We start from the raw sequence: 55,177 nt of genomic DNA, 5'->3' as shown, positions 1-55,177 counted from the left end.
CGAAAACGACAGACACCGGAAACTCCTGAAAGATTTATCTAAGGAAGGAGGACCGGCATTGTAGCAGCAGCGCCGGCCGCACCGTCATTGCGAATTCTGCAAGATAAGCATCGACGCTATCGATGGAAGCGGCGCGCAGCAGATTCTGGGCAAGCTCTCAATGCTTGGCCTGGATGTACATCATCCCTTGATCCTCACGCCAACCCACGCGGTTGAGGTAGCTCATGCCGAGCAGGATTTCGGTGGGGAATTCGCCTTCCAGCACCACCGCTTCCACGCCCAGCACCTCGACGCCACCGAGCTTCACGCTGTTGAGCGAAACCTTCCAGCCCCTGGCTGTGCCGCTCGCGGTGGAGGCCATCATGGGTGTGCCAACGGCGCGGTAGTCGATACCCAGGCGGCGTGCCTGGCCTTCGTTCATCGCCACCGAGGTGGCGCCGGTGTCCACCAGGAACTGCGCGCTCTGGTTGTTGATGGTCCCGGAGACCCAGTAGTGGCCTCCGTTGCCGCGGGCGATGCTCATCTCGGTGCGCGCCGCCGGCGCCGAATAACCGCCGTCGTTGTACTCGCGCTCCAGCGCGTAGCTCTGCTCCATACCGCCGACGCGCAGCACGGCCTTGTGGGCGTCGGCACTGATCAACTGGATGCCTTCCGGACCGGTCTGGCCCACCTTGAGCAGCTTGCGCTGGCCATCGATGTTGAGCACCGCCGCTCCGGGGAACAGCCCCACCACGCGCACCTGGGGCGCAGCCAGCGCCAGCGCGGAGCAGAAGGACAGGCAGAACAGCAGGAACAGGCGCGGCATCACGATCACTCCTTGGGTGGCAGCAGCGGCTTCAACGGGGCATAGGGCCAATGCCAGCGCTTGAACAGGCGCTCCAGTTCGCCACTGCGATAGAGCACCTGCATACGCGCATCGAACAGCTGCGCCAGCGCGCGGCCGCGTTCGTTGTTGGCAAAGCCAAGATACAGCGGAATCGAGGCGATATCGGTGATCCGGTAGACGCTGGCATCGACGCCCTTGCCCTGGAGCATTTCCTCCAACTCGGGGCGGGCATCGATGAAATAGTCGATTCGCCGGTTAGCGAGCATCGGCAATGCCGAGCTGCGGCGTTGCAATTCGTTGCGCTGTGTCAGGTGATCCAGGTAGCGGTCGAAGGCGTAGCCGCGCATCCAGGCCAGGCGGAAGCGGGCCAGGTCGGCCAACGTCGGCGCCGGGGAATCCTTGCGCCCCAGCGCGCCGATGGGGTCGACGTCGTAGGGCCAGCGCGGGTAGATGACGTTGCTGATTTCGTCACGATAGGAGCCAACCCAGGCGTCCGCCTCGCCGCGCTGCACCAGGCCGACCGAGCGCACATAAGGCTCGCTGCGCGGGACCAGGCGCACGCCCTGCGGCTCGTACAAGGCACGCAGGAGATCCCAGGCCAACCCACGGCCATCGGCCTGGGTGTAGTTGACCCAGGCTTCGCTGGCGACACGAATTTCAGTGGGCGGGCCATCCGCCCATGCCGGCAGCCACCACAGTACGCAAAGCAGGTACAGCAGTCGGCGCATCGATCTTCCTCAGATCAGCCAGCGGGCCCAACCCCAGGTCAGCCCCTGCATCACCAGCCAGGCGAACACGCCGGCCAGCACGTCATCGAGCATGATGCCCACGCCGCCATGGACGTTGCGGTCGACCCAACTGATCGGCCAGGGCTTGGAAATATCGACGATGCGAAACACCACGAACCCGACCAGCAGCCACCACCAGCCTTCCGGCACCAGCCAGAGGGTGATCCACATGCCGACCATCTCGTCCCAGACAATCCCTTCGTGGTCATGCACCCGCAGGTCGTCCGCCACTTTGCCGCATAGCCAGAAGCCGAACAGCATGGTCACGCCCAGCATCAGCCAATACCCCCAGTCCGGGAGCAACTGCCACAGTGGTATGAAGGGTAGCGCAACCAGCGAGCCCCAGGTGCCGGGCGCCTTGGGCAGGGTGCCGGAACCGAAGCCGAAGGCCAGGAAATGCCAGGGATTGCTCCATACCGAATGGGGCACGGGCTGTGCGGGAGCCTGGTCGGGGTGTTCTGTCACGGTCACTCCATGAAATGCAGGTAGCCGCCCTGGCGCGGCGTGATATCGGCCCCCTGCGCGTCCAGCACGCGAACGCCGGAGCCGGCCTCCACCCTACCGACCACACAGAGTTGCGGCCAGTTCGCGGAAAGAACGGGCAAGTGCTCGGGCGGCAGCGTGAAGGCCAGTACGTAATCATCCCCCGCGCCGAGCTTCAGTTGTCGTGCGCGCTCGGCACCCAGCAGCGCCTCCAGCGGCGCGCTCGCGGGCAAACGCTCGGCCTCGATGACCAGCGCCACACCGGAAGCTCGGGCGATATGCCCACAGTCGGCCAGCAGTCCGTCGGAAACATCCAGCGCCGCACTGGCCATGCCCCGCAGAGCCTGGCCGAACGCCAGTTGCGGCTGGGGCGACCAGTAGCGCGCCAGCAGCGGCTCGGCGATGGCCGGCTCGGCTGAAAGCTCCCCCAGCACCAGCGGCAGCGCGCCGCCCGCTTCGCCCAACGCACCGCCGACACAGAGCAGGTCGCCCGGCCGGGCGCCGGCACGGGTGATCGCCTGCCCGGCGGGCACGGCGCCGAACACGGTGATGGTCATGGACAACGGGCCACGAGTGGTATCGCCGCCGATCAGCGCCATGGCGCACTCCTGGGCCTTCAGGTTCAGGCCACGGGCGAAACCTTCGAGCCAGGCCGGGTCAGCCTCGGGCAAGGTCAGGGCCAGGGTGAAGCCGATGGGCGAGGCGCCCATCGCGGCCAGGTCGCTGGCGGAGACCGCCAGGGCGCGCTGGCCAAGAAGGAAGGCATCGCAGACAGCGGGGAAATGCACGCCGGCGACCAGGGTATCGGTGGAAATCGCCAGCTGTTCGCCGGCTTTGGGCGCAAGAAGCGCACAGTCATCGCCGATCCCCAATGCCACTACCTCGCCGCCGGCCGCACAGGCGGCCGAGGCGAAGTAGCGACGGATCAGCTCGAACTCACCCATGCTCAGAACCTGTTCAGGATCTGTAGCGAGAGGCCGTCAGCGGAACGAAGAGCAGCACAGGAACCGGAGTTTATGAGCCATAAATGAGGATTCCGAGCAGCGCATGAGTTCCGATCACGGTCTCGCAGTAAGAGCATGGACAGGTTCTCAGCGCTTGGCGCCGCGCAGTTCGGCGGCGCGCAGGCGCGGGGCCAACTTGTCCAGCACGCCGTTGACGAACTTGTGTCCGTCGGTGGCGCCGAAGGTCTTGGCCAGCTCGATGCCTTCGTTGATGACGACCTTGTAGGGTACGTCCAGGCGGTTGCGCAGCTCGTAGGTGGAAAGGCGCAGGATCGCCAACTCGACCGGGTCGATCTCTTCCAGCGCGCGGTCCAGGCAAGGGGTGAACTCCTTGTCCAGCTCGCCCTTCAGGCGCGGCACGCCGTGGAGGATTTCGTGGAAATAGGCGCCGTCGACATCGCTGAAGTCGTTATCGACGCGGAAGGCGGCCTCGATCTCGTTGAGCGGCTGGCCCGCCATCTGCCAGGAATACAGGGCCTGCACCGCGAGGCTGCGAGCCTTGCGACGCATGGCGATCTTGTTGGGCTTGGCGGGTTTGGCCGGAGTACCGCTGTCCTGGCTCACTTGGCCTCCAGCTGCGACAGCAGGCTCACCATTTCCAGGGCGGACAGGGCAGCTTCGGCGCCCTTGTTGCCGGCCTTGGTGCCGGAGCGCTCGATAGCTTGTTCGATGGAGTCTACGGTCAGCACGCCGAAGGCGACCGGCACGCCGAACTGCAGGGAAACCTGCGCCAGGCCCTTGGTGCATTCGCCGGCTACGTATTCGAAGTGCGGGGTGCCGCCACGGATCACCGCGCCGAGGGCGATGATGGCGTCGAACTCACCGCGCTGGGCGACTTTCTGCGCTACCAGCGGGATTTCGAAGGCGCCCGGAGCGCGGATCACGGTGATTTCGCTCTGGGCGACGCCATGGCGCACCAGCGCGTCGATGGCGCCTTCCACCAGGCTTTCCACCACGAAGCTGTTGAAGCGGCCAACCACCAGGGCGAAGCGGCCTTTGGGGGCGATGAAGGTACCTTCGATGGTCTTCAGGGTCATGGGCAGGTCTCGTCTGTTAAAGAGCCGGAGCGTCTCGTGACGCTCCGCAAATAGGGTAGAAGAACGGCACCGCCGTGCCAGGGCACGGCGGTAGGGTTCATTCAGCGGGCAGGTATTCTACTACTTCGAGATCGAAACCGGATATCGCGTTGAAGCGCATCGGTGCCGACATCAGGCGCATCTTGCGTACACCCAGGTCGCGCAGGATCTGCGAACCGGCGCCCACGGTGCTGTAGGTGGTGGTCGGTTTCTGCACCGGAGCATGGGCGTTGGTGATCTCGCGGACGTGCGCCAGCAGGTCCTCGCCGCCAACCTGGTGGCCCAGCAGCAGGACTACGCCGGTGCCGGCCTCGGCCACCTTGGCCATGGCTGCACGCAAGCTCCAGCGGCCCGCCTGGTTGACCATCAGCAGGTCGCGCAGCGGGTCGGGGTTGTGCACGCGAACCAGGGTCGGCTCTTCCGCGCAGACGTTGCCCAGGGTCAGCGCCAGGTGCACGTCGCCTTCCACGGAGTCGCGGTAGGTGATCAGCTTGAACTGGCCCAGTTCGGTGTCCAGCGGCTGTTCCGCGAGGCGCTCGACGGTGCGCTCGTGGATCAGGCGGTAGTGGATCAGGTCGGCGATGGTGCCGATCTTGATGCCGTGCTGCTGGGCAAACTCTTCCAGTTCCGGGCGGCGGGCCATGGTGCCATCGTCGTTCATGATCTCGCAGATCACGCCGGAGGGCTCGAAACCGGCCATGCGCGCCAGGTCGCAGGCCGCCTCGGTGTGGCCGGCGCGAGCAAGCACGCCGCCGGGCTGGGCCATCAGCGGGAAGATGTGGCCGGGGCTGACGATGTCGGCGGCGACAGCGTTCTTCGCCGCGGCGGCCTGCACGGTGCGGGCGCGGTCAGCGGCGGAGATGCCGGTGGTGACGCCCTCGGCGGCCTCGATGGAGACGGTGAACTTGGTGCCGAAGCCGGAACCGTTGCGCTGCACCATCAGCGGCAGGCCGAGGCGTTCGCAGCGTTCGCGGGTCATCGGCATGCAGATCAGGCCGCGGGCGAAGCGCGCCATGAAGTTGATGTCTTCGGTGCGGACGCACTCGGAGGCGATGATCAGGTCGCCTTCGTTCTCGCGGTCCTCGTCATCCATGAGGATGACCATCTTGCCCTGACGCATGTCGTCGAGCAGTTCTTCAATGCTGTTGAGTGCCATACGGGGACAAGCCTTATCAGTGTTTCAGAAAGCCGTTTTCGGCCAGGAATGCTTCGGTGATGCCGGTCGAGCCGGCAGCGGGTTCGGCGGCCTTGTCGCCCAGCAGCAGGCGCTCCAGGTAGCGCGCCAGCAGGTCGACCTCCAGGTTGACCAGGCGCCCGGGGCGGTAGTCGGCCATGATGGTTTCCTGCACGGTGTGCGGAACGATGGTCAGCTCGAACTCGGCGCCATTGACCGCGTTCACCGTCAGGCTGGTGCCATCCACGGTGATCGAGCCCTTGAGCGCGATGTACTTGGCCAGCTCGCGCGGCGCGCGCACGGTGAACTGGATGGCGCGGGCGTTTTCCTCGCGCTTGACGATCTCGCCGACGCCGTCGACGTGACCGCTGACCAGGTGGCCGCCCAGGCGGGTGGTCGGGGTCAGGGCCTTTTCCAGGTTCACCCGGCTGCCGACCTTGAGCTGCGCGAAAGCGGTGCGCGCCAGGGTCTCGCGGCTGACGTCGGCCCAGAAGCCGTCGCCGGGCAGGTCCACCGCGGTCAGGCAGATGCCGTTGACCGCGATGCTGTCGCCGAGCTTGACGTCGGCGAGGTCGAGCTTGCCGGTCTTCACGTACAGCCGGACGTCACCGCCCTTTGGGGTGATGGAGGCGATGCTGCCGATGGATTCGATTATGCCGGTGAACATGTTGCCTCCCGCACGACGAAGGCGGCTGGCCGGCAGGCCCGCGAAGCCAACTGGGAAAGATGTTGCATAGTGGCGAACTCCTGTTTTGGTTAGAAAACAGGGCGTATCGGATCGAAGGGATTTCGCGGACGTGCACAGGCACGCCCCGTTGGCTCATCCCGTTCTCTCTTCATCCGGACTGTTACCGTCGGCCCCGGAATCACACCGGGTCTGCTGACCTTGCACATCCGGCGAACCGGTCGTGACAAGCGCTCGCGGGCTAGGCGTATTGCACGCCATTACCGCCGGTGGGGACTTGCACCCCGCCCTGAGAACGTCAATCGCGGTCGTTTACAACGTCAACCGCGTGTGGCGTTTTACCACAGGCCGGCACAAGTCGGAAGGTTCTGTTTATTCAGTCACCCGCATTCGCCGGGCGACGAATGCGGCCGTCAGCGCGGGCGGGCCGTGACCAGCCAGTCGTCGCCCACCGCGCGGATGTCGCTGATCTTCAGCTCGCGGGATTCGGCCATGCGCTCCAGCGGCAGCTCCAGCAACGGGCGCGCGGACGAACCGAGCAGCTTGGGCGCCATAAAGATGCAGTATTCGTCGACCAGACCCAGGCGGGCGAATGCTCCGGCCAGGCGCGGGCCGGCTTCCACCAGCACTTCATTGACGCCACGGCGGCCCAGCTCGGCCATCAGGGCAGGCAGGTCGACCCGACCGTCATCACCGGCCAGCACCAGCTGGTCGTGACCGGCTTGGGCATAGTCCGAGGCTTCTCGCGTGCTGACCACCAGTGCCGGCCCCGCCTGGAAGAATGCGGCGCTCAGCGGCACGCGCAGGCGCCCGTCGATCAGCACCCGCAGCGGCGGACGGCGCATCGCCAGTTCGCTCTGCTCGGCATCCAGCCCGAGCTCGCCGGGGCGGACGGTCAGTCGCGCATCGTCCATCAGCACGGTATCGGCGCCGGACAGCACCACGCTCGACTGTGCACGCAGCCGCTGCACGGCCCGGCGCGCCGCCGGGCCGGTGATCCATTGACTCTCGCCGCTGGCCATCGCGGTGCGGCCATCCAGGCTCATCGCCAGCTTCACCCGCACAAAGGGCAAGCCGGTTTCCATGCGCTTGAGGAAGCCGGGGTTCAGCGCACGGGCTTCGCTCTCCAGCACGCCGGAACGCACCGCGATGCCCGCGTCGGCGATGCGCCGCATGCCGTTGCCGGCAACCTGCGGATTGGGGTCCTGCATGGCCGCCACCACCCGCGCCACGCCGGCCTTCACCAGCGCATCCGCGCAGGGCGGCGTGCGGCCGAAGTGGCTGCACGGCTCCAGGGTGACGTAGGCGGTGGCGCCACGGGCCTTGTCGCCGGCCTGGCGCAGTGCGTGGACCTCGGCGTGCGGCTCGCCGGCGCGCACGTGCCAGCCCTCGCCGACCACTTCGCCGTCACGCACGATGACGCAGCCGACCCGGGGGTTGGGATGGGTGGAATACCAGCCCTTGCGCGCCAGTTCGATGGCACGGGCCATCCAGGCCTCGTCCAGGGTGTTCATCGGGTCGAGGTCGCTCATTCTTTCGAGGGCTCGCGGGCCAGGCGCTCGATCTCCTCGCGAAACTCGTTGAGGTCCTGGAAGCGGCGATAGACCGAGGCGAATCGGATGTAGGCGACTTCGTCGAGCTTCTGCAGTTCGGCCATCACCAGTTCCCCCAGCACCCGCGACTTCACTTCGCGCTCGCCGGTGGCGCGCAGCTTGTGCTTGATGTGCGCCAGCGCCTCCTCCAGCCGCTCGATGCTCACCGGACGCTTCTCCAGCGCGCGCTGCATGCCGGCGCGCAGCTTGTCCTCGTCGAATGGCTGGCGACTGCCGTCCTGCTTGATCAGGCGTGGCATGACCAGTTCAGCGGTCTCGAAGGTGGTGAAGCGCTCGCCGCAGTTCAGGCACTCACGGCGCCGGCGGACCTGATCGCCTTCGGCGACCAGGCGCGAATCGATGACTTTGGTGTCGTGGGCGCCGCAGAAGGGACAATGCATGGCGAGTCTTGTACGAATGAGGGAAAGGCTCATGGTAGCGCATCGCTCTGCCAATGAAACCCTGGCCTCCCCGAGACAAGCCGGACGCTTTAGGCTATACAGGCGCCCGCCTGGAAATGCGCCGCGATGGAGTCCGCCCATGTCCGCCCGTCTTCTCTGCCTGTCCCTCATTGCCCTGCTCGCTGCCTGTTCCAGCGACAAGCCGGCGCCCCCGTCGCAGGCCCCGCAATCCGCGCCCGCCCGTGCCGCCGCGGCCGAAGCCCCGGTGCCGGCCAACATGCGCGCGCTGACCGGCCTGCTCAGCAGCCGCCAGGGCTACCTGCCCGCCGGAGGCGAAGTGGAACTGGCCCTGCTGGTGATCGATGAGCGCGACCGCCCGCAACAATTGCTCTCCAGCGAGAAGCTGATTGCCACCGGCCAGGCCCTGCCCTTCCGCCTGGTATTCAACCCGCAATCCTTCCCGACCGGCGCCCGTGTCGAACTGCACGCCCGCGTCTCGCAGTCCGGCCAGCTCGCCTGGCGCCTGCCGCCGGTGCGCATCACCCAGCCGGAAACCCAGGCCCTCGGTGAGCTGCGCCTGGAGCGCGCGCCGTGACCGCGCCGCTGCCACTACAGCAAGCGCTGAGCGACCTGCTGGGCGACGCCCGCCTGGCGGCCGAGCGTCTGCCCGGCACCGACATCGACCTCTGGCTGATCGACGCGCAGAACATGGATCGTGCCTTCAGCCCGGACGAAACCCGGCGCATCCTCGAAGAACCGCCCTACTGGTGCTTCTGCTGGGCCAGCGGCTTGGTGCTGGCGCACTGGCTGGCGGAACAGCCGGAATGGGTGAGGGGCAAGCGCGTGCTGGACTTCGGCGCCGGCTCCGGCATCGCCGCCATCGCCGCCGCCAAGGCAGGTGCCGCCGAAGTGGTGGCCTGCGACCTCGACCCGCTGGCGCTGCAAGCCTGCCGCGCCAATGCCGAGCTGAACGGCGTTGAGCTGAGCTATTCGGACGACTTCTTCAAGGAAGCCGACCGCTTCGACCTGATCATCGTTGCCGATGTGCTCTACGACCGCGCCAACCTGCCGCTACTGGACGAATTCCTCAGCCGTGGCCGCGAAGCCCTGGTGGCCGACTCTCGGGTGCGCGACTTCAGCCATCCGCTGTACCAGCGCCTGGGGATCCTCGAAGGCTGCACCTGGCCGGACCTGGCGGAACCGGCGGAGTTCAGGCACGTCAGCCTGTATCACGCGCGGCGCGGCTGAACCGGGAACGCTTCTGTAGGATGGCGTGGAGCGAATCGATACCCATCAATTAGCGCTCCGACAGCATGGGTATCGCCTAGGCTCCACCCATCCTACGTTGGTGCGTTGATTCATGCCGGGCGCTAACCGGGAGCTTGTTTCCGTTCCCCACCGCCCCCACTTATAGTGGCAACCTCTTCATCGCCCCACTCGCCCGAGATCCCCCATGAGCGATACGCCCTACATCTTCGACGCCAGCATCGCCAACTTCGATCAGGTCGTCATCGAGAACTCCTTCGTCAAGCCGGTCCTGGTGGACTTCTGGGCCGACTGGTGCGCGCCGTGCAAGGCGCTGATGCCGCTGCTGGCGCAGATCACCGAGTCCTACCAGGGCGAGCTGCTGCTGGCCAAGGTCAACTGCGACGTCGAGCAGGACATCGTGATGCGCTTCGGCATCCGCAGCCTGCCCACCGTGGTGCTGTTCAAGGACGGCCAGCCGGTGGACGGCTTCGCCGGCGCGCAGCCGGAATCAGCAATCCGCCAGATGCTCGAACAGCACGTGCAGCCCCCGGCGCCGGCCGCCGCCGATCCGCTGGAGGCCGCACAGACCGCCTTCAACGAAGGCCGTTTCGCCGAGTCCGAAGCCCAGCTCAAGGCTCTGCTGGGCGAAGACAACACCAACGCCGCCGCACTGATCCTGTACGCCCGCTGCCTCGCCGAGCGCGGCGAGCTGGGTGAAGCCGAAACCGTGCTCAACGCGGTGAAGAGCGACGACCACAAGCAGGCACTGGCCGCTGCCAAGGCGCAGCTGACCTTCCTGCGCCAGGCCGCCGACCTCCCCGACGCCGCCGCGCTGAAGACCCGCCTGGCCGCCGACGCCAACGACGACGAGGCCACCTACCAGTTGGCCATCCAGCAACTGGCCCGCCAGCAGTACGAGGCGGCCATGGACGCCCTGCTCAAGCTGTTCGTGCGCAACCGCAGCTACGGCGAAGACCTGCCGCGCAAGACGCTGGTCCAGGTGTTCGACCTGCTGGGCAATGACCACCCGCTGGTGATCGCCTACCGCCGCAAACTGGCGAACGTGTTGTATTGATCGATCCGCCGCCGCGTTCGCGGCGGGAAATCGACCTTGTAGGAGCGAGCTTGCTCGCGAACCAAACCCGCAGCGGGGCTGTTCGCGAGCAAGCTCGCTCCTACGAAAAGCTTCTACTCCTCCGCCCAGTTGAAGACCTGCACGCCCTCGCGCACCTCGATCTTCACCTTCGGGCTGTGCCGCAGGCGCACCAGCAAACCCTTCGCCGCCCCCGCGCTGCCGGCCAGCGCTTCCAGCTCATTCATCAACTGCGGACCTTCGCTGCTGCCACTGCGACGCAGCAGGTCCTGCGCGGCCAGCCACAGCTGATCAGCCGGACCGCTCGACACCGTTGCCGGTGCGGCGGGCGCAACGGCCGCTGTCGGCAGGTTCTGCGCCAGACGCGCCCAATCGGCATCGTCCATCTCCACGGTCAGGTCCACCGGCCAATCGCCGATGGTGCCTTTGATTCTCAGCATCGCCCTTCTCCTCGCGGCCTTTCGCGCATGCTCCCACGGCATCGGCGCCACGCCAAACCCACGCTAAGCTGGCGTTAATAATTCATCTGTTATAACGTAACAAAATCATTCATCTGTGGAGTTCTCCCATGCGCCCCCTGCTCCTCGCTGTCGCCCTGCTGCCTTTTGCCGCACAAGCCCACGACGAACATGAACACGGCAGCCTCGGCAAGCACGAGCATGGCGTCGCCCAGCTCAACGCCGCGCTCGACGGCAAGACCCTGGAGCTGGAACTGGACAGCCCGGCAATGAACCTCGTCGGATTCGAGCACGCCGCCACCAGCGCCGCCGACAAGGCCACCGTCGCTACGACACAAGCCCAGCTCAAGCAACCGCTGCAACTGGTCAAGCTCCCCGCTTCGGCTCAATGCAGCGTGCAGTCGGTGGAGCTGTCGAGCCCGCTGTTCGGCGATGCACCGGAGGCCGATGATCACGACCACGACGAGCACGAAGGCCATCAGCACGCCGATATCCACGCCCACTACCAACTGACCTGCGCCCAGCCGCAGGAGCTCGCCACCCTCGACTTCGCCCCGCTGTTCAAGCGCTTCCCGACGACCCAGAAAATTCAGGTACAACTGATCGGCCCGAGCGGCCAGCAAGGTGCAGAATTGACCGCTGCCAACCCGACCCTGAACTTCTGAATCGCCGAAATGACCGCATTGCTCGAACTCGACAACCTCGGCTTCGCCTGGCCCGGCCAGGTGGAGCTGCTGGATATCCCCGCCTTCCAGTTGGCCCCTGGCGAAACCCTGTTCCTCAAGGGCCCGTCAGGCAGCGGCAAGACCACCCTGCTCGGCCTGCTCGGCGGCGTGCAGCGCCCCCAACGCGGCAGCGTGAAGCTGCTGGGCGAGGACATTGCGCAGATGAAGTCGGCGCGCCGGGATCATTTTCGCGTCGACCACACCGGCTACATCTTCCAGCAGTTCAACCTGCTGCCGTTCCTCTCGGTGCGGGAGAACGTCGAGCTGCCCTGCCACTTCTCACGCAGTCGGGCCGAACGTGCCACCTTGCGCCACGGCAGCGTGGCCAAGGCGGCGCAAACGCTGCTCAAGCACCTGGGCCTGGGCGACGCGGCGTTGATCGAGCGCCGCGCCGATAGCCTCTCCATCGGCCAGCAGCAACGCGTTGCCGCAGCGCGCGCACTGATCGGCCAGCCGGAGCTGGTGATCGCCGACGAGCCGACCTCCGCGCTGGATGCGGACGCCCGCGAAGCCTTCCTCCAGTTGCTGTTCGCCGAATGCCGCGAGGCCGGCGCCAGCCTGCTGTTCGTCAGCCATGACCAGAGCCTGGCGCCGCTGTTCGACCGCAGCGTCTCCCTCGCCGACCTCAACCGCGCCGCCCGCGCTCCGGGAATCTGAGCATGTACCTGTTGCGCCTGGCGCTCGCCAGCCTTTCCAACCGCCGCTTCACCGCGCTGCTGACCATCTTCGCCATCGCCCTCTCCGCCTGCCTGCTGCTGGCGGTGGAGCGCGTGCGCACCGAGGCCAAGGCCAGCTTCGCCAGCACCATTTCCGGCACCGACCTGATCGTCGGCGCACGCTCCGGCTCGGTGAACCTGCTGCTGTACTCGGTGTTCCGCATCGGCAACGCCACCAACAACATCCGCTGGGAAAGCTACGAGACGGTCACCCACAGCCCGCTGGTGAAGTGGGCGATCCCGATTTCCCTGGGCGACTCCCACCGCGGCTACCGGGTGATGGGTACCGACACCGGCTATTTCGAGCATTACCGCTTCGGCCGCGGGCAGACGCTGGAACTGGCCCAGGGCCGGCCCTTCGGCCAGGACCTGTTCGACGTGGTGCTGGGTGCGGAAGTCGCTGAGGCGCTGCACTACAAGCTGGGCGACAAGATCGTGCTGGCCCACGGCGTCAGCACCATCGCCCTGGTGCAGCACGACGACAAGCCGTTCACCGTGGTCGGTATCCTCAAACGCACCGGCACGCCGGTGGACCGCACCCTGCACATCTCGCTGCAGGGCATGGAGGCGCTGCACGTCGACTGGAAGAACGGCGTCCCCGCACGCGGCGCGGCGCGCATCAGTGAAGACCAGGCACGCAGCATGGACCTGCAGCCCAAGGCGATCACTGCCTTCCTGCTCGGCCTGAAGAGCAAGGTCGCCACCTTCACCTTGCAGCGGCAGATCAACGAATACGACGGCGAGCCGCTGATGGCGATCCTCCCGGGCGTGGCGCTGCAGGAGCTCTGGGGCCTGATGGGTACGGCGGAGAAGGCGCTGTTCGTGGTCTCGCTGTTCGTGGTGCTGACCGGCCTGATCGGCATGCTCACGGCGATCCTCACCAGCCTCAACGAGCGCCGCCGCGAAATGGCCATTTTGCGCTCGGTGGGCGCGCGGCCCTGGCACATCTTCAGCCTGCTGGTGGCCGAAGCCTTCGCCCTGGCGCTGGCGGGCGTGGCACTGGGCGTCGGGCTGCTCTACGCCGGCATCGCCGGCAGCCAGGCATATGTACAGGCGAACTACGGCATTTTCCTGCCACTGGCGCTGCCCAGCGCCTATGAATGGACCCTGCTGGGCGGCATACTCCTGGCCGCGCTGCTGATCGGCTGTGTGCCGGCGTGGCGCGCCTATCGGCAGTCGCTGGCCGATGGCCTCTCGATCCGCCTCTGAGGAAGCCCCATGCGCCGCCTGTTGTTCCTGCTGCTGATGCTGACCAGCGCCGCCGTGTGGGCGGCGCCGCGCGAGCTGACCTGGCCCGAGCTGATCCCCGAGGGCGCGCCGCCGCCCCCGCCGCCCGTGCCGCTGCACGACCTGTCCAAGCTCTCCGATGTACTCAATTCGGAGAGCGGCCCGGCGGTGAAGCAGCAGACGCCCAACGCCCCGGTGGTACAGGCCCTCGACGGCCAGGAGGTGAAGATGCCGGGCTACATCGTGCCGCTGGAAGTGGAAGAGGACGGCCAGAGCGTGCGCGACTTCCTGCTGGTGCCTTACTACGGCGCCTGTATCCACGTGCCGCCGCCTCCGTCCAACCAGATCGTCTATGTTCGAGGCGGCAAGGGCGTAAAAGTCGACGAGCTGTACCAGCCCTTCTGGGTCATCGGCAAGCTCAGCGTGAAGGCCGTGGAAAGCGACCTGGCCGAGGCGGGCTACCAGATGCAGGCCAGCAGCATCGAACCCTACGAATACACCGGCGAGTAAAGCGCGACATTTCACCGCACCCCGCGATACTACGAAGCTTGGGGGCTTTATTGAGCCAAATCAAAAATGCGTTTTTAGCACTCTCTACTATCCTGAGCACCAACACTTATACCAAAGAGATATGGAGCTCATCATGCGTAAGTCCTGGCTCACCACCTCGCTTCTTGCACTCGCCGTCGCGGCCCCCGTCGTGGCCCAGGCTGACACCATCCGCGGCCACAAGGCGGGCGACTTCCTCGTTCGCGGCGGTATCGCCACCGTAGCCCCGGACGACAGCAGTTCCGACATCAAGCTCGACGGCGCCAAGGTCAGCGGCACCAAGGCCACCGTCGACAGCGACACCCAGCTGGGCCTGACCTTCGCCTACCTGCTCACCGACAAGATCGGCGTCGAGCTGGTCGCCGCCACTCCGTTCAAGCACCAGGTCGACGTCAAGGGCCTGAACAAGGCTACCGGCCTCTCCGGCCTGGACGGCAAGCTGGCCGACATCAAGCAGCTGCCGCCGACCGTGCTGCTGCAGTACTACCCCATGGGCGGCACCAACTCCGCCTTCCAGCCCTACGGCGGCCTGGGCGTGAACTACACCACCTTCTTCGACGAAGACCTGGCCAGCAACCGCAAGGACCAGGGCTTCAGCAACCTGAAGCTGCAGGACTCCTGGGGCCTGGCCGCCGAACTGGGCATGGACTACATGCTCAACGAGCACGCCTTCGTCAACGCCGCGGTCTGGTACATGGACATCGACACCAAGGCCAGCGTCGACGGCCCGTCCGCTCTGGGTGTGAAGAAAACCAAGGTCGATGTTGACGTCGACCCCTGGGTTTACATGGTCGGTTTCGGCTACCGTTTCTGACGGAGCAAACATGAAAAAGGCGCCCAAGGGCGCCTTTTTCGTCTTCAGGGAATTGCCATGTACCTCGAACTCAAAGCACTGCACGTCAGCCTTGCGATCATCAGTAGCCTGCTCTTCGTCCTGCGCCTGGGGCTGAGCTGGTGGGGCAAGCGCCCCTCGGGCTGGCAGCGCGGCCTGCCGCACCTGATCGATACCCTGCTGCTGCTCAGCGCCTTGGGCCTGGTGCATCTGGCGATGCCCTGGCCATTGCCGGTGTGGCTGCAGGCCAAGATCGGCCTGCTGGTGTTCTACATCGTGCTGGCGGCATTCGCCCTGCGCAGCGCATCGAGACCGCGCAAGGCGGCGCTCAGTGTTCTGGCGCTGGGCTCGCTGGCCGGCATCTTCGTGCTGGCGATCAACAAACCCTGGTGGTAATCAGTTGGGCGAGACCTTCCGCCAGCGGCGTGGGCTCGTCCAACTGGAAGCGTTCACGCAGACGGCGGTTGTTCGCACGGGAATGGCGGATATCGCCGGCACGCGGAGCTGCGTAGGTGACCTGCGGCAGGCCGCCGGTGAGCTTGCCGATCTCGGCCAGCAGCTGGTTCAGGCTGGTGGATTGATCCAGCCCGACGTTGATCGCCGACTCGGCCACATCATCGGCCAGCAGCGCCTGCACCAGCAGCTTGACCAGGTCGCCCACGTAGATGAAATCACGAGTCTGCTCGCCATCGCCGAACACGGTGATCGGCAGGCCCTGCTCGGCGCGCTGGGCAAAGATGCTGATCACCCCCGAATAGGGCGACGACGGGTCCTGGCGCGGCCCGTAGACGTTGAAGAAGCGGAAGATCGCCGGCTCCAGGCCATGCTGGCGGCGATAGAAGTCCAGATAGTACTCGCTGGCCAGCTTGTCCGAGGCGTAGGGCGTCAGCGGCGCCTTGGCGGTGTCCTCGTCGATGGCGGCGCCTTCGCCGTTCTGCCCGTAGACCGCGGCGCTGGAGGCGAACAGCACGCGCTGGATGCCTTCCAGGCGCATGGCCTCGCAGAGGTTCAGGGTGCCGATGAAATTGCTGCGGTGGGTCGCCACCGGATCGTCCACCGATGCTTGCACCGAGGCAACGGCCGCCAGATGCGCCACGGCCTGGCATCCGCTCACCGCGCGACGAAGCTGCGCCTCGTCGGCGACGTTGCCGACCACCAGTTCGACGCGCGCATCCAGGTTCTCACGCTTGCCGGTGGACAGGTCGTCCAGCACGCGCACGGCAAAGCCCCGCGCCAGCAGCGCGTCCGCCAGGTGGGAACCGATGAACCCCGCACCGCCGGTGATGAGGATCGGCTGCGCGGAAGGGGAAAGACGTTCAGACATGGCGATAGTAACGATCCAGCAGGGCCGGCAGGCCGGCGCGCCAGGCGCGCGGCTTGATGCCGAAGGTATGAAGAATCTTCTTGCAGGCGAGCACCGCGTGCTGCGGCTCGTCGCTGGCGTCCGGACGCGCGGCGTGGGCCTGCGGGCTCGGTTCCTGTACGGCCAGGGCATGGAAGGCGCGAGCCTCGCCCAGCACCACCTGACCCAGGGACAGGGTGGTGGTGGCCTCCAGGCCGCCGTAGTGGTAGGTGCCCCAGAGCGGCGCCTGGCAGTCGAGTTGCTTGAGCACCGAGAGGATCACCCGGGCGGCGTCGTCCACCGGCGTCGGGTTGCCACGGCGGTCGTCGGCGAGGAACAGCACCTGTTCCTTTTCGGCGCGCTCTAGGAAGCGACCGAGCGAACCTTCGCGGCTATCGTCGATCAGCCAACCGAAGCGCAGCAGTACGTGGCGCGGGCAGGTCGCCCGGACCCACTGCTCCATGCGCCACAGCGCCTGGCCGCGAGGGCCCAGCGGCAGCGGCTCGTCCTTCTCGCTGTAGGCGGTGGCGCGGGCGCCATCGAATACGCGGTAGCTGGAGGGCTGGATCAGCAGGATTTCGTGATGCTGGCAGAGTTCGGCCAGGCGCTCCACCGCGCGCTCCTGGCTGGCCAGGCGGGCATCGCTGACGCTCTCGGCCTGGAACCAGTCGAAGTAGTAGGCAAGGTTGATCACCGCGTCGGGGCGGGTCTCATCCAGCAGGACGGTGAGGCTGGAAGCGTCCCAGCCCCCTTCGGGCGGCCGGGGGGCGAGGAAGCCGATGTCCTCCTCGGCGCCAAGGCGGATCAGCGCCTGTCCAAGGGCATTACCGCCACCCAACAGCATCAGGCGCATGCGCATATTCTGGGGGTCACTCGAATCCGTGGGTTACCGCCGGCACGCACGGGCGCCGGAGGGTGATGCCCGCATTTTTCCTGTGCCCCGGCATAGCGTCAAGCGTGGCCGACCCGCTGCGCCTCGTCAGGAGCGGCGCCGGAACAGCGGGCGCGGCTCGATGACCGAGCGCCCATAGAGGACGCTGAGGCCGGCAAGACCCTTCAGGGCGTCCTCCACGGACTTGTCCTCACGCACGGCAAAGGCGTCGAAACCGCACTGGCGCATGTGCGCCAACTGGTCGCGCAGTACGTCGCCCACGGCGCGTAGTTCGCCGCGCCAGCCCAGCCGGCTGCGCAGCAGATAGGCCAGGCTGTAGCCACGGCCATCGCGGAAGCTGGGGAAGTCGATGGCGATCAGCGCAAGTTCGTCCAGCCGGCCGATCAGTCTTTGCGGATCATCTTCCGGCGCCAGCCAGACCCCCTGCGTTTGTAGGAGCGAGCTTGCTCGCGAACCGCCCAGCTCCGGTGCACCCGGGATTTTCTGTTCGCGAGCAAGCTCGCTCCTACAGGGTGTTCCAGCCAGCCACTGCTCCAGTGGCAGGATCAGTTGGCCCTCGGGCAATGCCTCGGGAACCTCGCGCAGCAGAGTCCAGGCATCCTCGGCATCGATTTGCGCCACGCCATCCTGCAAGCGAATCAGGTTCTTCATGCCGGCACCTCCGTCTGGCGGTAGACCCGCGCCTTGAACGGCTCCAGGCCGATGCGCTCCACCGTCTCGACGAAGCGCTCACCAGCACCGCGCTGCGCCACGTAAGTCTGGATCAGCGCCTCGATCACGTCCGGCACCTCGGCGGCGCTGAAGGACGGACCGATCACCTTGCCCAGTGCGCTGTTCACGCCCTGCGCGCCACCGAGGGTGATCTGGTACCACTCGCTGCCGTTCTTATCGACGCCGAGGATGCCGATGTTGCCGATATGGTGGTGTCCGCAGGCGTTCATGCAGCCGGAGATGTTCAGGCTGAGGTCGCCCAGGTCGTGCAAGTAGTCGAGGTCCTCGAAGCGCTGCTGGATGCCCTGGGCGATGGGGATCGACTTGGCGTTGGCCAGTGCGCAGAAGTCGCCGCCGGGGCAGGCGATGATGTCGGTGAGCAGGCCCTGGTTCGGCGTGCCCAACCCGGCGTCGCAGGCCTCCCGCCAGAGTGCGTACAGATCTGCCTTGCGCACGTCCGGCAGCACCAGGTTCTGTTCGTGGGCGACGCGGATTTCGCCGAAGCCGAAGTGCTCGGCCCAGTCGGCCACGCGCTCCATCTGCGAGGCGGTGACATCCCCCGGCGGCGCCTCGGCGCCCGGTTTGGTGGACAGCACCACGCTGGCATAACCCGGCACGCGATGCGGGCGCACATTGCGCGAAACCCAGCGGGCGAATGCGGCGTCGGCGGCCAGCGCCGTGCCGTAGGCAAGTTCGTCGGCAGGAGCGTAGACCGGCGGATCGAATGCGGCCGCCACGCGCTCGTATTCGTCGAGGGTGAGTTGCGCCTCGCCGTCGCGCAGGTGCTGCCACTCCTCCTCCACTTCACGGGAGAACGCCTCGATGCCCAGCGCCTTCACCAGGATCTTGATCCGCGCCTTGTACTTGTTGTCGCGCCGGCCGTGGCGGTTGTACACGCGCAGGATGGCTTCGACGTAGGACAGCAGGTGCTGCCAGGGCAGGTCGTCGCGGATCACCTGGCCGAGCATCGGCGTGCGCCCCAGCCCGCCGCCGACCAGCACCTTCAGACGCAGCTCGCCGTCCTCTGCGCGGCGCAGGTAGAGGCCGATGTCATGCATCATTACCGCCGCGCGGTCCTCCTCGGCGGCGCAGATCGCGATCTTGAACTTGCGCGGCAGGAACAGGAATTCGGGGTTCACCGTGGACCACTGGCGAAGGATTTCCGCCAGCGGGCGCGGATCGAGGAACTCGTCGGCGGCAACCCCGGCAAAAGCCTCGGTGGTGATGTTGCGCACACAGTTGCCGGAGGTCTGGATGGCATGCATCTCGACATCGGCGAGGCGTTCGAGGATGTCCGGCACACGCGCCAGTTCCACCCAGTTGAACTGGATGTTCTGCCGCGTGGTGAAGTGGCCATAGCCACGGTCGTGCTCGCGGGCGATCCAGGCCAGGGTACGCATCTGCTCGCTGGACAGAGTGCCGTAGGGAATCGCCACCCGCAGCATGTAGGCATGTTTCTGCAGGTACAGGCCGTTCTGCAAGCGCAGTGGCAGGAATTCCTCTTCGCTCAGCTCATCGCTCAGGCGCCGCTGCACCTGATCGCGGAACTGCGCCACCCGTTCGCGCACCAGGGCGCGGTCGTAATCGTCGTATCGGTACATCGCCAGGCCACCTTCGGATCGTTGCGTGGCGGCCTGCTTCTGTCGTCGGACGCGCCACTTTTCGGTTGACCGAACTATGGCCGGCGCCTGTTGTGCAAAACAGCGGCAGATCGAACGGGAAAAACCGGATCAGATGCGAGCGATGCTTGCCCCGACGGGCCTGCGACCAGTTGCCGCAACAGGCCCGATCAGGCGCTTTATCACGTATGGCGCCAACCCCGCAGCGACGCGGCACAGGGCGGATTTCGCCATCTGATATGGTTTTTTCCGGCGAACCTGAATCTGTTTCGGGTGCAGAACGGTTCGTACAGTCGCGGCGCCTCTTCTGCCTGATGGGCCACGACAATGAGCGAAAGAATCCCCGCGAAGGTCATCGAGATCGACGCACCACAACGTTTCACCCCGCCGCCGAAACCACTGTCGGCCGTCACCCCGACGGTCTACACCAAGCGCTTCGCCGGACGCTTCCGCGACCTGCGCCGGCTGGGCGGCGCGCTGCTGTTCCTGCTGTTCTTCGGCACCCTGTGGCTACAATGGAACGGCCGCCAGGCGGTGCTCTGGGACCTGCCCGAGCGCAAGTTCTACATCTTCGGCGCGACCTTCTGGCCGCAGGATTTCATCCTGCTCTCGGCGATCCTGATCATCGCCGCCTTCGGCCTGTTCTTCATCACGGTGTTCGCCGGCCGCGTCTGGTGCGGCTACACCTGCCCGCAGAGCGTGTGGACCTGGATCTTCATGTGGGCCGAGCAGGTCACCGAAGGCGACCGCAACCAGCGCATGAAGCTCGACAAGGGCCCGGTCAGCGCCGAGAAGGTCCTGCGCAAGGGCGCCAAGCACGGCCTCTGGTTGCTGATCAGCCTGGTCACGGCGATCACCTTCATCGGCTACTTCACGCCGGTGCGGCCGCTGGTGGCAGACCTGTTCACCCTCAGGCTCGACCTGGAAAGCACCTTCTGGGTCGCCTTCTTCGCTGCCGCCACCTACGCCAACGCCGGCTGGCTGCGCGAGCAGGTGTGCATCCACATGTGTCCGTACTCGCGCTTCCAGAGCGTGATGTTCGACAAGGACACCCTGATCATTTCCTACGACGCGGCACGCGGTGAATCCCGCGGCGCACGCAAAAAGGACGCCGATCCCAAGGCCCTCGGCCTGGGCGACTGCATCGACTGCCAGCAGTGCGTGCAGGTCTGCCCCACTGGCATCGACATCCGCGACGGCCTGCAGATCGCCTGCATCGGCTGCGCCGCGTGCATCGACGCCTGCGACTCGGTGATGGACAAGATGGGCTACGACCACGGCCTGGTGCGCTACACCTCCGAGCGCGCGCTGGAAGGCGGCAAGACCCACCTGCTGCGCCCGCGCCTGATCGGCTACGCGGCGGTGCTGCTGGTGATGATCGGTGCGTTCGTCTGGGCGCTGGAAGCGCGGCCGCTGATCAACCTCGACGTCGCCCGCGACCGTGGCCTGTTCCGCGAGAACGCCGCCGGCGAGATCGAGAACATCTACAACCTCAAGCTGATCAACAAGACCCAGCAGCCGCAGCACTACCAGCTGAGCCTCGCCGACGGCGCCGGCTACCGCCTGCAGGGCGTGCCGGAGCTGACGCTGCAGCCGGGCGAGATCCGTGACTTCGCCATCTCGGTGGCAAGCCTGGCGCAGAGCAGCGCCGGCGGCTCGGTGCCGCTGCACTTCAGGGTCAGCGACGGCAATGAGGTGATCGACGCCGCCAGCACCTTCGTCTCACCGAGGCGCTGAAGATGGCGCGGGAGCTTGGCGTGACCTCGGCACAGCGCCTAGAGTGGGCGGATTCTTCCGCCCCTCAGGCCGCCGTGCAGGACAAGATGAAGCGCTACGAGAAATTCGCCGACGAGATCGCCGGCCTGATCCGCAGCGGTGTGCTCGCCCCCGGCCAGAAAGTCCCCTCGGTGCGGCACGCCAGCCGCACCTACGGGGTCAGCGCTTCCACCGTGTTCCAGGCCTACTACCTGCTGGAGGATCGCGGCCTGATCGTCGCCCGCGCGCGCTCGGGCTACTTCGTTCGCGAGCACGTGCAGCGCGCCCTGGCCGAGCCGGAAATCGCCCGCCACGACGCGCAGACCACCGAAGTGGACGTCAGCGAACTGGTGTTCTCGGTACTCAGTTCCATCAAGGACCCGGACACCGTGCCTTTCGGCTCGGCCTTCCCCGCACCGGAACTCTTCCCCCTGCCGCGCCTGGCGCGCTCCATGGCCCACGCCGTGCGCGACATGGACCCGCGCTCGGTGGTCGCCGACCTCGCGCCGGGCAGCCACGCGCTGCGCCGGCAGATCGCCCTGCGCTACATGGTCGGCGGCATGCCGCTGCCGGTGGAGGAGCTGGTGGTCACCAACGGCGCACTGGAAGCGCTGAACCTGTGCCTGCAAGTGGTGACCCAGCCGGGCGACCTGGTGGCCATCGAGGCGCCGGCCTTCTACGCCAGCCTGCAGGTGCTGGAGCGGTTGAAACTGAAGGCGGTGGAAATTCCCGTGCACCCGCGCGAGGGCATCGACCTCGACGTGCTCGCCGACAGCCTGGAGCGCCTGCCGATCAAGGCCTGCTGGTTCATGAGCAACTTCCAGAATCCGCTGGGCGCCAGCATGGCCGAGGACAAGAAACGCGCCCTCGCCGCCCTGCTGACAAAGCACCAGGTGCCGCTGATCGAGGACGACGTCTACGCCGAACTGTACTTCGCCGCCCAGGCGCCCAAGCCGGTGAAGGCCTTCGACAGCGAAGGCCTGTTCATGCATTGCAGCTCGTTTTCCAAGAGCCTGGCGCCGGGTTACAGGGTCGGCTGGGTGGCCGGCGGGCGCTACGCCGAGCAGATCGAGCGGCTCAAGCTGATGACCAGCCTGTCAGCTTCGGTGCCGGCCCAGGCCGCCATCGCCGACTACCTCCAGCACGGCGGCTATGACCGTCACCTGCGCAAGCTGCGCCACGCCCTGGAAAGCCAGCAGCACGCAATGCTCGCCGCCGTGGCCCGGCACTTCCCCGCCGCCACCCGCGTCACCCGCCCCAGCGGCGGCTATTTCCTGTGGCTGGAGCTGCCCGAGCAGATCGACGCGCTCAAGCTGTTCCAGCTCGCCCTCGCCCAGGGCATCAGCCTCGCGCCGGGGCCGATCTTCTCGGCCACCAGACGCTTCGGCCACTGCCTGCGGCTGAACTACGGCCACCCGTGGACAGCCCGTAGCGAGCAGGCGATGGAAACCCTCGGACGGATCATTCACTCGCTGCAAGGCTGATCGTTGCAGGACTGCTCCGCACATTCGGAAAGAATCTGTACCTGTGCGGCGGTTTGTCGCAGGAATACCCTGTCAGGCAGGAACCCGGACGAGGGAAACGGTCATGGATGCGGAAACTCTGACGATACTGCTGACGGTGTGCGCCGCCCTTGGCGTGCATTGGGGCGTGCGCTGGTACCTGCGGCGGGGAATGGCGTCGCGCGGCGACCACTGGCGGGCCTGAAAGCGCTGGGCTTGCCCGACCGTCGTTGCTATACAGTCAGTGCCCACTGACAGTCCACGGACGGCCCGATGAACCTCTGGCAGCGCGATCTCAGCCAATCCCCCTACGCCGAAGCGGTGCGCGCCGAACAGTTCGACGTGCTGCGGCGCAACTCGCCCTTCTCCATCATCGCTGCCTACCTGGTCGCCGGCCTCACCACCTGGGTGCTCAAGGGCGCTCTGCCGCTGGAGTCGCTGCTGGCCTGGTTCGCCGCACAAACCCTGCTCGGCGGCGCCCGCCTGTGGCTGCTGTGGCGTTACGACCAGTTGCGCGACAGCGGCGCGGATCCCCGGCGCCGCTGGCTGATCCAGGTGATGATCACCACAGGGCTGTCCGGCCTGCTCTGGGGCCTGCCCGCCGCCTACTGGATGACCGTGCTGCCGCCGTCGATGCAGATGTACGTGGTGGTCGTCCTGCTGGGCCTGGGCACCGGCGTGATGAACGCCTACAGCATCGTCCTGCCGCTGTTCTACCTGTTCATCCTGCCGGCCTTCGCCCTGCCCTTCGCCAGCCTGCTGGTGCTGCTGCCCGACGCCCTGAGCAAGACCCTTGGCGCGGCGGCGTTGCTCTACGCCTTCACCATCATCGCCTTCGCCTACCGCTTCCACGCGACCCTGGTGGACTCGCTGCTGCTGCGCTTCGAGAACATCGAACTGCTGCAGAAACTGAGCATCGAAAAAGAGGCCGCCGAACGTAGCGACCAGGCCAAGACCCGCTTCCTCGCCAGCGCCAGCCACGACCTGCGCCAGCCGACCTACGCCCTGGGCCTGTACCTGGGCGCGCTGAAGAAACAGCCACTGAACGAGGCCAGCGAGAACCTCGTCGACCACATCTCCCGTGCCCTAGCCGCGCAGGGCTCGCTGTTCGACGCGCTGCTGAACATCTCGCGCCTGGATGCCGGCATCGTCCAGCCCAGCCTGCAGACGTTCTCCCTCGCCGAACTGCTCGAACGCATCCAGCAGGAATGCAGCGTGCAGGCCGCCGACAAGGGCCTGAGTCTGCGCGTGCGGCCGGGCGCGCCGTTCGTACAGTCGGACCCTGCGTTGTTCGAACGCATCCTGCGCAACCTTGTGGAAAACGCCATCCGTTACACCGACCGCGGCGGCGTGCTGATCGGCTGGCGTAGCCGTGGCCGCCTGGTGCGTGTGGAGGTCTGGGACAGCGGGCCGGGGATTCCCGAGCGCGAGCGACAGAAGGTGTTCTGGGAATTCCACCAGCTCAACAACCCCGAGCGCGACCGCAGCAAGGGCCTCGGTCTGGGCCTGGCGATCGTCCAGCGCACCGCTCGCCTGCTCGATCACCCGCTGGCGCTGCATTCGCGCGAAGGCCACGGCAGCGTCTTCATGATCAGCCTGCCCCGCGCCACCGCCGTGCAGCCGCGCAAAGAGGAAATCCCACCGCCACGCACGGTGGTCGGCACGGACAAGCTGATCTACGTGATCGAGGACGACGCGGAAAACCGCGAAGGCCTGCGTCTGCTGTTCCAGAGCTGGGACTACCGCCACGTCATCGTCGCCGACGTCGCCGACCTGCTGGACGACCCGGCGGCGCGGGAGAAACCGGACCTGATCATCAGCGACTATCGCCTGCGCGACCACCAGACCGGCATCGACGCCATCACCCGTCTGCATGCCCACTATGACGACGACTGGATCGCCGCCGTGCTGGTCACCGGCGACACCGACCCGCACCTGCTCGCCCAGGCCGCCGCCCACGGCTGGCCGTTGCTGCACAAGCCGCTGGCGGCAGAACAGTTGAAGGCGATGATTGACGAACAGCTCAGCGAGCTGGAGCCGCTGGACGATTGAACCTGATGGCCTCTGTGGGAGCGAGCTTGCCCGCGAACAGCGTTACCCGGCGATACCAACGCTGGGCTGGTTCGCGAGCAAGCTCGCTCCTACAAAGAGCCGCCTCGATACAGATGCGCATGCCCGGCGCTGTACAGCGACGAATCGGTAAAGCCCTCTGCCCCCAGCACCTTGCCGACCAGAATCAGCGCCGTGCGACGGAAGCCCTTGGCGGCAGCCTTGGGCAGGATGTCGCCCAGAGTACCGGTGACCTGGTCCTGATCCGGCCAACTGGCGCGATGGATCACCGCGATCGGGCAATCCGCGCCGTAGTGCGGCAGCAGTTCGGCCACGATGGATTCCAGCTGGCCGACGCCCAGGTGAATCGCCAGGGTTGCGCGATGCTGCGCCAGCTCGGCGAGGGATTCGCCTTCGGGCATGCGCGTCTTGCTGGCATAGCGGGTAAGGATCAGCGTCTGGGAAATGTCCGGCAGAGTCAGCTCGCAGCCGAGAATCGCCGCACAGGCGGAGGTGGCGGTGACGCCGGGGATGATCTCGTAGGGAACATCCAGCTCGCGCAGCTGGCGAATCTGCTCGCCGATGGCGCCGTACAGCGACGGGTCGCCGGAGTGCACGCGCGCCACATCCTTGCCCTCGGCGTGGGCCTGCGCCAGTAGCGCGACGATCTCCTCCAGATTCAGCTCGGCGGTGTTCACCACGCGCTCGGCGTTATGCCCTTCCAGTACCGCCGGCGGCACCAGGGAGCCTGCGTAGAGGATCACCGGGCAGGAGCGGATCAAGCGCTGGCCCTTGACCGTGATGAGTTCCGGATCGCCCGGACCGGCGCCGATGAAGTAGACCGTCATGGTTGCTCCTGGGGCTCAACGGGGACAAAGGCCAGCGCACAGGTGGCCTGCTCGCTGCGGCGCTTGCCCACCAGCAAGCGTGCCGAGGCACCGCCCTGGGCTTCGGCCTGCAGCAGTGCCGCGGCCTCGGCCACGCTGGCGCTGCCTGTCGCCGCGCGCACCGCGTCGGAGGGCTCACCCAGGTGTTTCTCGCAAGCGGCCAGTTGTTGCGGCGTGAACAGCGCCAGCGGCAGGTCGAGCGCGGCGGCCAGGGCGGCCAGTCCTTCCTCGTCGGCCTTCAGCGTGGCACTGGCCAGCGCGGTGAGGTTCGACTCGTCGAGCCCGGCCTCGGCCAGCGTCTCCCGCAGCAAGGCACGCAGTTCATCGAGCGGGCAGCCCCGGCGGCAACCGAGGCCGGCAACCAGCGTCATCGTCACTCTCCTCCAAATGAAAAACCCCGCAGTCGGCTGGGCCGGCTGCGGGGTCGAGCATAGCGCGTGGATCAGGTCGACGGCGCGAAGCGGCGGAACAGCCAGGCCGCAACGAGGCCGAGCGCCACCCAGAACACCGCGTTGGTGACCAGCGAGGCAATGATGAACTCATGGGCGAGGCTTTCCGGCGCGAGGCTGGAATGCACTTCCGGCTGCGGCGCGCCGATCACGTGGGGCACCACCAACAGCGCGACACCGACGATCTTCAGTGCCCAGTTGCGGCCGAACACCAACAGTGCGAGGCCGGCGGCGGTGGACGCGGCGGTGCCGATCCACCAGGTCTGGCGCAGGGTCAGCTCAGCGGCGGCGGTGCCCGGAACCTCCGGCGGCAGCCCCAACGACGGCGCCAGGGTGAACACGGCGAAACCGCCCAGGCCCCAGAGCAGGCCTTCGGAGGTCTTGCCCGGTTCGCGCAGGGTGAACAGGCCGGCCAGCATCAGGGCGAAGCCCACGGCGACCACCAGGTTGCCGCCGGTGGTGGAGAGGATGCGCTGCCAGCCGTCTTCCGGCTCCCAGGCTTCCGCGTCGTGATGGTGGCCAGCGGCGGCACCGTCGGCGTGCTCATGACTGTGTTCGGCCATCGCTACCGGCTCGGATTTCTCATAGGTCTCCGCCTTGAGGATCAGCGGGGATACCCACAGCAACTGGACGACAGTCAGCACCAGCGCCGCGATCAGACCGGCGAAACCGGCGGTCTGGGCGATACGTTTGATCATTGCAGTTCTCCGGACTCTCGGGCCGCGTATGGCAGGCAAAGCATGTCCGTGACCGCATCGAACGAGCAGCCAGGGACGCTTCAACTCAGCCGCGTCTACACGCAGCCCACACAGATCAGTGGCAGGGGAAGCCCGCGCTATGACGGGTATCGTGGGCAGCGTTGTGCACCGCCTCCAGATGCGAGAAACCGGCGAAATACACCAGCAGCGCACCGAGCAGGCTGGCGCCGACGGCCAGGGCGATGCGCTTGGAAAGGGGGATGGAAGTGCTCGACGCCTGTTGCGTCAGGATACTGCTGGACATGAACGTTCCCTCTAGAAATCAAAGTAGAGAACGCAGAGGTTGAACGCATTCGAACGCGCCAAAAGGTCGCGCCACGGCCTGCGCCCGCCCACCGCGGGTTTGCCAAAAAACGAAGCATTCCAGGCCGGTCTCCGGGCTTGCGACGTTGGCTCGTGGCCAAGCGGGTCAGTCTTCCCATGCGTGCGCACAGTGACTACTGATGACCCTACGATCGCCTACCGTTGCGGGGGCAGCGCCGGACTGGTCCTTGTGGACGCACCGGCTTCCCGTTTCACCTCGCGCGCGACGGCGCGAGACACCTGAAACCGCGCTAGCTGACCACGAAGCCCCGCGAGCGTCAACCGCGCGGCAACCGATCCCCGGCGATTGACCGCCCCGTCATCGCTGCGTAGCCTTCTGCCCTTCGAGGTTCTCCGGCGCTGGCCGGAGCTAAGAGGGAACGTGGAAATCTTCGGATGCGCCACGGCTGCCCCCGCAACTGTGAACAGCCTGTCTCTTCACGCGCCACTGCCGATTCGGGCGGGAAGGCGAAGGGACGACAGAGGGCTGTGAGCCAGGAGACCTGCCTCGTGACTGGTTTTCGATCTGCTGCGCGTCGGCCATGCTGCGTTGGAGGATCGCCGTGGACTGCTCATTGACTACAGTCAACTCCGCGTCCCCGGCGATCCTCCGCCTTGCCTGGCTCTAGCTCGCGAGATCCAGAACCGGTTCGTTATCAACAGACAACCGGGCGGGGTGATCCGGTGGCGACCTTCGTTGCGCGGCGAACCCGCGCTCGCGCCCTTCATCCGCCTTCCAACTTCCGCTTGCGAGGCGCGCATGAAAACCCTGGCCAAACTCCCCGTCACCATCGTCACCGGCTTCCTCGGTGCCGGTAAGACCACCCTTCTCCGCCACATGCTCGACAATGCCGAAGGCCGCCGCATCGCGGTGATCGTCAACGAATTCGGCGAGCTGGGCATCGACGGTGAAATCCTCAAGCAGTGCTCCATCGGTTGCAGCGAAGAAGAAGCGGTCGGCCGCGTCTTCGAACTGGCCAACGGCTGCCTGTGCTGCACCGTGCAGGAAGAATTCTTCCCGGTGATGCGCGAGCTGGTGGCGCGCCGCGGCGAGCTCGACCAGATCCTCATCGAGACCTCGGGCCTCGCCCTGCCCAAGCCGCTGGTGCAAGCCTTCCAGTGGCCGGAAATCCGCAACGCCTGCACCGTGGACGCGGTGATCACCGTGGTCGACAGCCCGGCCGTGGCCGCCGGCACCTTCGCCGCCCATCCCGAGCAGGTCGACGAGCAGCGCAAGCAGGACCCGAACCTGGACCACGAATCGCCGCTGCACGAACTCTTCGAAGACCAGTTGGCCAGCGCCGACCTGGTGGTGCTGAACAAGGCCGACCTGCTGGACGCCGACGCCCTGGCCCGCGTGCGCGCCGAAGTCGCCGAGGAACTGCCGCCGGCAGTGAAGATCGTCGAAGCCAATTCCGGCCAACTGCCGCTCTCCGTGCTGCTGGGTCTGAATGCCGAGGCCGAGCTGCACATCGACAGCCGCCCGACGCATCACGACCACGAGGGCCATGAAGATCATGACCATGACGAGTTCGACTCCTTCCACGTCGACCTCCCGGAAGTGGAAGAGCGCGCCCTGCTGGATGCACTGAACGCGCTGGTCGAACGCCACGCCGTGCTGCGCATCAAGGGCTTCGTCGCCATCCCCGGCAAACCCATGCGCCTGCTGGTGCAAGGTGTCGGCAAGCGCTTCGACAAGCACTTCGACCGCGCCTGGCGCAGCGATGAAAACCGCGCCACGCGCCTGGTAGTGATCGGCCAGGAACTGGACCAGGCCACCATCGCCAACGAGCTGCGTACCGCCCTCTCCTGATCGTGTAGGAGCGAGCTTGCTCGCGAACAGCGTTACCCGATGATACCAAAGCTGGGCTGGTTCGCGAGCAAGCTCGCTCCTACAGATAGCCACCACAGAGCGAGTTCCATGCACCTGCTGCGCACCCAACCCGGCGGCTTCGTCCCCGACGACGGCATCGCCGACCTGGCCCAGACGCCCGCCGACCTGGTGATCCTCTGCAGCGGCGACTCGCACCTGGCGCTGCTCGCCGAGGCCGCCCGCGAACTGCCGGAGGATTACCCGAGCCTGCGCCTGGCCAACCCCATGCAGTTGCAGAACCACGCCTCGGTGGACCTCTACGTCGACGAGGTGCTGCAGCACGCCAAGGTGATCCTGATTTCCGTGCACGGTGGAGTCGGTTACTGGCGCTACGGCATGGAGCAGTTGGTGGCGCTGGCCGAGCGAGGCGTCACGCTGATCGCGGTACCCGGCGACGACAAACCCGACCCCGAGCTCAGCGCCCTGTGCAGCGTCCCGCCGCAGGATGCCGAACGCCTCTGGCAGTACCTGCGCCAGGGCGGCATGGATAACGCCCGGCAGTTCTTCGCCTGCCTCGCCAACCGTCACCTGCAACGCGATTACGCCTGGAGCGAGCCACAAACCCTGCCGCGCGTGGCGGTCTATCACCCGCAGATTGGCAGCAGCGACCTCGCCCGCTGGCAGGTCGACTGGCACCCCGAGTCCCCGGTGGCCGCCTTGTTGTTCTATCGCACGCACCTGCAAGCGGCGAACACCGGTTTTATCGACACCTTCTGCGAACGCCTGCAGGCCCAGGGCATCAACCCACTGCCCATCGCCGTGGCCAGCCTCAAGGAAGCCGCGTGCCTGGCGACGGTAGAAAGCCTGCTCGATAGCGCCGACGCCGAGCTGATCATCAACACCACCGGCTTCGCCCAGTCGAACCCGGAAGCCCCACAGGAGCGTCCTTTCCGGCGCGATGTGCCAGTGCTGCAAGCCATCTGCTCGCTGGATAACCTCGACCTCTGGCGCGCCAACCCGCAGGGCCTCGGCCCGCGCGACCTGGCCATGCACATCGCGCTGCCGGAACTGGATGGCCGCCTCATCACCCGGCCGATCAGCTTCAAGGGCCTGGCCTGGCGCAGCGAGCGCAGCCAGAGCGACGTGGTCTGCTACCTGCCGCACCTGCCAGGCATGGACTTCGTCGCCGAGCTGGCGCGGCGCTGGATGCTGCTGGCGCGCAAGGCCAATGCCGACAAGCGCGTGGTGCTGATCCTGGCCAACTATCCAACCCGCGATGGCCGCATCGGCAACGGCGTCGGCCTCGACACGCCGGCCGCCGCATTGAACATCCTGAGTGCGCTGGAGGCTCAGGGTTATCCGGTCGCCGGTTTGCCCGATTCCGGCACGGCGCTGATCCAGCAACTGCTCGGCGGCGTCAGCAACGACCTCGACAGCCTCGACCTGCGCCCCTGCGCGCAGAGCCTGGCGCTGGACGACTACCTCGCCTGCTTCGCGCGCCTGCCCGCGGCCAACCAGCAAGCCGTGCGCGAGCGCTGGGGCGAGCCGCAACAGGACCCGATGTTCCGCAGCGGCCGGATGATGGTCGCTGGCCTGCGCTTCGGCCTGGGCTTTGTCGGCATCCAGCCAGCGCGCGGCTACCAGCTCGACGCGGCGGCGATCTACCACGACCCGTCACTGGTGCCGCCCCACGGCTACCTCGCCTTCTACTTCTGGCTGCGTGAAGTGTTCGGCGCCGATGCTGTGATCCACGTCGGAAAGCACGGCAACCTGGAATGGCTGCCGGGCAAGGGCGTCGGGCTCTCGGAAGAGTGCTGGCCGGACGCGATCCTCGGCCCGCTCCCCAACCTCTACCCCTTCATCGTCAACGACCCCGGCGAAGGCGCGCAGGCCAAGCGCCGTGCCCAGGCGGTGATCATCGACCACCTGATGCCGCCACTGACCCGCGCGGAAAACTACGGCCCGCTGCGCGACCTCGAACGCCTTGCCGACGAATACTACGACGCCTCCCTGCTCGACCCGCGCCGCGCCAGCGAGCTGCGTGGCGACATCCTCACGCTGGTGCGCGAGACCGCGCTGGACCGCGAGCTGGGCCTGCAACTGAGCGACGACCCGGAAAGCTGGCTGCCGCAGTTGGACGCCTACCTCTGCGACCTCAAGGAATCGCAGATTCGCGACGGTCTGCATGTGTTCGGCGAATCACCCGTGGGCGAGTTGCGCCGCGACACGCTGCTGTCGCTGGTACGCATTCCGCGCGGCGACGGACGCGGCGGCAACGCCAGCCTGCTGCGCGCACTGAGCGAGGATTTGCAGCTGGGTCGCGACCCGCTGGACGAAGCTTTCGCCGAGCCGTGGGAAGGTCTGCGCCCTGGCTTGTTGACCGCCGTCAGCGACGAGCCCTGGCGCAGCAACGGTGACACCCGCGAGCGCCTGGAGCTGTTCGCCCTGCGCCTGATCGACGGCTCGGTCAGCGCGCCCGGCAGCGCCAGCGCGGCGGTCCTCACGCAACTTCAGCAGCAGATCGCGCCGACGCTCGACGCCTGCGGCGCCAGTGAAATCGGCCACCTGCTCGCCGGTCTCGCCGGCCGCTTCGTCCCGCCCGGCCCCAGCGGCGCACCCAGTCGCGGGCGCGTCGATGTGCTGCCCACCGGGCGCAACTTCTTCACCGTGGACGTGCGCAACCTGCCCACGCCGACCGCCTTCCGCCTGGGCTTCCAGTCCGCCAGCCGCCTGCTCGAACGCCACCTGCAGGATCACGGCGATCACCTGCGCCAGCTCGGCCTGTCGGTGTGGGGCACGGCGACCATGCGCACCGGTGGCGACGACATAGCCCAGGCCCTCGCACTGCTCGGCGTGCGTCCGGTGTGGCAGGCCGGCAGCCAGCGCGTGGAGGATTTCGAGATCCTGCCGATCAGCCTGCTCGACCGCCCGCGGGTCGACGTGACGCTGCGCGTCTCGGGTTTCTTCCGCGACGCCTTCGCCAACCTGATCCGCCTGTTCGACGCCGCCGTGCAGGCCGTCGCCGCGCTGGACGAGCCGGACAACCTGAACCCACTGGCCGCTCGCGTGCGGGCCGATCAGGCACGCCTGCAAGCCGAGGGATTGGCGCTTGATGAAGCCCGCCGCCAGGCCGGCTGGCGCATCTTCGGCGCCCAACCCGGCGCCTACGGTGCCGGCGTGCAGGGCGTGATCGAATCGCGCCAGTGGGACAGCCGCGCCGACCTTGCCGAGGCCTACCTGAACTGGGGCGGCTACGCCTACGGCAGCGGCGATGACGGCACCCCGGCGCGCGAGCGTTTCGCCCAGCGACTGTCCGGCCTGCAGGCGGTACTGCACAACCAGGACAACCGCGAGCACGACATCCTCGATTCCAACGACTACTACCAGTTCCAGGGCGGCATGCTCGCCGCCGCCGAGGTCATCCAGGGCCAGGCGCTGGCCAGCTACCACGGCGACCACAGCCAGCCGGACAACCCGCGCATCCGCACCCTCAAGGAAGAACTCGGCCGCGTGGTGCGCGCCCGCGCGGTGAACCCGAAATGGATCGCCGGCATGAAGCGCCACGGCTACAAGGGCGCCTTCGAACTGGCCGCGACGGTGGACTACCTGTTCGCCTTCGACGCCACCAGCGAACTGGTGGACGACCACCAGTACCGCCTGCTGGCCGACGCCTACCTGCTGGACGACGACACCCGCGAGTTCATCCGCCAGCACAATCCCGAAGCCCTGCGCGACATCGCCGAACGCCTGGTGGAAGCGCAGCAGCGCGGGTTGTGGGAGGAGCCGGGGGAGTATCGCGAGACGCTGGAGAACCTGCTGGTGGACAGCGAAGAGCAGTGAGGTATGTCACGCCGTCTTTGTACCGCGGAATCTCGCGCCATTGCATTCCCTCACCCCAGCCCTGGCTGCGCGCCCCGCTCCTGAGGGAGAGGGAGCCGATCCTGCCGGCTGGCACCCCGGTTCCCCCTGCACGTCACTGTCCCCTCCCCCTCTTGCGGGAGAGGGTTAGGGTGAGGGGCTTTTGATTTTGTAGGAGCGAGCTTGCTCGCGAACCCGCCTCCGCTGCGGGGGCATGTTCGCGAGCAAGCTCGCTCCTACGAAAAGCATTCGAGCGTAGGGCGTACAACCGTTCGCGGTTGTACGCCGCCACCTTGGTATCAGCCGCGACGCAGACGCTCGGCCGCGCTCAACAACAGCGCCTCGGTGCCGCTCCAGCCCAGGCAGCCGTCGGTGATCGAGACACCGTAGCGCAACTCACCGGACAGCGGCTGGCAGCCGTCGAACAGATGACTCTCCAGCATCACGCCGCGCAGCGATGCATCGCCGGCCAGGCGCTGGTCGAGCACGCTGTCCAGCACCGCCGGCTGGCGCAGCGGGTCCTTGCCGCTGTTGGCGTGGCTGCAATCCACCATGATGCTCGGCTCGATGCCGAGCTTCTCCAGCCCCTGGCGAATCTGCTGCACGCTCTGCGCATCGAAGTTCGGCCCGGCGTGGCCGCCGCGCAGCACCAGATGGGTGTCCGGGTTGCCCTGGGTCTGCACCAGTGAAGGCCGGCCCAGCGCGTCGATGCCGAAGTGCTGGTGCGGGTGAGCGGCCGAGCGCATGGCATCGGTGGCGATGCCGATGCTGCCGTCTGTGCCGTTCTTGAAGCCCACCGGCAGGTCGAGGCCGCTGACCATCTCGCGGTGCACCTGGGATTCGCTGGTGCGCGCGCCGATGGCGGCCCAGCCCAGCAGGTCGTCGAAGTAGCCAGCCACCAGCGGTTGCAGCAGTTCGGTGGCGATCGGCAGGCCACGTTCGAGCATGCCCAGCATCAGCCGGCGCGACAGTTCCAGGCCGCCGGCCATGTCGCCCGTGCCGTCCAGCTGCGGGTCGTAGACCAGGCCTTTCCAGCCGATGGTGGTGCGTGGTTTCTCGACGTAGGCGCGCATTACCAGCAGCAGCTGGTCGCTCACCTGCGGCGCCAGTTCGGCGAGGCGGTCGGCGTATTCGAGGGCGGAAACGGGGTCGTGCAGCGAGCAGGGGCCGATGACGACGAGCAGGCGCGGGTCGCGGCCGTCGAGTACGGCGCGGATCGCCTCCCGGCCTTCGCGGACGCGGTGGGCCATGGCGGCGGACAGCGGCAGGCGCTGGCGCAGTTCGACGGGGCTCGGCAGCGGTTGTTCGCGGCGGCGAGCGGAGGGCAAGGGCAGGTCCAGGACTTCGGCGGACTGCTGGATATCGTGGCGGATCAGGGTGGAGGTGGAAGCGTTCATCTGACTGGCATCCTTGGCCGGCGCGGTGTTCTTTCCGCGCTCGGCGCTCTATCTAAGTGTTCGTGGCAAGGCTCGTTGGGTGGCACGCAGCGCGCTGCTAAATCGCCAGTCGGAGTTGCGGTAATAGCGGTAATAAGTGGTGTTCATGTGTCGATCCTCTGTCTGAGCGTTTTGGCTCGGTTCAATTCGTTGGCCTTGTGGGCCGGAAAAACAAAAACCCCGGTCGGGTTGCCGACCGGGGTTTCGTGAATCTGTCTGGTTGGCGACCCTGCTTGCTAGGGCGCCTGTGGGGTATCAGGCGCGCCTTTGGCTAAACCAATACCCATAGAAGAAATAGCCGGCAGCCGCGGCCAGAACCTGCGCGCGAACGACCGCGGAGCCAATGGCACCGAGGCGGGCGAGGGACTGGATGGACAGGCTGGACGGCATGATGTTCTCCGTGGAATGGGGCTCAACTTACTGCATCGCGGCGCGCCGATCAATGACTTGTCTCTATGAAGGCGATGGACATGAGTCGCGCGTCGTACGCCCGGTTCGCTACCATGCACGGACGAAATCCGCAGGAAATCCCCATGACCGCCCTTCCCCATTTCCCACTGGCTGCCGTCGTCGGCGCCGATGAGTTGAAGCTGGCCCTGTGCCTGGCAGCCATCGATCCGGCCATCGGCGGCGTGCTGATCGAAGGGCCCCGCGGCATGGCCAAGTCCACCCTGGCGCGTGGCGTGGCCGACCTGCTGGACGGCGGGCGCTTCGTCACCCTGCCGCTGGGCGCCAGCGAGGAGCGCATCGTCGGCACCCTCGACCTGGATGCGGCGCTGGGTGAAGGCCGCGCACAGTTCTCCCCCGGCGTGCTGGCCCACGCCCACGGCGGCGTGCTCTATGTGGATGAGGTGAACCTGCTGCCCGACCACCTCGTCGACCTGCTGCTCGACGTGGCCGCCAGCGGCATCAACCTGATCGAGCGCGACGGCCTGTCCCACAGCCACCCGGCGCGCTTCGTGCTGATCGGCACCATGAACCCCGAGGAAGGCGAACTGCGCCCGCAACTGCTGGATCGCTTCGGCCTCAAGGTGCAACTGCAAGGCACGCCGGCGCCGAGCGAGCGCGCCGAGATCGTCCGGCGCCGCCTGGCCTTCGATGGCGATTCGCAGGCCTTTCTCGATCAATGGCAGGAAGCCCAGCAGGCACTGCAACAGCGCTGCGTCGAGGCACGCCAACGCCTTGCCGCGATTGCCCTGGATGACGCTGCGCTGAACGAGATCGCCGAGCGCTGCCACGCCGCCGGCGTCGACGGCCTGCGTGCCGACCTGGTCTGGCTGCGCGCCGCCCGTGCCCATGCCGCCTGGCGCGGTGCCAACGCCATCGAGGCGCAGGACATCGACGCGGTCGAGCACTTCGCCCTCGCCCATCGCCGTCGCCATGCACCGCCGCAATCGACTACGCCGCCGCAGTCCTCTTCCAGTCAGGCCCAGGCGCCGTCCAGCGCCTCCAACGGCGAAGGCCAGTGGGGCGAAATGCCTGCCCAGAGCGTCGCCATGGGCGAACGCCGGCAACTGACGGGCTGGCCAAAAAAGCCCTGAGCATCCGCCCGCGCCCGGCCCCAGGCGCGGATGCCAACCCCCGACCCGGCCAGCTCGCCGGCGGCCGCAGCGGCGCCCGCCAACAGGGCGCGCTCGGCCGCATCGACTGGCCCGCCACTCTGCGTAACGGCCGCCCGCAACATCGCGCCGACCTGGTGCTGCGCGCCCGCAGCCGCAAGCCCGCCGAACTCTGGCTGGTGATAGTCGACGCCTCCGCCAGCACCCGCCGCCACGGCGCATTGGCACAGGCCAAAGGCTTGCTCGCCGAGACCTTCGAACAAGCCTACCGCCAACGCGCCCGCCTCGCCGTACTCCACGCCACGGGCGCTCAGCCGCGCTGGCTGTGGCAAGGTCAGAAAGCTTCGGCGCAATTGCAGACCTGGCTGGAACAGCTCGGTGCCGGCGGCGGCACTCCGTTGATCGAAGCACTGCAGCAGGCCCGCGACTGGCTGGAAAAGCGCCAGCGGCAGAAGCCGGGCGAGCATCAGCGGCTGCTGGTGCTCACCGATGGCCGCTTGCGGGATTGGCCGGCGTTGCAGCCCCTGCCCTGCCCGAGTCTGTTGGTGGATATCGAAGGTGGCGCGGTGCGGCTGGGACGCGCGCGGAAGCTGGCGGACGAGCTGGGGGCGGAGTATCGGCGCATCGACGAAGCTTCAGCGGGCTAGCGCTGGGAGCCGCCTCTCTCCAGCCCTCAAGGCTCCCCATTCCGCCCATACAGAAGAAACCCCGGTCGCTCGCTGAGCCGCTCGTAGTACGCGGCCACGGCAGGCAGGTCAGGACGCTGCATGGGTGTCAGGTACCAACGGTTCACCGACAAACCGAGCACGATGTCGGCAAGCGTGAAGCGCTCACCGGCCACGAAAGCACCGGTGTTCTGCAACTGCTGGTCGAGGATCGACATGCAGTGGTTCCACTGCGCCTCGCTCAGGGCGACGGCGGATTCGTCGGTGTGGCTCGGGCTGTTGCGCACCTTGGCCATGAATACATAGCGCCAGGCGTTGTTCAGCTCGGTGGCCTGCCAACCCATCCATTGCTCCACCCGCGCCCGCTCGCGCGGCGAGGTCGGCAGCAGGTCGTTGCGTGGGTACTGGCCGGCCAGGTAGGTGCAGATGGCATTGGACTCCCAGAGCACGAAGTCGCCGTCGACGATCACCGGCACCATGGCGTTGGGATTGAGCGCAAGGAATTCCGCCGAGGCGGTGGAGCGAAAGCCCGTGCCCCAGTCTTCCCGCTCGTAGGGCAGATCCAGCTCGGCGCAGGTCCAGAGCACCTTGCGCACGTTGATCGAAGAGGCGCGTCCGAGGATTCGCAGCATGATCGTCACTCCCTGTGAAAATGGCAGACAGCATAGAGCGCGACGTAATGCCGGCGAAACCCGGCGCTAGGTGAACGGCTCCAGCGCAGCCCACAGCGCATCGACGCTCTCGAATGTCCGATCCACCTCCGGCAACGGCGGCCGCGCCAGGATCAGCACCGGCACTCCCCGCTCGCGGGCGACCTGCAGCTTCGGCTCGGTGGCCTGGCTGCCGCTGTTCTTGCTGACCAGCACGTCGGTGCCCAGACGCTCGAAAAGTTCGCGCTCGCCGTCGAGGGTAAAGGGACCGCGCGCACCCAGCACCTCGGCGCGCCCGTTGCCCGGCAGGCTTTGCAGGCAACGTACGGTCCAGTGCTGGTGCACGGGAATCTCGTCGAGGTGCTCAAGGGGCTCGCGGCCCATCGTCAACAGCGGCCGGCGGAAGCGCTCCAGCGCGGCAATCAGCGCCGGCCAGCCGGCCACCTCGCGCCAGTCATCTCCGGCACCGGCTTGCCAACCGGGACGGCGCAACGCCCAGCAGGGCACGTCGGCCAGTTGTGCGGCGCGGGCGGCGTTGGCGCTGATTTGCGCGGCATAGGGATGGGTCGCGTCGAGCAGCAGGTCGAAGCCCTGTTCACGGATGAACGCAGCCAATCCTTCCGCGCCGCCGTAGCCGCCGACGCGCACTTCACAGGCCAGGTCGTCCGGTACCTTGCCCAGCCCGGCGAGGCTGTACAGGTGTCGCGGTCCCAGCCGACGCGCAACGGCCAGCGCCTCGCCGATGCCACCCAGCAGCAGGACACGCTTCATCGAGCCTCCAGGGACTCGCCGACCAGGTTGCCCTGGCGGTCGATGGCGAAGACTTCCAGCCGTACTTCGGCCGGCACGATACGCCGTGCGAACGCCAGTGCGCGGGCGCAAACGGCGTCCCCCAGGGCAATTCCTTCTTCGCGGCACAGCGCCAGCGCCTGCTGGCTGGTGTTGGCCTCGCGCATGCGCTGTTGCAGGTCCGCCGACGCGCCAATCTCCGCCGCCCACTCCGCCAGCTGCGGCAGGTCGATACTGGAGTGTCGGCTGTGCAGGTCCATGTGGCCGGCGGCGAGCTTGCTGATCTTGCCGAAGCCGCCGCAGACGCTGAAGCGCTCCACCGGCGCCTTGCGCAGGTGCTTGAGGGCGGCGCCGGCGAAGTCGCCCATCTCGATCAGCGCGGTGTCGTCGAAACCGTAGCGGCGGCGCATGGCGTCCTCGCTGGCGTTGCCGGTACAGGCGGCGAGATGGCGGAAGCCGTTGGCGCGGGCGACGTCGATGCCCTGCTGGATCGAGGCGATGTAGGCCGAACAGGAGAACGGCCGGACGATCCCGGTGGTACCGAGAATGGACAGCCCGCCGAGAATGCCCAGACGCGGGTTCATGGTTTTCAGCGCCAGCTCGGCGCCGCCCTCGACGCCGAGGGTGACTTCGAAGCCGCCCGTGTAGCCACATTCGGCGGCCAGGGCGGCGAGGTTGTCGTGCATCATCTGGCGCGGCACCGGGTTGATCGCCGGTTCGCCCACCGCCAGCACCAGGCCGGGTTTGGTGACCGTACCGACACCGTCGCCGGCATGGAAGCGCACACCCGCTTCGGCGCTCAACGCAACGCGGGCGAAGACCAGCGCGCCGTGGGTGACGTCCGGGTCGTCGCCAGCATCCTTCAGGGTGCCCGCCTCCGCCCCCTCGGCAGTCAGCCGGCAGAACTCCAGGCGCAGGGTGGCGAGACGTTCCTTGGGCAAGGCGATCTGCGCCGCGTCGCTGGCTTCGCCGGTCAGCAGTAGGCGCGCCGCAGCAAGGCTGGTGGCGGTGGCGCAGCTGCCGGTGGTGTAGCCGCTGCGTAGTGGGCGGGGTTCCTCGGGGGTTTCGTCACGCATGGTTCAGTCGGCCAGCGGTTTCCAGACTTCCAACAGGGTAATCGGCAACGCCGCGCGCCAGGTATCGAAACCACCCAGCGGAAGGGCCTGGGCCACGGCAAGACGAGTCAGTTCGCCACCGATGCGCTCGCGCCAGCTCACCAACAGCGCCTCGCTTTGCAGGGTGACGGCGTTGGCGACCAGACGGCCGCCCGGCTTGAGCTGCTCCCAGCAATGTTCGAGGACGCCCGGCACGGTCACGCCGCCGCCGATGAAGATCGCGTCGGGGCGTTCCAGCCCTTGCAGCGCCTCCGGCGCCGCGCCGCAGACCAGCTGCAACGCCGGCACGCCGAGGGCGTCGCGGTTGAAGCGGATGTGCTCCTGGCGCCCATCGTTCGCCTCGATGGCCAGGGCGCGGCAACTCGGATGGGCGCGCATCCATTCGATACCGATGGAGCCGCAGCCGGCGCCGACGTCCCAGAGCAGCTCGCCCGGCCTGGGCGCCAGGCGCGCCAGGGTCACGGCGCGCACGTCGCGCTTGGTCAGTTGGCCGTCGTGGCGGAAGGCGTCATCCGGCAGGCCGGTGGTCAGCGGCAGGCGAACGGCATCGGCGCCAGCCACGCATTCCACCGCCACCAGGTTCAGGGCGGCGCTGCTGTTCAGCGACCAATCGCTGGCCAGGCCATCGATACGCCGCTCGGATTCGCCACCCAGGTGTTCCAGCACACTGATCCGGCTCGGGCCGAAACCGCGTTCGCGCAGCAGCGCGGCAATGGCGGCCGGGCTGTTGCCGTCGTTACTGAGGATCAGCAGCTTCGCACCATCATGAATCTGCGCATTGAGCGCCGCCAAGGGGCGAGCCACCAGGGACAGCAAGGTGCACTCCTGTAGCGCCCAGCCCAGCCGCGCGGCGGCCAGCGAAGCGGAGGACGGCGCGGAAAGCACAAGCACCTCCTCAGCCGGAATCTGACGGGCGAGACTCGCGCCAACCCCGAACCACATCGGGTCGCCGCTGGCCAGCACGCAGGTCGGCTGGCCACGCCGGCGCAGCACCGGCTCCAGGCTGAACGGGCTCGGCCAGGCCTGGCGATTGGCCCGCAGGCAGTGCGGCAGCAGCTCCAGCTGGCGCGGCGCGCCGATCACCTCGCTGGCGCCGAGCAGCGCACGGCGCGCGGCCTTGCCGAGGCCGGCGTAACCGTCCTCGCCGATGCCGACGATGGTCAGCCAAGGCGTCATGGGAATTCCTCTGAAGGGGTGCGGCGATCGATCCGACGGGCAGGCTTGTCCCGCCCTCGGGCAAAGCAGGCATAATACCCGCATCGTCGGTGCTCGTAGGACGCTTCGCTGTTTGAAGGCGATGCATCCGAGAGCCGAAGAGGGAACACGGTTGAACCGTGGCTGCCCCCGCAACTGTAAGCAGCGAGTCCGCGCAATCCGACCGCATGATGATCTTTTTCATGCAGTCGATCAGGCCACTGGGTAACCGGGAAGGCCGCGCAGGATGACGACCTGTCAGCCAGGAGACCTGCCGACGAGACCAGTCGCGCGTGCGGACATCGAGCGGGGTGTATCGGTGTCGTGAAGTCCCCCGTGGGGGATTCGCAGGTCACCGCGACCCAGCCCTGGTGACCTCAGTGCACGAATCCTCCGTTCTGCCCGTCCGTCCGTCAGCCTGCCCCGGCCTGCTGCGCATCGTGCCCTCCCGCGATGGCGGCATCTGCCGCATCAAGCTGCCCTGTGGACAACTCGATGCCCGCGCCGCGCGCGCCATCGCCCAGGCAGCCAAGCGCCATGCCGACGGCGTGCTGGAAGCGACCAACCGCGCCAACCTGCAGATCCGTGGCATACACGCCGGTATCGAGAACACGCTGAGCCGCGAGCTGCTGGCCGCTGGCCTCGGCCCGCGCGAGCTGGCGGCCGACGACGTGCGCAACCTGCTGGTCAGCCCGGCCCTCGGCTTGGACATGGCATTCGACGCCAGGCGACTGGCTCACCAGTTGCTCGATCTGCTGGAAGACACCCCGCGCTTCCACAGCCTGTCACCCAAGTTCGGCATCCAGCTGGACGGCGGCGAAGCGCTGGCAATGCTGGAGCATCCCAACGATATCTGGCTGTCGGCGATTTCCGACGCTGCGGCGCCGCTGTTCGCCTTCGGCCTGGCCGGTTGCCCACCACGAAACGAGACGGATCGCCCCGCCCTCGCCGCTGTCACCGCCGAGCAGGTGCCACTGCTGGTGGAAACCCTGTTGCACCTGTTCCTCGATCTCGCCGGCGATGGCCAGACGCGCATGCGCCATCTGCGCGAAACGCTCGGCGACAAGACGCTGCTGGAGCACCTGCAGCAACGCCTGCCCTTCGCCCTGCAACTCGGCCCGGTTGTGGATAACTGGCGTCGTCCTGCGCCGACAGCCTTTGCGCACCTCGGGATTCATCCGCAGCGCCAGCCGGACCGCGCCATGGTCGGCGCAGGATTCGTCCTCGGACGGCTCGACAGCACCCTGCTGCTCGGCCTGGCCGATCTCGCCGAGCGCTTCAGTGGCGGACAACTGCGTCTGACGCCCTGGCAAAGTCTGATCCTCCCCGATGTGGCCCAGTCCGACGCTGCCGTCGTGCTCGCTGCGCTGGCGAACCTCCGGCTGCTGACCGAAGCCGCACAGCCGCTGTCGCGCATCGTCGCCTGCAGCGGTTCCAGCGGCTGCGCGCGCGGACTGGCCGACACCAAGGCCGATGCCCTGCGCCTGGCCGAGCGTTTGCGCCACGCGCCTCCGGCCGGCGTGCACCTGTGCGGTTGCCCACGTTCCTGCGCCGCCGCCCACGTCGCGCCCTACACCCTGCTGGCCGTCGCCGACGGCCGCTATGACCTGTTCCGTCGCGCCGATGGCGTGGCCGGCTTCGGCCAGCCGCTGGCGCGCAACCTTTCCCTCGATGCCGCCGGCGACCTGCTCGCCGCGCCCGGAGTCCCCACCGATGCTTGATTACATCCGCGACGGCCAGGCGATCTATCGCCAATCCTTCGCCACCATCCGCGCCGAAGCCGACCTGTCCGGCATTCCCGCCGATCTGGAAAAGCTCGCCGTCCGGGTGATCCACGCCTGCGGCATGGTCGATGTGGTGCAGGACCTGCGCTTCTCCGAAGGTGCCGGTGCCATCGGCCGTGCAGCCCTGGCCAACGGCGCGCCAATCCTCTGCGATGCGCGGATGGTCGCCGAGGGCATCACCCGCGCGCGCCTGCCGGCCCACAACGAGGTGATCTGCACGCTCAACGATCCGGACGTTCCGGCGCTCGCCCGCGAGCTGGGCAACACCCGCTCGGCGGTGGCGCTGGAGCACTGGCGCGAGCACCTGGAAGGCAGCGTGGTGGTAATCGGCAACGCGCCGACCGCCCTCTTCTACCTGCTGGAAATGCTCGATGCAGGCGCGCCGAAACCCGCGCTGATCCTCGGCTTCCCGGTGGGTTTCGTCGGCGCCATGGAGTCCAAGGACGCCCTCGCCGCCGATAGCCGTGGCGTGCCCTACGTGATCGTCCGCGGTCGCCGCGGCGGCAGCGCGATGGCGGCCGCCGCGGTGAACGCCCTGGCCACGGAGGTGGAATGATGGCTGGCCGTCTCATCGGCCTGGGCGTCGGCCCGGGCGACCCGGAACTGCTGACCCTCAAGGCCCTGCGCCTGCTGCGCGCCTCCCCGGTGATCGGCTACTTCGTGGCCAAGGCCAAGCACCATGCCGGCCAGGGCGGCAACGCCTTCGCCATCATCGAGGAGCACCTGCTGGAAACGCAGCAACGCCTGCCGCTGGTCTACCCGGTGACCACCGAGAAGCTGGAACCTCCGCTGACCTACGAAGGGGTGATCAGCGACTTCTACGACACTGCCGCGGCACAAGTAGCGGCGCACCTGGACACCGGCCGCGACGTGGCGGTGATCTGCGAGGGCGATCCGTTCTTCTACGGCTCCTACATGTACCTGCACGACCGTCTTTCGGAGCGGTATGACACCGAAGTCGTACCCGGCGTCTGCTCCATGCTCGGCAGCGCGGCGGTGCTCGGCGTGCCGCTGGTGTACCGCAACCAGAGCCTTTCGGTGCTGTCCGGCGTGCTGCCCGAAGACGAGCTCAAGCGCCGCCTGGCTGACGCCGATGCGGCAGTGGTAATGAAGCTCGGGCGCAACTTCGACAAGGTCCGCCGCGTGCTGCGCGAACTGGGCCGCGACGGCGGCGCCCATTACGTCGAGCGGGCCACCATGCGCGAGCAGCGCATTGTGGCGCTGGACGACGTGGACCCGATGGCCTCGCCCTACTTCTCGATGATCGTCATCCCCGGCCAGCGGTGGAACGGCTGATGCGCGCCGCCATCGTCATTCTCGGCCAGGGTGCGCTGGCCACCGCGCGACGCCTCCAGGGGGTTTATCCGCAGGCGCGCGTGCTGGGCCTGAAGGACCGCGTCGAAGGCGCCGACGAGTCCTACGCAAACTTCGGCGATACCCTGCGCCAGCTGTACCGCGAGGACACCCCGATCATCGCCTTGTGCGCTGCCGGCATCGTCATCCGCACCCTCGCTCCATTGCTCGTCGAAAAGGGCGCGGAGCCTCCCGTGCTGGCCGTCGCCGAAGACGGCAGCGCCGTGGTGCCGTTGCTCGGCGGCCTGGGCGGGGTGAACCGCATGGCCCGCGAGATCGCCGCCGCGCTGGATGTGGCGCCAGCGATCACTACCAGCGGCGAACTGCGCTTCGGCGCCTGCCTGCTCGACCCGCCCCAAGGCTATGCCCTGGCCGATATCGAGCAAGGCAAACGCTTCGTCTCCGACCTGCTGGGCGGCGATACCCTGCGCATCGAAGGCGACGCGCCCTGGCTGGACGAGCTGGACCTGCCGCTGGCCGAGGACGCCGCGCACACCCTGCGCATCGACGCGCGCGCCACTGGCATTGCACAGAACGAGCTGCGTATCCATCCGCGCATCGTGCTCGCCCACGTCACGCTGGTGGATTCGCAGTTACCCCAGCGCATCCGCCAGGGTATGGTGCAAGCCGGGTTGGCCGAGGCATCACTGGCCGCGCTGGTGGCGCCGCGCTGCCGCATGGCCGATCCCGCCCTGGCTGGTGCCGCCGCCGAGCTGGGCGTTCCACTGCGCTTTATCCACGAAGATGAAGCACTGCCGCCGGACGTGCTGCACGGCGACTCCTTCCATCTGCTCCGCGCCGCGACGCCCGCCGAAGCCGAGCGCATCGGCCAGCCGCGCGGGCGGCTCAGCGTGATCGGCCTCGGCCCCGGCGCCAGCGACTTCATGATCCCCGCCGTGCGGCGCGCACTGGACGAGGCGCAGGACCTGCTCGGCTACGAAACCTACGTGAACATGGCCGAGCCACTGCGCGACGACCAGGTACGCCACTGCACCGACAACCGCGAAGAAAAGCAGCGCGCCCGCCACGCCTTCGAGCTGGCCGCCAGCGGACGGCGGGTGGTGGTGATTTCATCCGGCGACCCCGGCGTGTTCGCCATGGCCGCTGCGGTGATGGAAGCACTGCATGAAAGCAGCGATCCGCACTGGCACGGCGTGGAGCTGGAGGTGCTGCCGGGTGTATCCGCCGCCCTGGCCGCCGCCGCCAAGGCCGGCGCGCCGCTGGGGCATGATTTCTGTCTGATCTCGCTGTCGGACAACCTCAAGCCCTGGGAGACGATCGAGAAGCGACTCGACCATGCCGGCGCCGCCGACCTGGCCATGGCCTTCTACAACCCCATCTCCAAGGCACGCCCATGGCAACTGGGGCGCGCACTGGAGATCGTCCGCCAGCACCGCGCGCCGGAAACCCTGGTGGTGCTCGGCCGCGATATCGGCCGCCCAGCCGAGGCACTGCGGGTGCTGACGCTCGGCGAGCTGGTGCCGGAGATGGTGGATATGCGCACCCTGGTAATCGTCGGCTCGTCCCTGACCCGCCGCTTCCCCCGCGCAGGGGGCGGCGATTGGGTGTATACGCCGCGCTGGTACCGCTGAAGGCCGGCATGGCCGCTTTTCGTAGGAGCGAGCTTGCTCGCGAACGTTCCGGCACCGCAGCTACCGGGGAAATCTGTTCGCGAGCAAGCTCGCTCCTACAACAACACCGATCCGGCGAGCACGCTTGCAAATGGCCAATGGCTTATTGAAAATGCGACAAATTATCATTTGCAGCATTTCGCTCGCCCATGTCATCCACTTTCGATGTCCACGCGCTCTACAGTGACCACCACGGCTGGCTGCACAACTGGTTGCGCAGCCGGCTGGGCAATGCCGCCGATGCCGCGGACCTGGCCCAGGACACCTTCGTGCGCGTGCTGCTCAAGCCCGAGCGCATCGAACTGCACACGCCGCGCGCCTTCCTGCGGGTCATCGCCCGCGGCCTGGTGATCGACCACTGGCGGCGCGAGGAACTCGAGCGCGCCTACCTCGACGCCATCGCCCATCTGCCTCAAGCGGAAGTGCCCTCGGCGGAGGCACGGCAGAGCATCCTGCAGTTGCTGGAAAACATCGCCCGCCTGCTCGACGGCCTCAAGCCCAAGGTGCGCAGCGCCTTCCTGCTGGCCCAATGCGAGGGCCTGCCCCATGCGCAGATCGCCAAGCAGCTCGGCGTCTCCGTGCGCTCGGTGGAGCGCTACGTCGCCGAAGCGCTGTTCCACTGCTACCAGCTGCGGTACGCCGAATGAACGGCGCCAGCCTCGCGCCCGATCCACGGGTGGTGAAACAGGCGATCCAGTGGACCCTGCGCCTGAACGGCGATCCCGCCCCTGAGTTGCTCAGCGCCTGCCAGCACTGGCGCCAGGCCAACCCCGAACACGAAACCGCCTGGCTGCGGGTGCAGGCGCTGAACAGCGAACTGGCAGCCGGTTACCAGGCCGTGCCGGGCGCCCGCATGGCGCTGGAGAACACCACCCAGCGCTTGCAGCGGCGCCAGGCGCTGAAGCTGCTCTCCTCCCTCGCGATCGGTGCCTCAGCGTTGTGGCTGGCCCGCGAGGTCGCCCCCTGGCAACGCTGGATGGCCGACTACAGCACCGCCACCGGCGAGCGCAAGCGCTTCACCCTGGCCGACGGCAGCGTGCTGCAACTGAACACCGACAGCGCGGTGAACGTGCGCTTCGACTCGCGCCAGCGCCTGCTGCTTCTGGAGCGCGGCGAGATGCTGCTGAGCACGGCGAAGGATGCCGCGCGGCCACTGCGGGTGAGCAATCGCGACGGCCTGTTCGAGGCACTGGGCACGCGTTTCGTCCTGCGCCAGGACGAGCGCTCCACGCGCCTGAGCGTCGCGGACGGTTCGGTGGCCATCGCCCCACGCGTGCGCGGCCAGGCCACCGCCATCGCCAAGGCCGGGCAGACCTACGAGATCAACGGCGACAGCGCCCTGCTGGCCGAGCGCAGCAACATGGACAGCTGCGCCTGGGTCGACGGCCTGATCGTCACCCGCAACATGCGTCTGGCGGACTTCCTCGCTGAGATCGGTCGCTATCGCCATGGGCATCTGCATTGCGATGCGAGCGTGGCCGACCTGCGCCTCTCCGGGGTGTTCCGCCTAGACGACACCGATCAATTGCTGGCCCTGCTGCCGCAGACGCTTCCCGTGCGGGTGGAGAAGCGTACGGGTTGGTGGGTGACGGTGAGCGCACGGAGCTGAGCCCGCGCTGGAACGTAGGGCGGATAACGTTCGACGTTATCCGCCGTTTAGCCGGGGTAGCAAAGCACGTCGAGTTCGGCCTTGGGTAACATTTCTTCGCAATCGAGAATTATTTTTGTCGGGTTTCGCCGCGTCGGCCGGCAAGGAGGAATAACCCGTTCATTTCCCTTCCTCTCCGGAACCCCATCCATGCGAGCCGTTCACGTCCCGATGCCGTCCCCCACCCCGTCCAGCGCCAACCGCCTGGCCCATGCCGTACGCGGCGCCCTGCTCTGTGCGAGCCTGGGCGCCAGCCTGCCGCTGACCGCCTTGGCCGCCGACGCTGCCGCCATCACCAACAGCCGCGCCTACGCCATTCCGGCCGGGCCCTTGGGCGAGGTGCTGAACAGCTTCGCCCGCAAGGCGGGGATTACCCTGTCGGCCACCCCGGAGCAGACGCGCGGGCTGAACTCGGCCGGCCTGAACGGCACCTATTCGGTAGACCAGGGCCTGTCGCGCCTGCTGGTGGATACGCCGCTGGAGGCCGCGGACCAGGGCAACGGCAACTACGTACTGCGCCCCGCCGCACCGACCGACGTGCTGGCCATGCCCTCCAGCGACGTGTTCGCCCTGGGCAACGCGCTGGGCGAGGAAGACGGCTACCTGGCAACCCACAGCCAGATCGCCACCAAGACCTCCAAGTCCTTGCTGGAAACCAGCCAGAGCGTCTCGGTGATCACTCGCGAGCAGATCGACGACACCGCCTCCAAGACCGTGCAACAGGCCATGCGCTACACCCCCGGCATCTTCACCGGCCAGGTCGGCGCATCGAACCGCTACGACTACGTGGTGATGCGCGGCTTCGCCGACAACAGCGTGGACAACATCTACCTCGACGGCCTGAAGGCCATGGGCGACAGCGGCACCTTCAGCTCGATGCAGATCGACCCGTACTTCCTCGAACGCATCGACGTGGTCAAAGGCCCGTCCTCAGTGCTCTACGGCCGCAGCCTGCCGGGCGGGCTGGTGGCGCTGACCAGCAAGAAGCCGCTGTACGAGGACTACCACCAGATCACCGGTACCGTCGGCAACATGGGCCAGAAGGAAATGGGCTTCGACTTCAGCGGACCGCTGGATGAGGAAAAGCGCATCGCCTATCGACTGGTCGGCCTGGGCAAGGGCTCGGACACCCAGTTCGACCACGTCAAGGAAGAGCGCTACGCCATTGCCCCGACCCTGGCCATCGACTTCACCGACGACACCACGCTGACCCTGCAGGGTTACCTGCAGCACGACCCGAACGGCGGCTACCACGGCGGTGTACCGGCTGATGGCGCACTGTTCCACCACAACGGCCAGAAGATCTCCCGCGAGTTCTTCGACGGCGAGCCGAGCCAGGACGACTTCGACCGCACCCAGCGCCTGTTTGGCTACCAGCTGGAGCACCGCTTCGACGACGTCTGGACCGCGCGGCAGAACTTCCGCTATCTGGACTCCGACGTGGACCTCTCGCAGGTCTATGCGTACGGCTGGAGCGCGCCGGACGAGAACACCCTGAACCGCTACTTCTCCGGCGCCCGTGAGCACCTGCAGGCGTACATCGTGGATAACATGGCCCAGGCCGAGTTCGACACCGGCGCCGCCAGACACACCTTGCTGATGGGCCTGGATTACCAGCGCCGCCGCACCAGCGTGGACTGGTCCTCCGGCCAAGCCGCCCCGCTGGATGCGTTCAATCCGCACTATGGCAACGACGCCATCAGCTACTACCCGGACGACAACCACACACGTCGCCTGGAACAGACCGGCGTCTACCTGCAGGACCTGATCGACATCGACAACTGGCGCTTCTCCCTCGGCATGCGCGAGGACTGGGTGACGGTCGAGGACAAGAACCGCAGCACCGGCAGCAAGGCCGACGACGACTGGAAGAAATTCACCGGACGCGTCGGTGCGCTGTACCTGTTCGACAATGGCGTCGCGCCGTACATCAGCTACTCCGAGTCGTTCAACCCCAACGCCTACTCCGACCAGTCCGGCACGCCGCTGGAGCCGACCGAGGGCAAGCAATGGGAAGCCGGCCTGAAGTTCCAGCCCGAGGGCAGCCGCAGCCTGTACACCGCCTCGATCTTCCACATCACCCAGGAGAACGTTGCCTCCAAGGAGCCGCAGGACAACTTCTACACCTCCGTGGGCGAAGTGCGCTCCCAGGGCTTCGAGCTGGAAGCCCACACCCAGGTCACCGACAACCTCAAGGTGCTCGGCAGCTACACCTACACCGACATCACCTACACGAAGTCTCTGGACGGCAACCAGGGCCACACCCCGAACCAGGCGCCCAAGCACATGGCCTCGCTGTGGGCCGATTACGGCTTCGACGCAGGCCCGCTAGATGGCCTCTCCCTTGGAGGCGGCGCCCGTTACGTCGGCGAGACCTGGGCGGACAAGGAGAACACCCTGCGCGTGCCGGACTACACCCTGGTGGATGCGCGCATCGGCTACGACCTGTCCCGCGTCGGCCTGAAGGGGCTGGACGTCAGCCTCAACGCCAACAACCTGCTGGACAAGGACTACGTGGCGTCCTGCTACAGCCTGGACTTCTGCTACTTCGGCGAAAAACGCAACGTCACCGCAACGGTGAACTACCAGTTCTGATCGCACCGTCCAGTCGTTGCAGGGGCCCGGCCCCTGCAACTTCCTCTTACAAATACCCCCCCCTATACCCCCCCTTCGGGTGAGTTCTGCCGCGAGACCACCCTCCTATCCTCGACGCTCCTGTCCGCTTGCGAACACAACAAGAACAATCTGGCCACGCCAGCAGGAGCAACCATGAGTCAAACGTTCGAGACGACCGCGTCGCCCACGACCAACTCGCCGGCCTCGCCCCGGGCGCTTTACCGCAAGGTGATCTGGCGCCTGCTGCCATTCCTGGTCGTCGCCTACGCGATCAACGCCATCGACCGCCTCAACATCTCCTTCGCCAAATTGCGCATGGCCGAAGATATCGCCCTGAGCGAGGCCGCCTACGGGATCGGCGCCGGCATCTTCTACCTGGGCTATATCCTCTTCGAGGTGCCCAGCAACCTGTACATGCAGCGCGTCGGCGCCCGCGCCACGCTCACACGGATCATGGTGCTGTGGGGCATGGTCACCGTCGCCACCGCCTTCGTCACCACCGCCAACCAACTGATCGTCGCGCGGTTCTTCCTCGGGGTCGCCGAAGCCGGGTTCTTCCCGGGCGTCATTCTCTACCTCACCTACTGGTTCCCCAGCGAACTGCGCGGCCGGATCACCGCCGTGTTCATCATGTCGGCGATGGTCGCCGGCATCACCAGCGGACCACTGGCCGGCTGGATCATGACCCACTTCCACGGCTGGATGGGTCTGCGCGACTGGCAGGTGCTGTTTGTCCTGGAAGGCATCCCCGCCATGCTGCTGGGGGTGTTCGGCTGGTACTGGCTGGCGGATCGCCCACGCGACGCGAAATGGCTGAGCGACGAGGAGAAGGACCGCCTGGAAGCCGCACTGGCCACCGAGCCGGAAAAATCCGGCGACCACGGTCGCTTGCTCGACGTGCTGCGCGATCCGCGGGTGTACATCGCCGGGCTGGTGTTCTTCTGCGTCTACAGCGGCTCGAACACCGTGTCGTACTGGATGCCGACACTGATCCGCGGCTTCGGCGTGGAGGACTTGAGGTCCATCGGGCTGCTCGCCAGCCTGCCCTACGCGGTGGGCATCGTCGGCATGTACCTGCTCGGCCGCAGCTCGGACAAACGCCAGGAGCGCCGCTGGCACGTCGGCGCGACCATGCTGGTCAGCGCCAGCAGCTTCTTCCTGCTCGGCCTCGTCCAGGGCCACCTGCTGCTCTCGGTGATCCTGATGACCGTCGGCGCAGCGACGGCGATGTCCGCCCTCTCGCTGTTCTGGACCATCCCACCGGCGCTGCTCAGCCCGACACGGGCAGCCGGCGGCATCGCGGTGATCAGCGCCATCGGCGGCCTGGCGGGGGTGATCAGCCAGATCGTGGTCGGGGCGATCAAGACCGCCACCGGCAGCCTGTACCTGGCCTTCGACGTGATCGGCGTAACCCTGGCAATCGGCGCGCTGATCCTGCTGCTCGGCATTCCGGCGCATCAACTGCGAAAACGCCCGCACTGATCCACCGACGGCAGAAGGCCCCGCTTTGGCGGGGCCTTCTGCTCCGGTCTGACTAGAACTCTGCCGCCTGGCGGTGGCGTGTCTCCAATTCCAGAGAGGTGCGGTAGGCGTGCGCCTCACGCTCGGTATGGAAGATGCCGACCAACTGGCCTTCCTGGTACACATCCCAGCAACGCCCGCCCAGGGCGCGGAACTCGCGGGATTTATGGTCGTCGTCACGCTCGGTCACTGTAATGCTCATGTCTTTTCTTCTCCGGTTTTGCCACACATCAAGGCAATTCCAGAATCATTTAATTAGCTAGCTAATTAAATAGTCGCTTTCGAGAAAGACTGTTGCGGACCTTCGCCAAAACGAGCGTCCCAGAAACGCAAAAGCGCAGCTCGAAGGCTGCGCTCTTGGTGACTCCAACCGTTGGGTTTAGAACGGAATGTCGTCGTCGAAGCTGTCGTAGTCCGGGGCCGGCTGCGGAGCGGGCTGGGACTGCTGCTGCGGGGCCGGACGCGGTGCCTGCTGCGGGCGCTGCTGAGGCTCACGCGGGGCGCGCGGAGCGTCGTCGCCACCGGCACCCGGACGGCCGCCGAGCAGCTGCATGTTGCCGTTGATGTCGACCACGATCTCGGTGGTGTAGCGGTCCTGACCGTCCTGGCCCTGCCACTTGCGAGTGCGCAGGCTGCCTTCGACGTAGATCTGCGAACCCTTGCGCACGTACTCGGCGACGATTTCCGCCAGGCGACCGAAGAACACCACGCGGTGCCACTCGGTACGTTCCTGCTGCTGGCCGGTCTGCTTGTCCTTCCAGCTCTCGCTGGTGGCCAGGGTGACGTTGGTCACCGCGTTGCCGTTGGGCATGTAACGGGTTTCCGGATCGCCACCGACGTTACCCACCAGAATGACTTTGTTAACCCCACGGGCCATGACGCTCTCCTAAAGGCTTCAGCACGTCGCCGGCTCGGCGCCAGCCAGGCGCTCGAGGGACGTGCGATCCACTTGTTGGGAATCTACTTTGACATAAGCGGCGGCCTCTTCGATGACCACCATCACATCGCTCACACCGGGCAATGCCTTGAAACGCTCGGCCAACGAGGCATCGCGCAGCGCCTCATCGGAAAGAGGCAGACGAATGCTCGTTACATACGGCGGTTCACGCATGGTAACAGCAATCGCCAGCCAGATGGCAGCAAGGACCGCGCAGCCGATGAATACCCCGTTCAGGCCGCCGTGCTGGAACATCCAGCCGCCCAGAATGCCGCCCACCGCGGCGCCGAGGAACTGGCTGGTGGAGTACACGCCCATCGCCGTGCCCTTGCCGCCGGCGGGCGAAACCTTGCTCACCAGGGACGGCAGCGAGGCCTCCAGCAGGTTGAACGCGGTGAAGTAGACGATGATGCCGAACACCAGTTCCTGCAGGCTGTCGCCGAACGCCCAGAAGTACAGCTCGCAGAGCATCAGGGTCGCCACCGCGCCACTCAGCACGCGCTTCATCTGGCGCTTCTTCTCGGCGTAGATGATGAACGGCACCATGCCGAAGAAGCCCACCAGTAGCGCGGTCAGGTACACCCACCAGTGCTGCTCCTTGGGCAGCCCGGCGCGCTCTACCAGCGCCAGCGGCAGGGCCACGAAGCTGGCCATGAGGATGGCATGCAGGACCAGGATGCCGGCGTCCAGGCGCAGCAGTTCGCCGTTCTTCAGGGTCGGGATCAGCGACTGCCTGGCCACGCTGGATTCGCGGTGCTGCATGCGATGGTCCGGGGTCGGCACAACGAACAGGATGATCAGCATGCCCACCAGGGCCATGCCGGCGGTGAACCAGAACAGGCCGTGCAGGCCGAACCAGTGGGTCAGCACCGGGCCGGCAACCATGGCCACGGCGAAGGACACACCGATGCTCATGCCGATCATCGCCATGGCCTTGGTACGGTGCTGCTCGCGGGTCAAGTCGGAAAGCATCGCCATCACGGCGGCGGAGATCGCCCCGGCGCCCTGCAGCACACGGCCGGCGATGATGCCCCAGATGGAGTCGGCGTTGGCCGCCAGCGCGGCGCCGGCGGCGAATACCAGCAGGCCGACGACGATGATCGGCCGGCGGCCGATGCGGTCGGACAAGGTGCCCAGGGGAATCTGCAGGATGGCCTGGGTCAGGCCGTAGGCGCCGATGGCCAGGCCGATCAGGGCCGGAGTCGCGCCAGCGAGATCCTGGCCATAGGTCGCCAGGACCGGCAGGACCATGAACATGCCGAGCATGCGGAACGCGAAGACCAGGGACAGGCCGGCGGCCGCGCGGGTTTCGGTGCCACTCATGCGCTCAGTGTGGGAATCGTGCATAAGCCCCTCATGGGAAGACGGATGTCGGGGTTGCGCTTCAGTGCCCCCGTGACGGCGTGCCCTTCCACTCCGCGAAGGGCCGGCTGTCGCCAACGCCGAAAAATAGCCGCGCATTCTACCAGTCCTGCCGCCTGCCAGCACACTCGCGCGACTTTGCCGCACACGGATGGCCGGCCGTATACTCAGCGGTTTTCGCCCGCCATGCGAGGCCGCTGTGGACAAGATCCTCATCCGTGGGGCACGTACCCACAACCTGAAGAACATCGACCTGACTCTGCCCCGCGACAAGCTGATCGTGATCACCGGCCTGTCCGGCTCCGGCAAGTCTTCCCTGGCCTTCGACACGCTCTATGCCGAGGGCCAGCGCCGCTACGTGGAATCCCTGTCGGCCTATGCCCGGCAGTTCCTCTCGATGATGGAAAAGCCTGACGTCGACACCATCGAAGGTCTGTCGCCGGCCATTTCCATCGAGCAGAAATCCACTTCGCACAACCCGCGCTCCACCGTGGGCACCATCACCGAGATCTACGACTACCTGCGCCTGCTCTATGCGCGCGTCGGTATTCCGCGCTGCCCGGACCACGACATCCCGCTGGAGGCGCAGACCGTCAGCCAGATGGTCGACCAGGTGCTGGCGCTGCCCGAAGGCCGCAAGCTGATGCTGCTGGCCCCGGTGATCCGTGAGCGCAAGGGCGAGCACCTGGCGGTGTTCGAGGAAATGCGCGCCCAGGGCTTCGTCCGCGCCCGCGTCAACGGCAAGCTCTACGAGCTGGACGAGCTGCCCAAGCTGGACAAGAAGCTCAAGCACTCCATCGACGTGGTGGTGGACCGCTTCAAGGTGCGCGGCGACCTGCAGCAGCGCCTGGCGGAATCCTTCGAGACGGCGATCAACCTGGCCGACGGCATCGCCCTGGTTGCGCCCATGGATGATGAAGAAGGTGAGGAAATCATCTTCTCCGCCCGCTTCGCCTGCCCGATCTGCGGCCACTCGATCAGCGAGCTGGAACCCAAGCTGTTCTCCTTCAACAACCCGGCCGGCGCCTGCCCGACCTGCGACGGCCTAGGCGTGAAGCAGTTCTTCGACGCGCGCCGGGTAGTCAATGGCGAACTGACCCTGGCCGAAGGCGCGATCCGCGGCTGGGACCGGCGCAACGTCTACTACTTCCAGATGCTCGGTTCCCTGGCCGGGCACTTCGGCTTCAGCCTGGAAGAGCCCTTCCAGGACCTCGACCCGGAGCACCAGAAGTTCATCCTCAACGGCTCGGGGCGCGAGAACGTCGAATTCCGCTACCTCAACGACCGCGGCGACATCGTCAAACGCGCGCACCCGTTCGAAGGCATCCTGCCCAACCTGGAGCGCCGCTACCGCGAGACCGAGTCGGCCACCGTGCGCGAGGAACTGGCCAAGTTCCTCAGCACCCAGCCCTGCCCGGACTGCCACGGCACCCGCCTGCGCCGCGAGGCGCGCCACGTGTGGGTGGGCGACAAGACGCTGCCGGCGATCACCTCGATGCCGGTGGGCACCGCCTGTGAATACGCCGAGAGCCTGACCCTGACCGGCCGCCGCGGCGAGATCGCCTCGAAGATCCTCAAGGAGATCCGCGAACGCCTGCAGTTCCTGGTCAACGTCGGCCTCGACTACCTGACCCTGGATCGCAGCGCCGACACCCTGTCCGGCGGCGAGGCCCAGCGCATCCGCCTGGCCAGCCAGATCGGCGCAGGCCTGGTGGGCGTGATGTACATCCTCGACGAACCCTCCATCGGCCTGCACCAGCGCGACAACGAACGCCTGCTGGGCACCCTCACCCACCTACGCAACCTGGGCAACACGGTGATCGTGGTCGAGCATGACGAGGACGCGATTCGCCTGGCCGACTACGTGGTCGACATCGGCCCCGGCGCCGGCGTGCATGGTGGGCAGATCGTTGCAGAGGGGACACCGCAGGAGGTCATGGATCATCCGGACTCGGTCACCGGCAAATACCTGTCCGGCCGCACCAAGATCCTGGTTCCGGCCGAGCGCACGCCGCGCAACAAGAAGCAGTTGCTCAAGCTCAAGGGCGCGCGCGGCAACAACCTGCAGAACGTCAACCTGGAGATTCCGGTCGGCCTGTTCA

General features: G+C 67.0%; 54 protein-coding genes and 4 riboswitches (2 of these 58 cut by a window edge). Of the genes, 25 read left to right on the top strand and 29 right to left on the bottom strand.

The window, feature by feature from the left end:
- The 11 genes from ribA to nrdR form a co-directional block, all read right to left on the bottom strand.
- Positions 1–16, bottom strand: partial view of a GTP cyclohydrolase II gene (ribA, locus tag O6P39_RS03460; protein WP_275610036.1) — the 5' portion only. It extends 614 nt beyond the left edge of the window; only the first 16 of its 630 coding nucleotides appear in the window; its start codon is at positions 14–16; its stop codon lies beyond the left edge, outside the window.
- A 141-nt stretch (positions 17–157) separates the two neighbouring features.
- Positions 158–805, bottom strand: coding sequence for a TIGR02281 family clan AA aspartic protease (locus O6P39_RS03455; protein ID WP_275610035.1), 648 nt, complete (start codon positions 803–805; stop codon positions 158–160).
- A 5-nt stretch (positions 806–810) separates the two neighbouring features.
- Positions 811–1,554: a transporter substrate-binding domain-containing protein gene (locus tag O6P39_RS03450; RefSeq protein ID WP_275610034.1), complete on the bottom strand. Its 744-nt coding sequence runs from the start codon at positions 1,552–1,554 to the stop codon at positions 811–813.
- Positions 1,555–1,563: 9 nt separating this feature from the next.
- Positions 1,564–2,079, bottom strand: a complete 516-nt coding sequence (locus tag O6P39_RS03445; protein WP_275610033.1) for a phosphatidylglycerophosphatase A — start codon at positions 2,077–2,079, stop codon at positions 1,564–1,566.
- A gap of 2 nt (positions 2,080–2,081) precedes the next feature.
- Positions 2,082–3,041, bottom strand: a complete 960-nt coding sequence (gene thiL / locus O6P39_RS03440) for a thiamine-phosphate kinase (protein ID WP_275610032.1) — start codon at positions 3,039–3,041, stop codon at positions 2,082–2,084.
- A gap of 147 nt (positions 3,042–3,188) precedes the next feature.
- Positions 3,189–3,611, bottom strand: coding sequence for a transcription antitermination factor NusB (gene nusB / locus O6P39_RS03435; RefSeq protein ID WP_275611876.1), 423 nt, complete (start codon positions 3,609–3,611; stop codon positions 3,189–3,191).
- Between the two features lie 50 nt (positions 3,612–3,661).
- On the bottom strand, positions 3,662–4,138 hold the full coding sequence (ribE, locus tag O6P39_RS03430) for a 6,7-dimethyl-8-ribityllumazine synthase (protein WP_081517125.1): 477 nt from the start codon (positions 4,136–4,138) through the stop codon (positions 3,662–3,664).
- Positions 4,139–4,235: 97 nt separating this feature from the next.
- Positions 4,236–5,333 (bottom strand): bifunctional 3,4-dihydroxy-2-butanone-4-phosphate synthase/GTP cyclohydrolase II, encoded by a 1,098-nt coding sequence (gene ribBA / locus O6P39_RS03425; protein ID WP_275610031.1) that lies wholly within the window; start codon positions 5,331–5,333, stop codon positions 4,236–4,238.
- A 16-nt stretch (positions 5,334–5,349) separates the two neighbouring features.
- Positions 5,350–6,018, bottom strand: a complete 669-nt coding sequence (locus O6P39_RS03420; protein WP_275610030.1) for a riboflavin synthase — start codon at positions 6,016–6,018, stop codon at positions 5,350–5,352.
- 156 nt (positions 6,019–6,174) lie between these two features.
- A riboswitch (FMN riboswitch) is annotated at positions 6,175–6,337 on the bottom strand.
- Positions 6,338–6,449: 112 nt separating this feature from the next.
- A complete protein-coding gene (gene ribD / locus O6P39_RS03415; RefSeq protein WP_275611875.1) occupies positions 6,450–7,550 on the bottom strand; it encodes a bifunctional diaminohydroxyphosphoribosylaminopyrimidine deaminase/5-amino-6-(5-phosphoribosylamino)uracil reductase RibD in 1,101 nt (366 codons plus the stop codon).
- 14 nt (positions 7,551–7,564) lie between these two features.
- Positions 7,565–8,029 carry a transcriptional regulator NrdR gene (gene nrdR, locus O6P39_RS03410; RefSeq protein ID WP_207884752.1) on the bottom strand — a complete coding sequence of 155 codons (465 nt, stop codon included), beginning with the start codon at positions 8,027–8,029 and terminating at the stop codon, positions 7,565–7,567.
- Positions 8,030–8,168: 139 nt separating this feature from the next.
- On the opposite strand from nrdR, the gene O6P39_RS03405 reads away from it, so the two are divergent.
- The 3 genes from O6P39_RS03405 to trxA all read left to right on the top strand — a co-directional run bounded on the left by O6P39_RS03405 (position 8,169) and on the right by trxA (position 10,352).
- Entirely contained in the window at positions 8,169–8,624 is a 456-nt protein-coding gene (locus O6P39_RS03405; RefSeq protein ID WP_275610029.1) for a YbaY family lipoprotein, read from the top strand.
- Positions 8,621–9,277: a 50S ribosomal protein L11 methyltransferase gene (locus tag O6P39_RS03400; protein ID WP_275610028.1), complete on the top strand. Its 657-nt coding sequence runs from the start codon at positions 8,621–8,623 to the stop codon at positions 9,275–9,277. The genes O6P39_RS03405 and O6P39_RS03400 overlap by 4 nt, the downstream gene beginning before the upstream one ends.
- Positions 9,278–9,482: 205 nt before the next feature.
- Positions 9,483–10,352, top strand: coding sequence for a thioredoxin (gene trxA / locus O6P39_RS03395; protein ID WP_275610027.1), 870 nt, complete (start codon positions 9,483–9,485; stop codon positions 10,350–10,352).
- A 113-nt stretch (positions 10,353–10,465) separates the two neighbouring features.
- On the opposite strand, the gene O6P39_RS03390 is transcribed toward trxA, so the two are convergent.
- The gene (locus O6P39_RS03390) at positions 10,466–10,810 is read right to left on the bottom strand and encodes a hypothetical protein (protein WP_275610026.1); all 345 of its coding nucleotides are present in this window, start codon (positions 10,808–10,810) and stop codon (positions 10,466–10,468) included.
- 128 nt (positions 10,811–10,938) lie between these two features.
- Here O6P39_RS03390 and O6P39_RS03385 point away from each other — a divergent pair, with 128 nt between their 5' ends.
- The 6 genes from O6P39_RS03385 to O6P39_RS03360 all read left to right on the top strand — a co-directional run bounded on the left by O6P39_RS03385 (position 10,939) and on the right by O6P39_RS03360 (position 15,273).
- A complete protein-coding gene (locus O6P39_RS03385; protein WP_275610025.1) occupies positions 10,939–11,493 on the top strand; it encodes a DUF2796 domain-containing protein in 555 nt (184 codons plus the stop codon).
- 9 nt (positions 11,494–11,502) lie between these two features.
- Positions 11,503–12,210, top strand: a complete 708-nt coding sequence (locus O6P39_RS03380) for an ABC transporter ATP-binding protein (protein ID WP_275610024.1) — start codon at positions 11,503–11,505, stop codon at positions 12,208–12,210.
- 2 nt (positions 12,211–12,212) lie between these two features.
- On the top strand, positions 12,213–13,478 hold the full coding sequence (locus O6P39_RS03375) for an ABC transporter permease (RefSeq protein ID WP_275610023.1): 1,266 nt from the start codon (positions 12,213–12,215) through the stop codon (positions 13,476–13,478).
- A 9-nt stretch (positions 13,479–13,487) separates the two neighbouring features.
- The gene (locus tag O6P39_RS03370; RefSeq protein ID WP_275610022.1) at positions 13,488–14,006 is read left to right on the top strand and encodes a DUF3299 domain-containing protein; all 519 of its coding nucleotides are present in this window, start codon (positions 13,488–13,490) and stop codon (positions 14,004–14,006) included.
- 133 nt (positions 14,007–14,139) lie between these two features.
- Positions 14,140–14,859 (top strand): OmpW family outer membrane protein, encoded by a 720-nt coding sequence (locus tag O6P39_RS03365; protein ID WP_275610021.1) that lies wholly within the window; start codon positions 14,140–14,142, stop codon positions 14,857–14,859.
- A gap of 57 nt (positions 14,860–14,916) precedes the next feature.
- A complete protein-coding gene (locus O6P39_RS03360; protein WP_275610020.1) occupies positions 14,917–15,273 on the top strand; it encodes a SirB2 family protein in 357 nt (118 codons plus the stop codon).
- On the opposite strand, the gene O6P39_RS03355 is transcribed toward O6P39_RS03360, so the two are convergent.
- From O6P39_RS03355 to O6P39_RS03340, 4 genes are all read right to left on the bottom strand, one after another.
- On the bottom strand, positions 15,254–16,201 hold the full coding sequence (locus tag O6P39_RS03355; protein WP_275610019.1) for an NAD-dependent epimerase/dehydratase family protein: 948 nt from the start codon (positions 16,199–16,201) through the stop codon (positions 15,254–15,256). The two genes, O6P39_RS03360 and O6P39_RS03355, sit on opposite strands and share 20 nt — an antisense overlap.
- Complete coding sequence (locus tag O6P39_RS03350; protein WP_275610018.1) at positions 16,194–17,078, bottom strand: sugar nucleotide-binding protein; 885 nt, start codon at positions 17,076–17,078, stop codon at positions 16,194–16,196. Before O6P39_RS03350 ends, O6P39_RS03355 begins: the two co-directional genes overlap by 8 nt.
- Before the next feature lie 120 nt (positions 17,079–17,198).
- Positions 17,199–17,762, bottom strand: a complete 564-nt coding sequence (locus O6P39_RS03345) for a DUF934 domain-containing protein (RefSeq protein WP_275610017.1) — start codon at positions 17,760–17,762, stop codon at positions 17,199–17,201.
- A complete protein-coding gene (locus O6P39_RS03340; protein WP_275610016.1) occupies positions 17,759–19,423 on the bottom strand; it encodes a nitrite/sulfite reductase in 1,665 nt (554 codons plus the stop codon). The genes O6P39_RS03345 and O6P39_RS03340 overlap by 4 nt, the downstream gene beginning before the upstream one ends.
- Positions 19,424–19,768: 345 nt before the next feature.
- Between O6P39_RS03340 and ccoG the strand changes: the two genes are divergently transcribed.
- The 3 genes from ccoG to O6P39_RS03325 all read left to right on the top strand — a co-directional run bounded on the left by ccoG (position 19,769) and on the right by O6P39_RS03325 (position 24,750).
- Positions 19,769–21,178, top strand: a complete 1,410-nt coding sequence (ccoG, locus tag O6P39_RS03335) for a cytochrome c oxidase accessory protein CcoG (protein ID WP_275610015.1) — start codon at positions 19,769–19,771, stop codon at positions 21,176–21,178.
- Positions 21,179–21,264: 86 nt separating this feature from the next.
- Positions 21,265–22,680, top strand: coding sequence for a GntR family transcriptional regulator MpaR (gene mapR, locus O6P39_RS03330; RefSeq protein ID WP_275611874.1), 1,416 nt, complete (start codon positions 21,265–21,267; stop codon positions 22,678–22,680).
- Between the two features lie 291 nt (positions 22,681–22,971).
- Positions 22,972–24,750: a hybrid sensor histidine kinase/response regulator gene (locus tag O6P39_RS03325; RefSeq protein ID WP_275610014.1), complete on the top strand. Its 1,779-nt coding sequence runs from the start codon at positions 22,972–22,974 to the stop codon at positions 24,748–24,750.
- An 89-nt stretch (positions 24,751–24,839) separates the two neighbouring features.
- Here the strand turns inward: O6P39_RS03325 and cobM are convergent, their stop codons facing one another.
- The 4 genes from cobM to O6P39_RS03305 all read right to left on the bottom strand — a co-directional run bounded on the left by cobM (position 24,840) and on the right by O6P39_RS03305 (position 27,085).
- Complete coding sequence (gene cobM / locus O6P39_RS03320) at positions 24,840–25,595, bottom strand: precorrin-4 C(11)-methyltransferase (protein WP_275610013.1); 756 nt, start codon at positions 25,593–25,595, stop codon at positions 24,840–24,842.
- On the bottom strand, positions 25,592–26,005 hold the full coding sequence (locus tag O6P39_RS03315) for a cobalamin biosynthesis protein (protein WP_275610012.1): 414 nt from the start codon (positions 26,003–26,005) through the stop codon (positions 25,592–25,594). Before O6P39_RS03315 ends, cobM begins: the two co-directional genes overlap by 4 nt.
- Positions 26,006–26,076: 71 nt before the next feature.
- Positions 26,077–26,781: a CbtA family protein gene (locus tag O6P39_RS03310; protein ID WP_275610011.1), complete on the bottom strand. Its 705-nt coding sequence runs from the start codon at positions 26,779–26,781 to the stop codon at positions 26,077–26,079.
- A 115-nt stretch (positions 26,782–26,896) separates the two neighbouring features.
- Positions 26,897–27,085 (bottom strand): CbtB-domain containing protein, encoded by a 189-nt coding sequence (locus O6P39_RS03305; RefSeq protein ID WP_275610010.1) that lies wholly within the window; start codon positions 27,083–27,085, stop codon positions 26,897–26,899.
- A gap of 104 nt (positions 27,086–27,189) precedes the next feature.
- Positions 27,190–27,403: riboswitch (cobalamin riboswitch) on the bottom strand.
- 71 nt (positions 27,404–27,474) lie between these two features.
- A riboswitch (cobalamin riboswitch) is annotated at positions 27,475–27,670 on the top strand.
- A gap of 234 nt (positions 27,671–27,904) precedes the next feature.
- Between O6P39_RS03305 and cobW the strand changes: the two genes are divergently transcribed.
- The gene (gene cobW, locus O6P39_RS03300) at positions 27,905–28,957 is read left to right on the top strand and encodes a cobalamin biosynthesis protein CobW (protein ID WP_275610009.1); all 1,053 of its coding nucleotides are present in this window, start codon (positions 27,905–27,907) and stop codon (positions 28,955–28,957) included.
- A gap of 108 nt (positions 28,958–29,065) precedes the next feature.
- Positions 29,066–32,797, top strand: a complete 3,732-nt coding sequence (gene cobN, locus O6P39_RS03295; protein ID WP_275610008.1) for a cobaltochelatase subunit CobN — start codon at positions 29,066–29,068, stop codon at positions 32,795–32,797.
- Between the two features lie 317 nt (positions 32,798–33,114).
- Here cobN and O6P39_RS03290 read toward each other — a convergent pair whose 3' ends face one another.
- On the bottom strand, positions 33,115–34,212 hold the full coding sequence (locus O6P39_RS03290) for a 3-deoxy-7-phosphoheptulonate synthase (RefSeq protein ID WP_275610007.1): 1,098 nt from the start codon (positions 34,210–34,212) through the stop codon (positions 33,115–33,117).
- A gap of 294 nt (positions 34,213–34,506) precedes the next feature.
- On the bottom strand, positions 34,507–34,641 hold the full coding sequence (locus O6P39_RS03285) for a hypothetical protein (RefSeq protein ID WP_275610006.1): 135 nt from the start codon (positions 34,639–34,641) through the stop codon (positions 34,507–34,509).
- A 143-nt stretch (positions 34,642–34,784) separates the two neighbouring features.
- On the opposite strand from O6P39_RS03285, the gene O6P39_RS03280 reads away from it, so the two are divergent.
- Together O6P39_RS03280 and O6P39_RS03275 are read left to right on the top strand one after the other, a co-directional pair.
- Entirely contained in the window at positions 34,785–35,792 is a 1,008-nt protein-coding gene (locus tag O6P39_RS03280; RefSeq protein ID WP_275610005.1) for an AAA family ATPase, read from the top strand.
- Positions 35,774–36,457 (top strand): VWA domain-containing protein, encoded by a 684-nt coding sequence (locus tag O6P39_RS03275; protein ID WP_275611873.1) that lies wholly within the window; start codon positions 35,774–35,776, stop codon positions 36,455–36,457. The genes O6P39_RS03280 and O6P39_RS03275 overlap by 19 nt, the downstream gene beginning before the upstream one ends.
- Positions 36,458–36,483: 26 nt before the next feature.
- On the opposite strand, the gene O6P39_RS03270 is transcribed toward O6P39_RS03275, so the two are convergent.
- The 4 genes from O6P39_RS03270 to cbiE form a co-directional block, all read right to left on the bottom strand.
- On the bottom strand, positions 36,484–37,107 hold the full coding sequence (locus O6P39_RS03270) for a glutathione S-transferase (RefSeq protein ID WP_275610004.1): 624 nt from the start codon (positions 37,105–37,107) through the stop codon (positions 36,484–36,486).
- Positions 37,108–37,173: 66 nt separating this feature from the next.
- Positions 37,174–37,896 (bottom strand): cobalt-precorrin-6A reductase, encoded by a 723-nt coding sequence (locus tag O6P39_RS03265; protein ID WP_275610003.1) that lies wholly within the window; start codon positions 37,894–37,896, stop codon positions 37,174–37,176.
- The gene (locus O6P39_RS03260) at positions 37,893–38,990 is read right to left on the bottom strand and encodes a cobalt-precorrin-5B (C(1))-methyltransferase (protein ID WP_275610002.1); all 1,098 of its coding nucleotides are present in this window, start codon (positions 38,988–38,990) and stop codon (positions 37,893–37,895) included. Before O6P39_RS03260 ends, O6P39_RS03265 begins: the two co-directional genes overlap by 4 nt.
- 3 nt (positions 38,991–38,993) lie before the next feature.
- Positions 38,994–40,205 (bottom strand): precorrin-6y C5,15-methyltransferase (decarboxylating) subunit CbiE, encoded by a 1,212-nt coding sequence (cbiE, locus tag O6P39_RS03255; protein ID WP_275610001.1) that lies wholly within the window; start codon positions 40,203–40,205, stop codon positions 38,994–38,996.
- A gap of 70 nt (positions 40,206–40,275) precedes the next feature.
- Positions 40,276–40,517, top strand: a riboswitch (cobalamin riboswitch).
- An 86-nt stretch (positions 40,518–40,603) separates the two neighbouring features.
- Between cbiE and cobG the strand changes: the two genes are divergently transcribed.
- From cobG to O6P39_RS03215, 8 genes are all read left to right on the top strand, one after another.
- Positions 40,604–41,944 carry a precorrin-3B synthase gene (cobG, locus tag O6P39_RS03250; protein ID WP_275610000.1) on the top strand — a complete coding sequence of 447 codons (1,341 nt, stop codon included), beginning with the start codon at positions 40,604–40,606 and terminating at the stop codon, positions 41,942–41,944.
- The gene (locus O6P39_RS03245; RefSeq protein WP_275609999.1) at positions 41,937–42,563 is read left to right on the top strand and encodes a precorrin-8X methylmutase; all 627 of its coding nucleotides are present in this window, start codon (positions 41,937–41,939) and stop codon (positions 42,561–42,563) included. Before cobG ends, O6P39_RS03245 begins: the two co-directional genes overlap by 8 nt.
- On the top strand, positions 42,560–43,303 hold the full coding sequence (locus tag O6P39_RS03240) for a precorrin-2 C(20)-methyltransferase (protein ID WP_275609998.1): 744 nt from the start codon (positions 42,560–42,562) through the stop codon (positions 43,301–43,303). The genes O6P39_RS03245 and O6P39_RS03240 overlap by 4 nt, the downstream gene beginning before the upstream one ends.
- A complete protein-coding gene (gene cobJ, locus O6P39_RS03235) occupies positions 43,303–44,952 on the top strand; it encodes a precorrin-3B C(17)-methyltransferase (protein ID WP_275609997.1) in 1,650 nt (549 codons plus the stop codon). The genes O6P39_RS03240 and cobJ overlap by 1 nt, the downstream gene beginning before the upstream one ends.
- A 188-nt stretch (positions 44,953–45,140) precedes the next feature.
- Positions 45,141–45,638 carry a sigma-70 family RNA polymerase sigma factor gene (locus O6P39_RS03230; RefSeq protein WP_275609996.1) on the top strand — a complete coding sequence of 166 codons (498 nt, stop codon included), beginning with the start codon at positions 45,141–45,143 and terminating at the stop codon, positions 45,636–45,638.
- Complete coding sequence (locus O6P39_RS03225) at positions 45,635–46,600, top strand: FecR family protein (protein ID WP_275609995.1); 966 nt, start codon at positions 45,635–45,637, stop codon at positions 46,598–46,600. Before O6P39_RS03230 ends, O6P39_RS03225 begins: the two co-directional genes overlap by 4 nt.
- A 189-nt stretch (positions 46,601–46,789) precedes the next feature.
- Entirely contained in the window at positions 46,790–49,234 is a 2,445-nt protein-coding gene (locus O6P39_RS03220; protein ID WP_275609994.1) for a TonB-dependent siderophore receptor, read from the top strand.
- Between the two features lie 174 nt (positions 49,235–49,408).
- A complete protein-coding gene (locus O6P39_RS03215) occupies positions 49,409–50,737 on the top strand; it encodes an MFS transporter (RefSeq protein ID WP_275609993.1) in 1,329 nt (442 codons plus the stop codon).
- A 52-nt stretch (positions 50,738–50,789) separates the two neighbouring features.
- Here the strand turns inward: O6P39_RS03215 and O6P39_RS03210 are convergent, their stop codons facing one another.
- From O6P39_RS03210 to O6P39_RS03200, 3 genes are all read right to left on the bottom strand, one after another.
- The gene (locus O6P39_RS03210; protein ID WP_275609992.1) at positions 50,790–50,978 is read right to left on the bottom strand and encodes a hypothetical protein; all 189 of its coding nucleotides are present in this window, start codon (positions 50,976–50,978) and stop codon (positions 50,790–50,792) included.
- 177 nt (positions 50,979–51,155) lie between these two features.
- On the bottom strand, positions 51,156–51,653 hold the full coding sequence (ssb, locus tag O6P39_RS03205) for a single-stranded DNA-binding protein (protein ID WP_207884728.1): 498 nt from the start codon (positions 51,651–51,653) through the stop codon (positions 51,156–51,158).
- A gap of 18 nt (positions 51,654–51,671) precedes the next feature.
- Positions 51,672–53,060 carry an MFS transporter gene (locus tag O6P39_RS03200; protein WP_275609991.1) on the bottom strand — a complete coding sequence of 463 codons (1,389 nt, stop codon included), beginning with the start codon at positions 53,058–53,060 and terminating at the stop codon, positions 51,672–51,674.
- Between the two features lie 214 nt (positions 53,061–53,274).
- Between O6P39_RS03200 and uvrA the strand changes: the two genes are divergently transcribed.
- Positions 53,275–55,177, top strand: the 5' portion of a protein-coding gene (gene uvrA / locus O6P39_RS03195; RefSeq protein ID WP_275609990.1) for an excinuclease ABC subunit UvrA. Its footprint extends 932 nt past the window's final position; the window shows 1,903 of its 2,835 coding nt (coding positions 1–1,903); it begins with the start codon at positions 53,275–53,277; its stop codon lies off the right edge, out of view.

It is taken from the genome of Pseudomonas sp. PSE14, assembly GCF_029203285.1.
In the GTDB taxonomy this organism is placed as follows: domain Bacteria; phylum Pseudomonadota; class Gammaproteobacteria; order Pseudomonadales; family Pseudomonadaceae; genus Pseudomonas.
This window is presented reverse-complemented; position numbering and strand designations above follow the sequence as displayed.

What these genes read in the sequence shown, in the direction of transcription:
- ribD (WP_275611875.1), bottom strand. Translation starts at nt 7,550, where the DNA reads ATGAACACCCTGGACGAGGCCTGGATGGCCCGTGCCATCGAACTGGCG.
- O6P39_RS03290 (WP_275610007.1), bottom strand. Translation starts at nt 34,212, where the DNA reads ATGAACGCTTCCACCTCCACCCTGATCCGCCACGATATCCAGCAGTCC.
- O6P39_RS03385 (WP_275610025.1), top strand. Translation starts at nt 10,939, where the DNA reads ATGCGCCCCCTGCTCCTCGCTGTCGCCCTGCTGCCTTTTGCCGCACAA.
- O6P39_RS03450 (WP_275610034.1), bottom strand. Translation starts at nt 1,554, where the DNA reads ATGCGCCGACTGCTGTACCTGCTTTGCGTACTGTGGTGGCTGCCGGCA.
- O6P39_RS03405 (WP_275610029.1), top strand. Translation starts at nt 8,169, where the DNA reads ATGTCCGCCCGTCTTCTCTGCCTGTCCCTCATTGCCCTGCTCGCTGCC.
- trxA (WP_275610027.1), top strand. Translation starts at nt 9,483, where the DNA reads ATGAGCGATACGCCCTACATCTTCGACGCCAGCATCGCCAACTTCGAT.
- ribE (WP_081517125.1), bottom strand. Translation starts at nt 4,138, where the DNA reads ATGACCCTGAAGACCATCGAAGGTACCTTCATCGCCCCCAAAGGCCGC.
- cobM (WP_275610013.1), bottom strand. Translation starts at nt 25,595, where the DNA reads ATGACGGTCTACTTCATCGGCGCCGGTCCGGGCGATCCGGAACTCATC.
- O6P39_RS03265 (WP_275610003.1), bottom strand. Translation starts at nt 37,896, where the DNA reads ATGAAGCGTGTCCTGCTGCTGGGTGGCATCGGCGAGGCGCTGGCCGTT.
- O6P39_RS03345 (WP_275610017.1), bottom strand. Translation starts at nt 17,762, where the DNA reads ATGAAGAACCTGATTCGCTTGCAGGATGGCGTGGCGCAAATCGATGCC.
- O6P39_RS03370 (WP_275610022.1), top strand. Translation starts at nt 13,488, where the DNA reads ATGCGCCGCCTGTTGTTCCTGCTGCTGATGCTGACCAGCGCCGCCGTG.
- cobN (WP_275610008.1), top strand. Translation starts at nt 29,066, where the DNA reads ATGCACCTGCTGCGCACCCAACCCGGCGGCTTCGTCCCCGACGACGGC.
- O6P39_RS03365 (WP_275610021.1), top strand. Translation starts at nt 14,140, where the DNA reads ATGCGTAAGTCCTGGCTCACCACCTCGCTTCTTGCACTCGCCGTCGCG.
- ribBA (WP_275610031.1), bottom strand. Translation starts at nt 5,333, where the DNA reads ATGGCACTCAACAGCATTGAAGAACTGCTCGACGACATGCGTCAGGGC.
- thiL (WP_275610032.1), bottom strand. Translation starts at nt 3,041, where the DNA reads ATGGGTGAGTTCGAGCTGATCCGTCGCTACTTCGCCTCGGCCGCCTGT.
- O6P39_RS03360 (WP_275610020.1), top strand. Translation starts at nt 14,917, where the DNA reads ATGTACCTCGAACTCAAAGCACTGCACGTCAGCCTTGCGATCATCAGT.
- O6P39_RS03305 (WP_275610010.1), bottom strand. Translation starts at nt 27,085, where the DNA reads ATGTCCAGCAGTATCCTGACGCAACAGGCGTCGAGCACTTCCATCCCC.
- cobW (WP_275610009.1), top strand. Translation starts at nt 27,905, where the DNA reads ATGAAAACCCTGGCCAAACTCCCCGTCACCATCGTCACCGGCTTCCTC.
- O6P39_RS03270 (WP_275610004.1), bottom strand. Translation starts at nt 37,107, where the DNA reads ATGCTGCGAATCCTCGGACGCGCCTCTTCGATCAACGTGCGCAAGGTG.
- O6P39_RS03325 (WP_275610014.1), top strand. Translation starts at nt 22,972, where the DNA reads ATGAACCTCTGGCAGCGCGATCTCAGCCAATCCCCCTACGCCGAAGCG.
- O6P39_RS03220 (WP_275609994.1), top strand. Translation starts at nt 46,790, where the DNA reads ATGCGAGCCGTTCACGTCCCGATGCCGTCCCCCACCCCGTCCAGCGCC.
- O6P39_RS03355 (WP_275610019.1), bottom strand. Translation starts at nt 16,201, where the DNA reads ATGTCTGAACGTCTTTCCCCTTCCGCGCAGCCGATCCTCATCACCGGC.
- O6P39_RS03215 (WP_275609993.1), top strand. Translation starts at nt 49,409, where the DNA reads ATGAGTCAAACGTTCGAGACGACCGCGTCGCCCACGACCAACTCGCCG.
- O6P39_RS03350 (WP_275610018.1), bottom strand. Translation starts at nt 17,078, where the DNA reads ATGCGCATGCGCCTGATGCTGTTGGGTGGCGGTAATGCCCTTGGACAG.
- O6P39_RS03340 (WP_275610016.1), bottom strand. Translation starts at nt 19,423, where the DNA reads ATGTACCGATACGACGATTACGACCGCGCCCTGGTGCGCGAACGGGTG.
- O6P39_RS03260 (WP_275610002.1), bottom strand. Translation starts at nt 38,990, where the DNA reads ATGCGTGACGAAACCCCCGAGGAACCCCGCCCACTACGCAGCGGCTAC.
- O6P39_RS03210 (WP_275609992.1), bottom strand. Translation starts at nt 50,978, where the DNA reads ATGAGCATTACAGTGACCGAGCGTGACGACGACCATAAATCCCGCGAG.
- nusB (WP_275611876.1), bottom strand. Translation starts at nt 3,611, where the DNA reads ATGCGTCGCAAGGCTCGCAGCCTCGCGGTGCAGGCCCTGTATTCCTGG.
- O6P39_RS03285 (WP_275610006.1), bottom strand. Translation starts at nt 34,641, where the DNA reads ATGCCGTCCAGCCTGTCCATCCAGTCCCTCGCCCGCCTCGGTGCCATT.
- O6P39_RS03280 (WP_275610005.1), top strand. Translation starts at nt 34,785, where the DNA reads ATGACCGCCCTTCCCCATTTCCCACTGGCTGCCGTCGTCGGCGCCGAT.
- O6P39_RS03390 (WP_275610026.1), bottom strand. Translation starts at nt 10,810, where the DNA reads ATGCTGAGAATCAAAGGCACCATCGGCGATTGGCCGGTGGACCTGACC.
- cobJ (WP_275609997.1), top strand. Translation starts at nt 43,303, where the DNA reads ATGCGCGCCGCCATCGTCATTCTCGGCCAGGGTGCGCTGGCCACCGCG.
- O6P39_RS03245 (WP_275609999.1), top strand. Translation starts at nt 41,937, where the DNA reads ATGCTTGATTACATCCGCGACGGCCAGGCGATCTATCGCCAATCCTTC.
- O6P39_RS03380 (WP_275610024.1), top strand. Translation starts at nt 11,503, where the DNA reads ATGACCGCATTGCTCGAACTCGACAACCTCGGCTTCGCCTGGCCCGGC.
- O6P39_RS03455 (WP_275610035.1), bottom strand. Translation starts at nt 805, where the DNA reads ATGCCGCGCCTGTTCCTGCTGTTCTGCCTGTCCTTCTGCTCCGCGCTG.
- O6P39_RS03420 (WP_275610030.1), bottom strand. Translation starts at nt 6,018, where the DNA reads ATGTTCACCGGCATAATCGAATCCATCGGCAGCATCGCCTCCATCACC.
- O6P39_RS03240 (WP_275609998.1), top strand. Translation starts at nt 42,560, where the DNA reads ATGATGGCTGGCCGTCTCATCGGCCTGGGCGTCGGCCCGGGCGACCCG.
- O6P39_RS03200 (WP_275609991.1), bottom strand. Translation starts at nt 53,060, where the DNA reads ATGCACGATTCCCACACTGAGCGCATGAGTGGCACCGAAACCCGCGCG.
- ssb (WP_207884728.1), bottom strand. Translation starts at nt 51,653, where the DNA reads ATGGCCCGTGGGGTTAACAAAGTCATTCTGGTGGGTAACGTCGGTGGC.
- O6P39_RS03315 (WP_275610012.1), bottom strand. Translation starts at nt 26,005, where the DNA reads ATGACGCTGGTTGCCGGCCTCGGTTGCCGCCGGGGCTGCCCGCTCGAT.
- O6P39_RS03310 (WP_275610011.1), bottom strand. Translation starts at nt 26,781, where the DNA reads ATGATCAAACGTATCGCCCAGACCGCCGGTTTCGCCGGTCTGATCGCG.
- cbiE (WP_275610001.1), bottom strand. Translation starts at nt 40,205, where the DNA reads ATGACGCCTTGGCTGACCATCGTCGGCATCGGCGAGGACGGTTACGCC.
- mapR (WP_275611874.1), top strand. Translation starts at nt 21,265, where the DNA reads ATGAAGCGCTACGAGAAATTCGCCGACGAGATCGCCGGCCTGATCCGC.
- nrdR (WP_207884752.1), bottom strand. Translation starts at nt 8,029, where the DNA reads ATGCATTGTCCCTTCTGCGGCGCCCACGACACCAAAGTCATCGATTCG.
- O6P39_RS03230 (WP_275609996.1), top strand. Translation starts at nt 45,141, where the DNA reads ATGTCATCCACTTTCGATGTCCACGCGCTCTACAGTGACCACCACGGC.
- ccoG (WP_275610015.1), top strand. Translation starts at nt 19,769, where the DNA reads ATGAGCGAAAGAATCCCCGCGAAGGTCATCGAGATCGACGCACCACAA.
- O6P39_RS03375 (WP_275610023.1), top strand. Translation starts at nt 12,213, where the DNA reads ATGTACCTGTTGCGCCTGGCGCTCGCCAGCCTTTCCAACCGCCGCTTC.
- O6P39_RS03225 (WP_275609995.1), top strand. Translation starts at nt 45,635, where the DNA reads ATGAACGGCGCCAGCCTCGCGCCCGATCCACGGGTGGTGAAACAGGCG.